Source organism: Klenkia taihuensis (assembly GCF_900112525.1).
In the GTDB taxonomy this organism is placed as follows: domain Bacteria; phylum Actinomycetota; class Actinomycetes; order Mycobacteriales; family Geodermatophilaceae; genus Klenkia; species Klenkia taihuensis.
In genome coordinates this window covers 1,245,077-1,301,627 of sequence record NZ_FOMD01000001.1, presented here as the reverse complement: position 1 = coordinate 1,301,627, position 56,551 = coordinate 1,245,077, and the positions used below count along the sequence as shown (strand labels likewise).

Sequence of the window (56,551 nt, the reverse complement as noted above, 5' to 3'; positions counted from 1 at the left end):
AGGTGCGGTCGGTGGTCAGCCGGTGCCGGCTCGCGGCGCCCGCGACCACCCGCAGCTTGTTCTCCACCAGCTCGGGCATCGGGCCGCCCAGCACGCGGGGGGCGAAGTAGCGCAGCTGGCGCAGCGCCGCGGCATGGAAGGTGCGGGCCTGCACCCCGCCCACGCCGAGCCCGGACAGCCGCCCGCGCAGCTCCCCCGCCGCGCGGGCGGTGAAGGTGACCGCGAGGACCTGCTCGGGCACGTAGACGCCGGTGTGCACGCCGTAGGCGATCCGGTGGGTGATGGTGCGGGTCTTGCCGGTGCCCGCGCCGGCCAGGATGCAGACGGGCCCGCGCACCGCGGCCGCCGCCGTGCCCTGCTCGTCATCGAGCCCGGCGAGCACCGCCTCGGCCCCGGTCACCGCGCGCTCCCCTCCTGCCACGTCCCGAGTCTGGCAGCCGGGTACGACGGTCCGGGGAAGCATCCCCAGGGCGTCCGCGTTCTCCCCAGCACGAGCCGGGGACCCCGAGAGGCCCCCGGCACCCACGACAGGGAGGATCAACAGCATGACCGCCGCCACCGCGCCCGTCACGATTTACACCACCAGCTGGTGCGGGTACTGCGTGCGCCTCAAGAAGCTCATGCAGCGCGAGGGCATCGAGTGGGCCGAGGTCAACATCGAGCACGACGAGGCCGCCGCCCAGCTGGTCATGCAGGCCAACGGCGGCAACCAGACCGTGCCGACGCTGGTCTTCGCCGACGGCACCGCGCTGACCAACCCCAGCATCGAGCAGGTCAAGAGCCAGTTGTCGCGGTCCACCGGCGCGTGATCCCCCACCCGCGGTCGTCCTCGGGCCATGATCACCCGGACACCGGCCGTGGGGAGCGGGTGGGCGCGCGACCAGGTCGGTCGCGCGCACCGGAGGAGGACCCTGTGGACGAACGGGTGGCCGGCACCCCCGTGGGCGGGACCGCACCGCAGGACCTCGCGCCCGACGACGTCGTGCGGACGGCGGCGGGGGACCCCGCGTTCGTGGTCACCCGCACCGCCCGCGGCTGGGCGGTGCTGACCCCGGCGGGCACCGAGCGGGCCGGCGACCTCGTCGAGGCGATGGTGCTGGCCGACCTGGTCGCCGAGGACCTCGGCGCCTCCCCCGAACCCGGCCGCGACGTCCGCCGGGCCGCCCGCGGTGCCGCCGACAGCGAGCCCGGCACCGACCCCCGCGACGCCGAGCTCGCCGCGCTGCGCCGGACCGTCGGTCAGCTCGAGCACGCCCTGGCCACCCGGGTCTCCACCGAGCGGGCCATCGGTGTGCTGGCCGTGCGCGGCGGCACGACGCCGCGGCAGGCCTTCGAGCAGCTGCGCCGCGAGGCCCGTGCGTCCGGCCGGCCGGTGCACGACCTGGCCCGCGAGGTCCTGGACGGGCTGGTCGAGACCCCGGTGGTGCCCGCCCCGGCGCCGCCGCCGGTCCTCGAGCGGACCACCCGGCGCCGGGTGGAGCGCACCCGTCCCCGGCACGCCGTCCTCGTCGAGGGCGAGCGCTGAGCACCCCCGAACCTCTCTCCCCCGCCGCGCTGGCCGACCGCCTGGCCGGGCTGCTCGCCGCGACCGACCCCGAGCCCGGTGCCGCGGCGCTGCGGGTGGCCGTCGACGGGCCCGACGTCGCCGCGCCGGGACGGCTGGCCGCCGACGTGGCCGCGCTGCTGCCGGCACGGGGCCGCCGGGCCGCCGTCGTCCCCGCCGCGGGGTTCCTGCGGCCGGCGTCGGTGCGCCTGGAGCACGGCCGCACCGACCCCGACGCCCGCTACACGGACTGGCTGGACGTGTCCGCGCTCGGCCGCGAGGTGCTCGACCGGGTGGGCCCCGGTGGACCGGGCGACGTGCTGCCCGAGCTGTGGGACGTCGTCCGCGACCGGGCCACCCGTGCTGCGCGGGTGCCGGTGACCGGCGTGCTGCTGGTCCCCGGCGCCCTGCTGCAGGGCGTGGGCCTGGCCTTCGACGTCGTCGTCCACCTGCGGGTGTCCGCCGCGGCCCGCCGCCGGCGGACCCCCGCCGACCAGCAGTGGGAGCTGCCCGCGTTCGACCGCTACGACGACGAGGTCGACCCGGCCGGCCTGGCCGACGCGGTGGTGCTGGCCGACCACGCCGACCGGCCGGCGCTGGTCCTGCAGGGCCGCTACGCCTGAGGGCCCTCGGCCAGCCACCCGTCGATGATGTGCCGCGCGATGGAGACCGGCGGCGGCAGCGCGGCCGGGCCGGCGCCGCTGCGCAGCTCCTCGCGGGTGAACCAGCGCGCCTCCTCGATCTCGTCGTGGTCGACGTGCAGCTCGGTGCTCACCGCCCGGGCGGTGAACCCGAGCATCAGCGACTGCGGGAAGGGCCAGGGCTGGCTGCCGACGTAGCGGACGTCGGTGACCTCGACGCCCACCTCCTCGGCGACCTCCCGGGCGACCGCTGCCTCGGCGGACTCCCCCGGCTCGACGAACCCGGCCAGGATGGAGAACCGGCCGGGCGGCCAGACCGCCTGCCGGCCCAGGAGCACCCGGTCGCCGTCGTGCACGAGCATGATCACGGCGGGGTCGGTGCGCGGGAAGACCTCCTGGCCGGTGGTGGGGTCGCGCTGGGTCCAGCCCGCCTTCTCCACGACCGTGGCCGCACCGGTGTAGGGGCTGAACCGGTTGCGCTCGTGCCACTCCACGATGCCGGTGGCCTGGGCGAGCAGGCCGGCGTCCCGGTCACCGAGGTCGGACCCGACCTCGCGCAGCCCGGCCCAGGCGTCGACCGGCGTCCCGCCGATGCTCAGCGTGCGCTCGCCGCGCAGCGCGGCGTAGGCGACGTCGTCGGCGTGGCCCAGGTAGATGCCGCCGGCCGGGAACCCCGGCCGCTGGTCCCACAGCAGCTCGGGGCCCGCGGCGCCCTCGCGCACCGGCACCTGCCGCCGCTCGTCCATGACCAGCACCCGGACCGGGCGGCCGCGGGCGGGGTCGTCGAGGGAGCGGTCGAGGTGGCCGCGGTCGTGCCCGACCCGGGAGAGCACCGGGACGTCGTCGGTGGTCGCCGACGTGTGCTCGGGCCAGACCGCGACGTCGACCGGGAGCTCGTTCGGCGGCGGGACGTCCGCGGGGGTGCTGCCCCCGGGCGGGACGCTCACCGCTGCACCGGGCCCAGTGCCTCGAGCTGGCCGGCGACGCGCTCGGCGTCGCCGACGACCACGGTGGTCAGCCCGGCCGGGTGCAGCCAGCGGCGGGCGGCCGCGGTGACCTCGTCGAGGGTGACGGCGGCCAGCGCGGCCTGGTGCTCGGTGAGCCACTCGGCGGGCAGCCCGGACCCGATCAGCGCCGACAGCGTGCTGGCCAGCCCGGCGTGCGTGGCGGTGGCCAGCGCGGTCGTGCCCAGCAGGTAGCGCCGCGCGGCCTCGAGCTCGGCCTCGGTGACCGGCAGCAGCGCGATCCGGCCCAGCTCGTACTGCGTCTCCAGCAGGGCCGGCCCGGTGACCTCGGTGGCGACGTCGGCCTCGACCAGGAAGGACGACCCGGCCTGCAGGTGGTCCACCGAGCTGCGCGGGCTGTAGGTGTAGCCGCGGCGCTCGCGGATGTTCTCCACCAGCCGGGAGGAGAAGTAGCCGCCGTAGACCGTGCTGGCCAGCCGCACCGCGGGCAGCTGCGGGTCGCGGCGACCGGGTGCCGGGCCGCCGATGCGCAGGTTGGACTGCACGGCGCCGGGCCGGTCGACCAGCTGCAGCGGGCCGGGCGGGGTGACCGGCAGCGGCGGGGCGTCGACGGCGGCGCCGCTGCCGGTCCACCCGCCGAGGGCGGTGGCGACGGCGTCCAGCGCCGCGGCGGGGTCGACGTCCCCGACCAGCACCAGCGTGCTGCCGGCGGGCAGCACCCGCTCGCGGTGCAGCTTGCGCAGCGCCGCCGGGGTGGTCGCCTGCACCTGCGCAGGTTCGGGCAGCTGGACGGCGTAGGGGTGGGTGCCGTGGCGGCGGGTGGCCAGCGCGGTGCGGGCCACGACGCCGGGCTGGGAGCGGGCGATGGCGATGCGCTCGGCGACCCGGGCCTTCTCGGCCGCGACGGGGGCGGCCGGGTAGGTGGGCGCGGTGAGCAGCTCGGCGAGCACGCCGAGGACGGCGGGCAGGCCCGCGGGCAGCATCGTGGTGCCCAGCAGCAGCCGGTCGGGGTCGGCCGAGACCGACATCTCCGCGCCCTCCGCCTGCAGCAGCTGGGCGATCTGCACCTGGTCGTGGGACCGGGTGCCCAGCAGCACCGCGCCGGTGAGCACCGAGGTGCGCGCCACGTGGGCGGCCGCGGTGCGGGCCGACGCGGCGGCGAAGGGCACCCGCAGGCGGAGCTCGACCAGCGGGACGCCGGCGCGGGGCACGACGGCCACCCGCAGGCCGGAGTCCAGGGTGGTCAGGTGGACGTCGGGGACCGGCTGCGGGCGGGGGTCGCCCAGCGGCGGGACCAGGGAGAGGTCGAGGACGGGCGCGCTCATGCGGTGCCTCCGGCGGTGTGCAGCTCGAGGACGGCGGCGGTGTCGCGGGCCAGCCCGCGGGCGGCGTGCTGCACCTGCTCGGGGGTGACGGCGGCCAGCCGGGCGGCGAGCTCGCCGGCCAGCTCGGCGCGGCCGTGGACCAGCTCGGCGGAGGCGAAGCCCAGGGTGCGGCCGAGCACGGAGTCCGCGCCGCGCAGCAGCTGGGTGCTGGTGCGGGCCTGCACGCGGGTCAGCTCGTCGGCGCCGACGCCGTCCTGGGCGACCTTGTCGACCTCCTCGTGCACGGCGTCGAGCACCTGCTGGGGGGTGACGTCGGCGGGGTGGTGCACCTGGGTGGTGAGCAGCGTGGCGTCGCGGACGTCGAAGGGGTCGCCGAACAGCCCGACGTAGGAGGACTGGGCGACGGCGAGGTGGTCGCGGTGCACCAGCCGCAGCTCCAGCCGGGAGGCGTCGCCCTCGCTGAGCAGCTCCGACAGCAGGACGGTGCCGAGGTAGGTGTCCAGGTCGCCGACCGGGTCGGGCACCCGCCAGCCGATCGCCACCGCCGGGGCGGGGGCCAGGGCGTCGACGACCACGCCGTGCCGGGGGCCGGTGGGCGAGGGCTCGCCGGTGTAGGGCGTGGCCGGGGCGGGGCGGTGCGGGACGGCGTCGAAGTGCCGGCGGACCAGCCGCTCGGTCTGCGCGACGTCCAGGTCGCCGCCGATGCACAGCACGGCGTTGGCCGGTGCGTAGTAGCGGTCGAAGAAGTCCTGCGCGTCGTCAACGGTGGAGGACTCGAGGTCGACGAAGGAGCCGTACCCGTCGTGGGTGTTGGCGAAGGACCCGAAGGCGATCTGCGGCAGCTGCAGCCAGGGGAAGGCGCCGTAGGGCCGGTTCAGGACGTTGACCCGGATCTCCTCCTTGACCACGTCGATCTGGTTGCGGAGGTTCTCCTCGGTGATGGCCGGGGCGGCCATCCGGTCGGCCTCGAGGAACAGCGCGCGCTCCAGCGCCTCGGCCGGCAGCGCCTCGTAGTAGTTGGTGTAGTCCTGGTGGGTGGAGCCGTTGAAGCTGCCGCCGGCGGCCTGGACGAGGCGGGCGTGCTCCATCTTCGGCACGTGCGCCGACCCCTGGAACATGACGTGCTCGAACAGGTGCGCGAACCCGGTGCGGCCTTCGGGCTCGGAGCGCATGCCGACGTCGTAGAAGACGCTGACGGCGACCACCGGGACGCTGGTGTCGGGGGCGAGCACGACCCGCAGGCCGTTGTCGAGGGTGAACCTCTCCACCGGGTGCCGCAGGGTCAGTTCCGCAGGAGGAGAGCTCACCGCCCGAGCCTAGGCGCAGGTCGTCACAGCACGTCGACGGCCTCGACGACCCGGTCGATGACGCCGTAGAGCTCGGCGTGGGTGTTGGGGATGGACAGGTAGAGCAGCGCCGGGGCCGCGAGGCCGGTGTCGACCAGCAGCAGTGCGGCCCGCTCGCCGGTGGCGTCGTAGCCCTCCGCGTCCCAGCTGAGGGTGAACTCGTAGAGCCAGCCCGGGGCGCCGTCGACGGTCACCGCCTCGTCGCGCAGCTCCTCGCGCTCGTTGGGCCCGGGGTAGTAGTTCGCCCGCACGCTCTCGGCGAGGGTCTCCACGGTGGCCTGCTCGCTGCCGGGGCCGGTCCAGCCGTACCCCTCGGCGACCGGGCCGGAGGTGATCTGGGCGATGAACTCGCCGCCGTCGGGGACGGCGTCCTGGGTGACGAAGTACTGGCCGCGCACCGAGGTGGTCTCCAGCGGCGGGAGGAGCACGTACTCGTACCAGCCGTCGCCGAGGAAGGGGTAGGCGATGCCGGCGGCCTCGTCGACGATCTGCACGGTGCCCGGCGCGAAGGTGGGGCCGGTGGGGACCGGCCCGGCGACGCCGGTCGGCCGGGGGTCGGCGGTCGGCCGCCCGGCGACCACCGCGACGACGACCACGGCCGCGACCACCACGACCGCCACGACGGCGGCCACCGCGATGCCGACGGCCCGCCCGGGACCGCGCGGGGCCGGCGGGGGCTGCCAGGCCGGGGCGGGTGGCCGGGAGGTGGTCTCCCCCAGCCCGGTGGTGACGCCGGGGCCGGCCGGGGTGGTGACGTCGGACCAGGTGACGCCGTTCCACCAGCGGACCATCCCGGGCGCGCCGTCCGGGTCGGGGTAGTAGCCGGCGGGGGCCGGCCCGGGCCCGCTCACAGGTCGTCCCGCTCGGCCTCGTCGCGCCACCAGCCCAGCAGCTCGGACAGGCCCTGCTGACCGCCGCGGCCGGTGACCGTGGCGTAGCCCGAGCGGTCGTCCCAGGTCCAGGTCAGCCGGGGCGCACCGCCGGCATCGACCGAGCAGGACAGCCGGCCGAGGGGCTGGTCGTCGAAGTCGGCGAGCCGGACCCAGCCCTGGTCGCCGTCGGAGCTCGAGCAGTCCGAGGAGCTGTCGCCGTCCAGCTGGGCCAGCCCGTCCCGGGCGACGAGGTCGTCGAAGGCGGCCGCGGCCTCCTCGGGGGAGCCGAACAGGGCGTAGGACTGGCTGCTGGGCCCGTCGGCGGACGGGCTGACGCCGCAGTCCAGACCGGTGACCGCCCCGTCGCCGGGGTCGGTGCGGGTGCAGGCCGCGGGGTCGACGTCGCCGGGCAGGTCGACGGCGAGCAGCGCCTGCCGGGCGTCGGCGAGGTCGGCGCGGGCCTGCCCGCCGCGGACGGTGGCGATCGCCGCCCACGTCCCGAGCCCGACCGCGAGCACGGCCAGTGCGGCGACGGCGACCTGCAGCCCGCGCCGCCGGGGCGCCCCACCCGCGGCGACCGCCGCCTGCGGGGCCCACGGCGGCGGCCCGGGGAAGGCGGGCGGCTGCACGCTGGTGCGGGCGGGTGCCGGCCCCAGCGCGGTGGCCGGGCGGCCGTCGTCGGCACCCCCGCCGACGACCGTCGGGGCGGTGCCGCGCGGGCCCGGCGGCCGCTCGGCGGGGCGGGGCACCTCGATCCCGCTGACGCCGAGCGCCGCGCGGGCGGCCGCGGCCATGCCGCCGGCCGACGTCCAGCGCTGCGCGGGGTCCTTGGCCAGGCCGCGCAGCACCACGCCGTCGAGCACCTGCGGCAGGCCGGAGCGCAGCTGGCTCGGCGGCGGCGGGGTGGCGTTGACGTGGGAGTACATCTGGGCGACCGCGTCGCCGGGCGGGAAGGGCCGGTGGCCGGTGAGGGCCTCGAACAGCACGCAGGCCAGCGAGTAGACGTCGGTCGCCGGCGACAGCTCCCTGCCGTGGAACCGCTCGGGCGCCATGTACTCGGTGCTGCCGATGGTCAGCCCGGTGCCGGTCAGCGAGGGCCCGGTCTGCTCGCCGACGGGCCGGGCGATGCCGAAGTCGACCAGGTAGACGAAGTCGTCCCCCGCGACGGAGGTGGCCAGGTCGCCGCCGTCGGCGCGGGCCACCAGCAGCACGTTGGAGGGCTTGACGTCGCGGTGCACCAGGCCGTCGGCGTGCGCGGCGTCCAGCGCGCGGGCGACCTGGCCGACGACGTCGACGGCCCGGGCGGGGTCCAGCGGGCCGGTGCGGCGCAGCAGCGTGGCCAGGTCCTCCCCCTCGACCAGGCGCATGTCCAGGAACAGCCGGCCGTCGACCTCGCCGTAGCGGTGGATGGGCACCACGTGCGGCTCGCGCAGCCGGGCCACCACCTTGGCCTCGCGGCGGAACCGCTCCCGGTAGGACTCGTCGTCGGCCCACTGCGGGTGCAGGACCTTCAGCGCCACCTCGCGCTCGTGCTCGTCGTCCAGGGCGCGCACGACCTCGCCCATACCGCCCCGGCCGAGCACGCCGAGCACCCGGTAGGGGCCGAAGGTGTCACCCGCGTCCACGCCGGCCCCTCAGCGGGCGAACGGCACGGCGGCCAGCTCGCGCCACAGGTGAGCGGCCGCCTCGGCGCCGCGGTGCAGCATCGGCAGCAGCACCCGCTCGTTCGGGGCGTGGATGCGGTCGGTGGGCAGCCCGACGCCGAGGAACAGCAGCGGGGCGCCGAGCACGTCGACCAGGTCGGCCTCGGGACCGCTGCCGCCCTCGCGGGTGAACAGCACGTCCTCGGCGTCGCGGTCGAAGGCCTGCCCGATGGAGGTCAGCAGGGCCGCCATCGCCGGGTGGTCGAGGTCGCTGGCGCAGGGGCTGACCCCGCCCGGCGGCACGTGCACCTCGGCCTCGATGCCGTCGGGGACGTGCGCCGCCACCCAGGCCCGGACCTGGTCGGCGAGGTCGGCGGGCACCTGGTCGGCGACCAGCCGGAAGGTGACCTTGGCGTGCGCCTCGGCCGGCACGATCGTCTTGTGGCCGGGGCCGGTGTAGCCGCCCCACATGCCGTTGACCTCGGCGGTCGGCCGGGCCCCGATCCGCTCCAGGGTGCTGAACCCGGCCTCGCCGGCGGCGGTGCGGGAGGCGGCCGGGCCGGCCAGCCACGCGGCCTCGTCGAAGGGCACCCGGCCCATGAGCTCGCGCTCGCGGTCGGTGAGCGGGCGGACCTTGTCGTAGAAGCCGGGCAGCGTCACCCGGCCCGTCTCGTCGTGCAGCGCGGCCAGCAGCGACGCCATCGCGTGCAGCGGGTTGGGCACCGCGCCGCCGAAGGAGCCCGAGTGCAGGTCGACCCCGGGGCCCCGGAGGGTGATCTCGGCGTCGGCCAGGCCGCGCATCGCGGTCACCGCGCTGGGGACGTCGGGGGCGGCCATGCCGGTGTCGCTGACCACCACCACGTCGCAGGCCAGCCGGTCGCGGCGCTCCTCGAGCAGGGCACGGAAGTGCGGCGAGCCGGACTCCTCCTCGCCCTCGACCAGCAGCTTGACCGTGACGGCGGGGGTGTCGCGGCCGGTGGCGGCCAGGTGGGCGCGCATGCCCAGCAGGTGGAAGGCGACGTTGCCCTTGTCGTCGATGGCGCCGCGGGCGTGCAGCTCCGGGCCGAGGTCGGTCTGCACGACGGTGGGCTCGAACGGCGGGTGGGTCCAGGCGTCCTCGGGGGTGACCGGCTGCACGTCGTGGTGGCCGTAGACCAGGGCGACGGGGGCGCCGGCGTCGGCGGAGGGCCACTCGGCGTAGACGGCGGGGGCCCCGGCGGTGGGCCAGACCTCGACGACGGGGAACCCGACCCCGCGCAGCGCACCGGCCAGCCACTGCGCGCTGGCCTCGACGTCGGGGGCGTGCGCCGGGTCCGCGGAGATCGACGGGATGCGCAGCCAGGCGTCCAGGTCGGCGTGCAGGTCGTCGAGGTGGCCGGTGACGAAGTCGCGTTCGGGGTTGCTGCTCACGCTGGTGCTCACACCGGCGACCGTAACGCGCCCGCCGGGCCGGGCCGGGCTACGTTCGCGGGCATGAGCGCGGGCCTGCTGCAGGTGGACGTCGGCGACCTGGTCTTCGACGTGCGGACCGACGGACCCGAAGACGGCCGCCCCGTGCTGCTGCTGCACGGGTTCCCCGAGACCTCGCTGTCGTGGTCGGCGGTGACGCCGCTGCTGGCCGAGGCCGGGCTGCGCACGTACGCCCCCGACCAGCTGGGCTACTCCCCCGGCGCCCGGCCCGGCGAGACCGACGCCTACGCCCTGCCGGCGCTGGCGGCGGTGACCGCGGACCTGATGACCGCGCTGGACCTGCCCACCGCCGACGTGGTGGGGCACGACTGGGGCGCCAACGTGGCCTGGGCGCTGGCCGGGTGGCACCCCGACCGGGTGCGCACGCTGACCGCGGTCTCGGTGCCGCACCCGACGGCCTACACGCTGGCCTACCGGGCCGACCCCGAGCAGAAGGAGCGCTCGGCCTACATCAAGCTGTTCTGGCAGCGGGACAAGGCCGAGCGCGTGCTGCTGGAGGACGACGCCCGCCGGCTGCACCGGATCCTGGGCGACGTCCCGCCGGAGGCGATCGAGGAGTACGTGGCGCACCTGTCCGCGCCGGGCGCGCTGACCGCGGCGCTGGACTGGTACCGGGCGATGAGCTCCTCGACGCCGCTGGACCCGGTGGACGTGCCGACGACCTACGTGTGGAGCGACCAGGACATGGCCGTGGGCCGCACCGCGGCGCAGGCGTGCGCGGACCAGGTGACCGGGGACTACCGGTTCGTCGAGCTGACCGGCGTCTCGCACTGGATCCCCGAGACCGCCCCGCGGGAGCTGGCCGCGGCCGTGCTCGACCGGGTCGCGCGCGGCTGAGCCCGCCCCGTCCACGGGGTCACCCGCCCGTGACCAGGGCGACCAGGCCGTCCTCGTCGAGCAGGTCCACCGGCCGCAGGGTGACCCCCGCCAGGACGTGGTGGAAGCCGGCGCTGACCTGCTCCACCGGCACCCCGACCAGCCGGGACCAGCCCAGCCGGTAGGCGGCCAGCTGCACCCCCACCGCGGCCAGCTCGGCCGCACCGGGGACCGGGCCGGTCTTCCAGTCGACCACCTCGTACCGGGTGCCGTCGCCCTCGCCGTCGGTGCCGTAGACCGCGTCGATGCGCCCGCGGAGGGTCAGCGGGCCCAGCGGGGTCTCGAACGGGGCCTCGACGTCGACCGGCTGGCGGTGGGCCCACTCGCTGGCCAGGAACGCCTCCTGCAGCGCGGTCAGCGCCTCGTCGGGGGCCGCCGCAGCGTCGCCGGAGCCGGGGAGCTCGTCGAGGTCGATGAGCCGGGAGGCCCCGAACCGCTGCTCCAGCCAGAGGTGGAAGGCGGTGCCCCGGCGGGCCAGCGGCGCGGGCGCGGCCGGCAGCGGCCGGCGCAGCCTGCGGGCCAGGGCCGCCGGGTCACGTCGCAGCGCGACCAGCGCGGACACCGACAGGTGCCCGGGCAGGGCCACCTCGGTGGCGCTGCGACCGGACTCCGCCCGCTCCCGCAGCAGCAGCTGGGCGTCGCGGACCCACTCGTCGACCACCGGGTCCTCGGCGGCACCGAACCCCGGCTCGCGCAACGGGTGCGGCCGGGTCGCGCCGACCAGCTCGGCGGCCGCGGACAGTGCCCGCCGCCGACCGGCCGACAGCGGGTCGGCCGGCCAGACGCCGACCGGCCACTCGGCCAGCGCGGGGTTGGTCGCGCCGTCGGGCGGCGGGTCGGCCCAGGTGTCGACCCCGCCCAGCTCGGGCCCGACCGCCTCGACGGCCTCGCGCACGGCGAGCAGCAGGCTGGACGGCCCGTTGGGCTTGACGCCGTCGCGCCACCAGCTGCCCGAGCACAGCAGCAGCCGGCGGGCCCGGGTGACCGCGACGTAGCCCAGCCGGACCTCCTCGTCGGCGCCGAAGGCCTTCCACTCGGCGACGTAGTCGCCCAGGGCGTCGCGGACCTGCGCCTGGTCGCCGGACCCGGGCACCGGGAGCCGCAGCTGCGGCAGCTCGGCGCGGTCGGTGCGCCGCAGGTCGACCGGCACTGCACCGGGGTCGTTGATCCAGGAGTCGGCGGTGTCGGTGCGGCTGGGGAACTGGCCGACCGTCATGCCCGGCACGCCCACGACGTCCCACTCCAGGCCCTTGGCCGAGTGCGCGGTGAGCAGCTGCACCGCCTCGGGGTTGACCGCGACCTCCCCGGGCTCCAGCCCGCGCTCGCGCACCTCGGCGTCGGACAGGTAGCCCAGGAACGCCGGCAGCGAGGGCAGCTCGGCCAGGTCGGCGAACTCCGCGGCGACGGTGTGCAGCGCGTCGAGGTGGGTGCGGGCACCGCCGGGGCTGGCGTCGGGGTGGCTGGCCAGCTCGGTCTCCAGGCCCAGCACCCGGACCACCTCGTCGACCAGGTCGGGCAGCGGCTCCCCGAGCCGGCCGCGCAGCACGGCGAGCTCCCCGCCCAGCCGGCGCAGCCGCCGATGGCCCTCGGCCGAGTAGGCCGCCGGGGCGCCGAGGTCGTCCAGCGCCTCGACGATGCTCCCGCGCTCGGCCGGCAGCACGGGAGCGGCCACCTCCCCGCCCGCCGTGGCCCCGGCCGGTGCGGTCGGCTCGGGGCCCGGCCGGCGCTCACGCACCAGGTGGCGGGCGCGGGCCTCCAGGGCGGCGAGGTCGCGCGGGCCGATGCGCCACCGGGCCCCGGTGAGCAGCCGGCCCAGGGCGTCCCCGGCCGTGGGGTCGACCAGGACGGTCAGGGTGGCCACCACGTCGGACACCTCGGGGACGTTGAGCAGCCCGCCCAGGCCGACGACCTCGACCGGCAGCCCGCGCTCGCGCAGCGCCGCCGCGATGCCGGGGAGCTGGGCGCGCCGGCGGGCCAGGACCGCCACCGTGGGGCGGGGCGCCCCCGGTGCCCGGCCGGCGCCGTGCCACTCGGCGGCCAGCCGGTCGGCCAGCGCCACGGTCTCCTCGGCCACCGTCGGGTGCAGCGCTACCCGGACCTCGCCGGGGCCCGCGGTGGGCGCGGCGGTGAGGTCGGGCAGCGGTGCGGCGCCGGCGGGCTGCGGCAGGTCGGCGGCCACCCGGTTGGCGACGGCCAGCACGGCGTGGTCGTTGCGCCAGCTGGTGGACAGGGTCAGCCGGGCCGCGGGGCGGTCGGGTGCGCCCGGGAAGGTGCGCGGGAACCGCTCGATGGTGCCCGAGGAGGCACCGCGCCAGCCGTAGATCGACTGCCGGGGGTCGCCGACCGCCAGGACCGGGTGGTGGCTGGCCCCGCCGAAGAGGGCCTCGAGCATGCGCAGCTGGCCGACGGAGGTGTCCTGGTACTCGTCGAGCAGCACCACCCGCCAGCGCGCCCGCTCGCGGCGGCCGACGTCGGGCGAGGTGGTGGCGACCCGCGCGGCGGACGCGACCTGGTCGGCGTAGTCGATGGCGCCCGCGGCGCGCTTGCGGGCCTCGAAGGCCTCGACCATCGGCAGCAGCGCGACCCGGGCCCGCTGCCGGCCCAGCATCTTCAGCACCTCGGCGTAGGGGCCCTTGGTGCGGCCGGTGACCGGGTAGGCGTGCACCTGCGCCTGCAGCCGGTCTGTCCAGGTGCGCAGCTGGTCGGGGGTGACGTCGTGCTCGCCCAGCTCGGCGGCCAGCTGCAGCACGTCCTCGGTGGTGCTCACCAGGCCGAGCGCGACGTCGGCCATGTCGCCGGTGTGCGCGGCGACGACCGTGGCGGCCTGGCCCCAGCACATGGCCGGGCCCAGCACGCCCGCGCCGGGCTCGACCCCGATCCGCAGGCCGTGCTCGGCCACGATCCCGGCGGCGTAGCCGTGGTAGGTGGCCACCGTGGGGGTGGCCACCTCGAGACGGGCGCGCAGGTCGGGGTCGGTGTCGGGGTGCGCGGCCAGCGCGGTGAGCCGCAGCCGGATGCGGGCGCCGAGCTCGCTCGCCGCCTTGCGGGTGAAGGTCAGGCCGAGGACGGCCTCGGGCGCGACGAGCTGGTTGGCCACCAACCAGGCGACGCGGGCGGCCATGGTCTCGGTCTTGCCCGACCCGGCCCCGGCGACCACGACCATCGGCCGGTCGACGGGGGCCTGCACCACCGCGGCCTGCTCCGGCGACGGGGCGTAGGACAGCCCGCACCGCCGGGCGACCTCGGCCGGGTCGAGCAGCTCCGGCAGCGCGGTCGGGGCGGGCGCGACGAAGCCCGGCAGCTCGAGGGCGAGCTGGCCCTCGGCCGGTGCCCGGCGGGTCACCGGGTCACCTGCCGGCCGGCCTCCTGCAGCGGGCAGCTGCGGCGGAAGGAGCAGCGGTCGCAGTCGGTGTCGGTGCGCACCTCGAAGGTGGCCGCACCCATGCCCTCGCCGACCTCGGCGACCAGCGCCCCCGCCCAGGTGGTCGTGGCCGGGACGTCGCCGGGCAGCGGCGGCTGGGTGTGCTCCTTGGCCGCCTTCTGCGTGCCGCCGACCTGCAGCAGGGCCGCTCCGCCGGGCACGGTGCCGTGCTCGGCGAAGGCGCCCTCGGCGACGGCGACCTGGTAGGCGGCGAGCTGGCCGTGCTCCTCGACCGTGCGCGGCGGGGTCTTGCCGGTCTTGAGGTCGACGACCACCAGCCGGCCCTCGTCGTCGCGCTCGAGCCGGTCGACCTGGCCGCGCAGCCGGGCGCGGCCGACCACGACGTCGAAGTCCTCCTCGGCCGCGACGAGCTCGCGGCGGGTCCCGGCGTGCCAGGCGAGGAACTTGGCGAGCATCTCCTGGGCCCGGTCGCGCTGGCGCTGGTCGAACCAGCCGGGGCCGAGGTCGAGCAGGTCGAGCTCGGCGGCGAGCACCTCGGGCGCGCGGTCGGCGGGCAGGCCCTCGGCGACCTGCTGGGCCACGTCGTGCACCGCCGACCCGACGGTGCGGGTGGTCTCGGGCGAGGCCTCGGCGCCGACCGACCCGAGCACCCAGCGCAGCGGGCAGCGCTGGAAGGTGTCGATCGCCGAGGGCCGGACCCGCACGACGGCGTCGGGGGCGGCCAGCGGGGCGTCGTCGGACAGCTCGGGCAGACCCCACCAGCCGGCCGGGTCGGCGCCCGGGACGCGTTCCTCGGCCAGCCGGCGCAGCACGGCGGCCGCGCTGGACCGCCGGGCCGCCGGGGTGTGCGGGTCGGTGAGCGCGCGGCGGAGGTCGGCGACCAGCGCGGGCAGGGTCAACGCCCGCGGCAGCGGGGTGTGCGGGCGGACGCCGTCGCCGTCGGCCGGCGGGGGCGCGACGAGGTCGAGGAAGCGGGAGGCGTTGGCGCCGACGTCGCCGCCGTCGAGGCCGGCGTCGACCGCGGTGACGACCAGGCGCCGGCGGGCCCGGGTGGCCGCCACGTAGAACAGCCGCCGCTCCTCGGCCAGCGCCAGGGTGCGCCGGTCCAGGGTGGAGGTGTCGGCGCCGGCCGCGACGTCGACGAGGTCCTCGGCGCCCAGCAGGCTGGCCCGGGTGCGCAGGTCGGGCCACACGCCCTCCTGCACCCCGGCCACGCAGACCAGGTCCCACTCCAGGCCCTTGGACGCGTGCGCGGTGAGCACCCGGACGGTCTCCCCCGCCGGTGCCCGCGCGGCCCCGCCGTCGCCGGGGAGCTCCTGGGCGCCGAAGTGGTCGACGAAGTCGGCCACCTGGGCGCCGGGCAGCCGGTCGACGAAGCGGGCCGCGGCGTCGAACAGGGCCACGACGGCGTCCAGATCGCGGTCGGCCACCGCACCGGCGGCACCGCCGGCGGCGCTGGCCGCCGCCCACCTCGGGGACAGCCCGCTGGCCTGCCACATGGCCCAGAGCACGTCCTCGGCGGACCCGCCCCGCAGCAGCGCGACCCGCCCGGCGGCCAGCACCCCGGCCACGCGGGTGGCCGGCCGGGCCACCGGCTGGGGGACCTCGTCGAGCAGGGTCGCGTCGGCGAGCAGGTCGGCCAGCGGGGTGCCGCGCTCGGCGGGGTCGACGCCGCGCTCGACGAGGGCCCGGCGTGCGGCACGGCGCAGCCGGCGCAGGTCGAGCACGGTGGCCCCGCCCAGCGGCGAGGCGAGCAGGGCCTCCGCGCCGGACTCCGTGAGGCCCGTCCCGGCCGGCACCGTCCCGGCGGGGCCGGCGCCGGCCGGGTCCGGGGAGTCGGTCGCGAGCTCGCCGGGCGGATCGGTGCGGCGGTCGGGCAGCAGCGCCCGCAACGCCGCCAGCAGCGGCTCGACGGCCGGCTGCTGGGCCAGCGCCAGGTCGTCGGAGGACACCGCGACCGGCACCCCCGACTGGGCCAGGGCACGGCGCACCGGCCCCAGCGCCGCCGACCCGCGGACCACCACGGCCATCCGGGACCAGGGCACGCGGTCGAGCAGGTGCGCGCGGCGCAGCACGTCGGCGACGTGCGCGGCCTCGACGGCGGGGGTGTCGAACACGTGCACCTCGACCTCGCCGGCCGGGGTGCCCTCGGCCGGGGTGAGCCGGCGGTGCTCCCACGGGCCGGGCAGGCCCTCGGCGACCCGGCGGCTGACCCGCAGCAGCTCGGCGCCGGACCGCCGGCAGACCCCGAGCGCGACGGTGCCGGCCGGCCGGCCGTCGACGTGCCGGAAGCGCTGCGGGAACTCCAGCAGCCCGCGCGGCTCGGAGCCGCGGAAGGCGTAGATGGCCTGGTCGGGGTCGCCGACCACGACCAGGTCGCGGCCTCCCCCGGCCAGCAGTTCGAGCAGCTCCACCTGTGCAGGGTCGGTGTCCTGGTACTCGTCGACGAACAGCCACCCGGCGCGCGCCTGCTCGGCGCGCAGCAGTGCGTCGTCGGCGCGCAGCTCCTCGATGGCCTCGCGGACCAGCTCGGCGGGGTCGAAACCGCTGCCGGACCCGCCGAACAGGGTCTCGAACGCGGTGACCTCGGCGTACTGCCGGGCGAAGCGTGCCGCGGCCACCCAGTGCGGCCGGTCGTGCGCCCGCCCGAGCTCGGCCAGCCGCTGCGGCGGCAGGCCCCGTTCGGTGGCGCGCAGCAGCAGCTCGCGCAGCTCGCGGCGGAACCCGGCGGTGCCCAGGGCCGGGTGCAGGTCGGCGGGCCACCGGACGCCGTCGTCCTCGGCGTCGCCGGCGAGCAGCCGGCTGACCGTGAGGTCCTGCTCGGCGGAGGTGAGCAGCCGCGGCGGCGGGTCGCCGCGCAGGGCGGCCGCGCGGTGCAGCACGCCGAAGGCGTAGGAGTGGAAGGTGCGCGCCACCGGCTCGCGGATGGTGCGGCCCACCCGGGCGGTGATGCGGGTGCGCAGCTCGGCGGCCGCCTTGCGGCTGAAGGTGAGCACCAGGACCTGCTCGGGGTCGTGGCCGGCCTCGATGCGGGCGGCGACCGCCTCGACGAGGGTGGTGGTCTTGCCGGTGCCCGGGCCGGCGAGCACCAGCAGCGGCCCGCCGCGGTGGTCGACGACGGCGCGCTGGGCGGGGTCGAGGACCGGCGGCGCCGGGTGGGCGCCCGAGGGCAGGACGAGCCGGTACTCCGGTTCGGCGGTGCCCGTGGCGCTCGTGCCTGCTGCGCTCATGCCGCTATGGCACCACGGGGGTACGACAGGATCGCCGGCGGCGCTCAGTCGTCGGGCCAGAGCACCGCCGCGAGGTCCACCCGCTGCCGGCGGACGGGGACCCCCTCGGCGGCCAGCAGCGCCAGCTGGCGGGCGCGCACCGGCTCGGCGGCGCTGCCGTCGGCCCGCACGACCCGGTGCCACGGCACCGCGGCTCCGCCCTGGGACAGCGCACGGGCGACCCGCCGGGGACCCACCCCGACGAGCCGCCCGACCGCGCCGTACGTGCTGACCCGCCCGGCCGGGATGGACTCCACGACGTCGAGGACGGCCTCGTCGACGTCGCCGGGGTCCCGGCCGGGCCGGACCGACCCGGTCAGGTGGTCGGCCCGCACCCGGTCGGTGTCGCCGGTCAGTTGTAGTTGCTGTTGGTCAGCCACCAGTCGTAGAGGGTGGCCACCTCGGCCTGCGTCGAGCCGGGGAGCCGGACGATGCCCTCGGTCAGGTACTCGTCGTCGGTCCACAGGATGAACACGTAGCCCTCGGGCGAGATGCCGCAGCCGACCTGACCACCGGGCACGCCGCCGGCGGTCCAGGTGCCGCTGCCGACCGCCGTGGAGCAGTCCTGGCCGTCGGCGATGGGGGTCACGCCGGCCGTGGTGGCGTCGGCCTCGAAGACCGAGTCCAGCGTCGACTGGCTGTCGTAGAGGTAGAAGCGCGCCGCCTCCGGCCCCGGCTGGGTGGCTGCCGCGCCGCACTCGACGGCAGCGGTGGCGCCGTCGCCGGGCACCTCGATCGGGCCGCAGTCGGAGAAGTCGACCGGCAGGATCGACAGCAGCTCGTCCTGGCTGTCGCTGCCCGAGCTCGAGGACGTCGTCCCCCCGCTCGAGGACGTCGTCCCCTCGCTGGAGGAGGACTCCGACGACGACGAGGTGGTCGTGGTCGCGGTGGTCGTGGTCGCGGTGTTGTCGGTGTCGTCGCCGCCGTTGGTGAGCACCACGACGAGGACGACGGCGATGATGATCACCAGGGCCGCGACGCCACCGATGATCAGGCCCTTCTTGTTCCCGCCCTGACCCGACGGAGGACCGCCGTAGGGCCCCCCGGGCCCGCCGGGACCGCCCGGGCCACCGGGGCCGCCGTAGCCGGGTCCGCCGTAGCCGGGACCGCCCGGACCCGGCTGACCCGGACCTTGCTGCCCGTAGCCGGGCTGGCCGAACTGCTGGGTCGGCGGCTGCTGACCGCCCCACCCGCCCTGACCGGGGCCCTGCTGACCCGGGCCCTGCTGACCGAACCCCGGCTGGCCGGGACCGGGCTGACCGGGGCCGGGCTGCCCGAACTGCTGGGTGGGCTGCTGGCTGCCCCAGCCCCCCTGCCCGGGCTGACCCGGACCCTGCTGCCCGGCGCCCGAGGAGCCCTGCTGGCCGAGGACCTCGGTCGGCTGCTCACCGCCGGGCTGCTGGCCGTACGGCGGCTGCCCGCCCTGGGACGGGTTCCCGTAGGGCGGCTGGCCCTGGGGCGGCTGGCTCATGGGGAGGACCTCCACGTCGTGCGGACTCTGCCGAACCGGATCGTAGGGCCGGGCAACGACATCGGCTGAGCGGGATGATCACGAGTCCGTCACGGGCGGATCAGGCGCGCCGGCCGGTGGCGGCCAGCAGCCGCACCCACGGCGCGGCGTCCCCCGCGACGTCGACCGGTGGCCCCACGGCGGCCGGCACGGCACCCGGGCCCGCCCGCCGGACGACGGCCAGGCCGGCGTCGACCAGCTCGGTGTCCAGCCGGGGGTCCCCGCCGGTGGCGCGCGCGAGGTCCCAGGCGTGCACGGTCAGCTCGGTGGTCACCGCGGCGACCTGGTCGGCGACCGGCACGGAGCCGGTGGGCAGGTCCACCACCCGCTCCAGCGCGCCCGGCTGGGCCAGCGCGGTCAGCGCCGCGTCACCGGCGTCCTCCCAGGACCCCAGCGGGTCGCCCGCGATCAGCTCCTCGGTGCCGGTGGGCACGTCGTCCGGCGCACCGCCGTGCAGCAGCGACGACAGCCGGCGCTGTCCGGCGACCAGGTGGGCCACCAGGTCGGCGACGTCCCGGCCGGGCAGCGCCGCGGCGTCCCACTGCTCGCGCTCGACGGCGTCGACGAGGTCGGTGACCTGGGCCTGGGCCCGCTGGAAGAGCTCCAGCAGCCGGGCGTGCTCGGCGTCCACCTGCTCAGTCAAACGCAGACGGGGCCGGACCCGCAGGTCCGGCCCCGTCGTCGCGCGGCGCGTCAGTAGGTGGGCAGCGCCTTGTCGATGCGGGTCGCCCAGGCGGTCACGCCGCCCTGGACGTGGACGGCGTCCCTGAAGCCGGCGGCCTTGACCGCGGCCAGCGCCTCGGCCGAGCGGACGCCGGTCTTGCAGTGCAGCACGATCGGCTTGTCCTGCGGCAGCGAGGACAGCGCGCGCCCGGAGAGGATCTCGTCCTTGGGGACCAGCTTGGCGCCCGGGATCGACACGATCTCGTACTCGTTGGGCTCCCGGACGTCGATCAGCTCGAAGTCCTTGCCGGCGTCCATCATGTCCTTGAGCTCGTCGACGGTGATCGTCGAGCCGGCGGCGGCCTCCTGGGCCTCCTCGCTGACCACGCCGCAGAAGGCCTCGTAGTCGATGAGCCCGGTGATGGGCTCCGCCTCGGGGTCCTTGCGGATCTTGATGGTCCGGAAGGTCATCTCCAGGGCGTCGTAGACCATCAGCCGGCCCAGCAGCGTCTCGCCGATCCCGGTGATCAGCTTGACCGCCTCGGTGGCCTGGATGGCACCGATCGTCGCGCACAGCACGCCGAGCACGCCGCCCTCGGCGCAGGAGGGGACCATGCCGGGCGGCGGCGGCACCGGGTACAGGTCGCGGTAGTTGGGGCCGTGCTCGTCCCAGAACACCGACACCTGGCCGTCGAAGCGGTAGATCGAGCCCCACACGTAGGGCTTGCCGAGCAGCACGCACGCGTCGTTGACCAGGTAGCGGGTCGCGAAGTTGTCGGTGCCGTCGACGACCAGGTCGTACTGGCTGAAGATCTCCTCGACGTTGGAGGAGTCCAGGCGCACCTCGTGCAGCCGGACGTCGACCAGCGGGTTGATCTCCTTGATCGAGTCGCGGGCGCTCTCGGCCTTGGACCGGCCCACGTCGGACTGGCCGTGGATGATCTGGCGCTGCAGGTTGGACTCGTCGACGACGTCGAACTCGACGATGCCGAGGGTGCCCACGCCGGCGGCGGCCAGGTACATCAGGGTCGGCGAGCCGAGGCCGCCGGCGCCGACGGCCAGCACCTTCGCGTTCTTCAGGCGCTTCTGCCCGTCCATCCCGACGTCGGGGATGATCAGGTGGCGGCTGTAGCGGCGGACCTCGTCGATCGACAGGTCGGCGGCGGGCTCCACCAGGGGTGGCAGCGACACGTCGGGCTCCTAGCGTTGCGGTTTCGTCCTCCGAGAGCGCCAACAGCGTGCCAGCCGCCGCTCTTCCCGCGGCTAGGGGTAGGGCCAGGCGTTCTTCGCGCAGCCCTGCAGGCCCAGCGTCTGCTGCTGCATCACCGGCGCGAGCTGACCGGGGCCCGGGCAGGGCTGGTGGCCGTTGCCCAAGGCGTGGCCGACCTCGTGGTTGACCACGTACTGCCGGTAGGTGGCGATGTCCCCGGCGTAGTCGGGGACGGCGGTCTCCCACCGGGCGAGGTTGATGACGGCACGCTCCCCGTACCGGCAGGAGGTGTAGCCGCCGGTGCCCACGCCGGGGCAGTAGGTCTCCATGCTGCCCGGGCTGACCAGGCTCACGCGGAAGTCGTAGTCGCCCGCGGCGGCCTCGGCGGCACCGACCCGCTGGAAGCTCATCGCGCCGTCGTGGCCCCAGGAGCGGGGGTCGCCGAGGGTGGCCTCGACGGCGGCGGCGAAGGTCGGGCCGTCCATGCCGATGCCGTCCTCGACCTCGACGACGAAGCGCTGCAGCGGGCCGGTGCCGTAGACCGCCGAGCTGCCGTCCACGACGCTGACGGTCCCGGCGCCGACCTCGACGTAGCTGGCGGGGCCGGTCGTGGCGGCCAGGTCGGTCGGGTTGGCGTCGCCCTCGGCGGGCGCCGACGGCTCGGCCGGCACGGCGGCCGGCGGGCTCGACGCCGGCGTCCCCGCCGGGGACGACGGGGCGGACGACGACGGGGTGGACGACGACGGCGGGGCCCCGGTGGCCGAGGCAGGGTCGGTGGCGGTGACCGCCACGTCGACCAGCGCCAGCACGGTGAGCACCGACAGCAGCGGGACGGCGTAGGCGCGCCAGCCCCAGCGGGCGACGAACCGGGTGAAGCGGCCGCCGGCCTGCGCCGAGCGCGGCCCGCGCCGGCCGACCGGGTCGCGCCGGGCCACCAGCGGGCCGGCCGTGGTGCGCAGCCCGGTGCCGGCCACCGGGCGGGGCAGCGGGTCCGGCGCGGGCGGGAAGGTGGACCGGGACCGACCACGGGGACGCGGTCCCACCAGCGGCGGGGGCACCACCGGCCGGCCCCGGGGATCCCGGGGACCACCGGCAGCGGGACCGCGACCCGGGCCGGGGCCGGGGCCCAGGTCGGCGGCGCGGTCCGGCGGGGTCACGCCGGCCAGGTTCTCACGACCGCCGTCGCGGACCGGTCCGTACGGGCCTGCCCGGTGCGTGTCCGTCCGTCCCGTCGCACCCGTCCCACGGCCGGCCGGTCAGGCGCCGCCGCCCTCCTCGAGGAGCGCGAGGACGGCCCGGGCGGTGTCCTCGGGGGCCTCCATCATCGCCACGTGCCCCACCCCGGGCTGCACCTGCAGCCGGGCGTCGGGCAGCGTCGTGGCCAGCCGGGGCGCCAGCCGCGGGTCGACCAGCTTGTCCCGGTCGCCCCAGACCACCAGCGCCGGGGCGGAGACCCCGCGGGCGGCGCGCCAGGCGTTGGCGCGGCCGACCCGGAGGTAGGAGGTCATCAGGCCGCGCATCGTCCGGGTCAGCGCCCGCCCGGCCCACGCCTGCTCGTCGCGGAGCCGGGCCTCCTCCACCGCCTCGCGCAGCCGCACCTCGGGCACCCGGGACGGGTCGCCGAAGCACATCTCCAGCGTCATCCGGACCCGGTCCTCCGGTGCCCCCAGGCGGACCCGCTTCTCGGCCAGCGCGGGGATGCCGGGCAGCAGCAGGAGCGCGATCGCCCGGTCGAAGGCGGCCGGCACGCGGTAGACCGGCATCGCCGGGGAGATCAGCGTCAGGGTGGCGACCAGGTCGGGCCGCCGGGCGGCGACGAGCAGGCTGACCAGCCCGCCGAGGGAGTTGCCGACCAGGTGCACGGGGTCGCCGGCACCGGGGCCGGGCCGGGCGGAGACGTCGGCGAGCACGGCCTCCACCGCCTGCACGTGCCGGGCCACCGCGTAGCCGCCGTCGGCAGGCGGGGCGGACCGGCCGAAGCCGGGCAAGTCCAGCGCGAACCCCTCCACCCGGCCCGACAGCAGCCCGGCCAGGTCCGTCCAGTTGGTCGAGGCCCCGCCCAGGCCGTGGACGTAGAGCGCACGCCCGCGGGGGCCGCCGTCGGGTCCGGCGTAGGGGGTGTGCCGCAGGAACACGGTGCCGCCGTCGGCGGGCAGCTCCTCCCCCGGCCACGGCGGGCGCCACCCCTCGTACACCGGCAGCGTCGCGCCCGACCGCCCGGCCGCCCGCGGCACCCCGGGCGCAGCGCGGGGAGGGGCGGTCACCGGGGCGGGACGCACGTCGGGCACCCGCGGGACGGTAGACCACCCTCCTGGCCCGGGCACGGGCGACCGAACCCGCCGGTAACATCGGCCGCGCCATGCAGCCCTCCCGACCGTCCGCACCCGCCGACGACCCCGTGCGCCGCACCGGGCGGCTGCCCCGCGGCGCCCGCCGGCTGCAGCTGCTGCGGGCCGCGCAGGAGGTCTTCGTCGCCCAGGGCTTCCACGCCGCGGCCATGGACGACATCGCGGTGGCCGCCGGGGTGAGCAAGCCCGTGCTCTACCAGCACTTCCCCGGCAAGCGGGAGCTCTACCTGGCCCTGCTCGAGCAGCAGGTCGGGGAGCTGACCGAGCGGATGCGCGAGGCGATGAGCGGCACCGACGACAACCGCACCCGCGTCGACGGCGCGGTCGGGGCCTTCTTCGACTTCATCGACGCCGACGGCGAGGCGTTCCGGCTGGTCTTCGAGTCCGACCTGCGCAACGACGACGAGGTGCGCCGGATCGTCGACGCCGGCACCCGCGGGTGCGTGGAGGCCATCGCCGAGGTCATCGCCGCCGACACCGGCGTCGACCAGGAGCGGGCGCTGCTGCTCGCCTCGGGCATGACCGGGCTGGCCGAGACCAGCGCCCGCTGGTGGCTGCCGCGCAAGGGCACCGTGTCCCGCGACGAGGCGGTGGCGCTGATGAGCTCGCTGGCCTGGCGGGGCATCTCCGGGTTCCCCCGGCTCGGCGACGCCGACCACCCCACCCGCGGCTGACCCCCTCCGCCGGCCCGGCGTTCGCCGACAGCGCAGCCCGCGGCGCCGCACGCGCCCCGGGGCTCGGCTAGCGTCGATCGGGTAGCGGCACCGGCCGCCAGACCTGAGGAGGCATCTCCAGCGTGGAAGTCAAGATCGGTGTCCAACACTCCCCCCGCGAGCTGGTCATCGACAGCCCGAAGACCCCCGACGAGATCGCGGACGAGGTCTCCAAGGCCATGACCGGGTCCAAGGACGGGCTGCTGACCCTGGTCGACGAGCGCGGCCGCCGCGTCGTCGTCCCGACCGACCGGATCGCCTACGTCGAGATCGCCGAGGCCGACGTCCGCCGGGTCGGCTTCATCGCCGGCGGCGCCTGAGCGCCGGGTCCGCCGGGGCCCACGTGGCCCCGGCGGACCTCACCCGTTCAGCCCCAGCGACCGCATCCTCTCGCTGTGGGCGTCCATCAGCCGCTGCAGCAGGTCGGCGACCCCGTTGAGGTCACCGGTGCCGCTGATGAGCAGGTCGGCCAGGTCGTCGCGGTCGGCGATGACCGCCTGGGACTGGGTCAGCGCCTCCCCCACGAGGCGCCGGGCCCACAGCGCCAGCCGGCCGGACAGCCGCGGGTCCTCCGCGATGGCCGCCCGCACCTCGCGGACGGCGAAGTCGGCGTGGCCGGTGTCGGCCAGCACCTCGAGCACCAGGCCGCGGTCGGGCTCGGGCAGGAAGGCCGCCACCTCGCGGTAGAAGTCGCGGGCGAGCCCGTCGCCGACGTAGGCCTTGACCAGGCCCTCGAGCCAGGTGCCCGCGCGGGTGCCGTCGTGGAAGGCGTCCAGCGGCCCGGTGAAGGGGGCCATCGCCGCGGCGGGGTCCCGGCCGAGCTCGGCCAGCCGGTCGCACACCCGCTGGTGGTGGCCCATCTCGGCGGCCGCCATGCGGGCCAGCGCGGCGCGGCCGGCCAGGGTCGGGGCCAGCCGGGCGTCCTCGGCGAGGCGGTCGAAGGCGGTCAGCTCCGCGTAGGCCAGCACCCCCAGCAGGTCCACGACCGCCGGCTCCAGCGAGGCGTCCACGCCGCCGCCGGGACCGCCGTCCACCGCGTCCGTCGAGCTCACCCGGGCACTCCCTCCACGCCGCCGGACCCGCCCCCGACGGGGGCGGGCACGCCCGCCACCTGCCGCGGGACCTGTGCGGACCGTATCCCGAGGTAGGATGGCCCGCGGCGAGCCGCACGGCTCGCTCTCCGTGTGCGCTGATGACCGCTGGACGACGACCGCCGGGCCCGCCTGACCGCAGGTTCCCCCCGGCCGGTCCCCCGGGTGGGACGCCCCACGACGCCCGGTCCGCTGGCCGCGTCGGCGCTGGATCGAAGAGACGACCGGGCCGCAGCGCGCCACACGCAGCGCGGCCCCCTCCGGACCGAGGCGAGAGCACTGACCACCCTGAACCAGCCGCACGACGACCACACCGAGCAGACCGCCGAGGTCGACCACGCCGAGACCGGCGCGCCGGACCCCGAGCAGCTCGAGCAGCACATCGACGACCTGGGCGGCGCCCCGGTCACCCCCGACGCCCCGCTGTTCAGCGACTTCGACGTCCACCCGGACATCGTCGCGGCGCTGGCCGACGTCGGCATCACCCGCACGTTCGCCATCCAGGAGCTGACCCTGCCCCTGGCCCTGGCCGGCAACGACCTGATCGGGCAGGCCCGCACCGGCACCGGCAAGACGCTGGGGTTCGGCGTCCCGCTGCTGCAGCGAGTCACCCCGCCGTCCGAGGGCGGGGACGGCGTCCCGCAGGCCCTGGTCGTCGTCCCCACCCGCGAGCTGTGCGTGCAGGTCTCCCGTGACCTGGCCGCCGCCGGTGCCCGCCGCGGCATCCGCGTGCAGGCCATCTACGGCGGTCGCGCGTTCGAGCCGCAGGTCAGCGCGCTGCAGGCCGGTGTCGAGGTCGTCGTCGGCACCCCGGGCCGCCTGCTGGACCTGGCCCAGCGCGGCGACCTCGTGCTGGGCAAGGTCAACGGCCTGGTCCTCGACGAGGCCGACGAGATGCTCGACCTGGGCTTCCTGCCCGACATCGAGCGGATCCTGGCGATGGTCCCCGACAAGCGCCAGACGATGCTGTTCTCGGCCACCATGCCCGGGCCGATCGTCACCCTGTCGCGGTCGTTCATGACCCAGCCGACCCACATCCGGGCGCACGGCAACGACGAGGGCTCGACGGTCCCGCAGACCACCCAGTTCATCTACCGGGCGCACAACCTGGACAAGCCCGAGCTGCTGTCCCGGGTGCTGCAGGCCCGCGACCGCGGCCTGGTGATGGTCTTCTGCCGCACCAAGCGCACCGCGCAGAAGGTCGCCGACGAGCTCGTCGACCGCGGGTTCGCCGCCGCGGCCGTGCACGGCGACCTGGGCCAGGGCGCCCGCGAGCAGGCGCTGCGCGCGTTCCGCTCGGGCAAGGTCGACGTCCTGGTCGCCACCGACGTCGCCGCCCGCGGCATCGACGTCACCGGCGTCAGCCACGTCGTGAACTACCAGTGCCCCGAGGACGAGAAGACCTACGTGCACCGGATCGGCCGCACCGGCCGCGCGGGCAGCACCGGCGTCGCGGTGACCTTGGTCGACTGGGACGACATCCCGCGCTGGCAGCTGATCAACAAGGCGCTCGACCTGGACTTCACCGACCCGCCGGAGACCTACTCCACCTCGCCGTGGGTCTACACCGACCTCGACGTGCCCGAGACCGCCACCGGTCGCCTGCCGCGCGCGCAGCGCACCCGCGAGGGCCTGGACGCCGAGGTGCTCGAGGACCTCGGCGAGACCGGCAAGCGCCAGCGCGGCGGCGACCGCGGCGGCCGGTCGGGCGGGTCGGGCCCCGGCCGCGACGCCGCGGCCGACGAGGCCCCGGTGGTCGGCCCCCGCAAGAGCCGTCCCCGCCGGCGCACCCGCGGCAACGGCGAAGCCGCGGCCGGTGCCGCGGCCGCCGCCGACGGCCCCGCCGCCCCGCAGGCCTCCGCCGGCGAGGGCGCCCCGGCCGGCGACGGCCCCAAGCGCCCCCGCCGTCGTCGCCGTCGCGGCGGTGCCGGCCGATCCGGCGGCGGCGAGCCCGCCACCTCCTGAACGGCTCCCCGCCCGTCGGGCACGATGCAGCGGTGAACCGGCTTCGTCCGCCCCTGCGGGTCTGGGTGTGGACGGCGGCCACCCTCGTGGTGGTCGCCGTCGCCGTGCTGGCCTGGCGCGGGTCCGACGCCGCGGCCACCTCGAGCAGCACGGCCGAGCCCGCGGCCGCCCCGTCCGGCTCCCCCGCGGCGACGCTGTCCACCGCCTGGTCGGGCACCGTCGACGGGCCGCCGACCGCGTCGGTGGTGGAGTCCGGCCGGGTGCTGGTCCCCGCGGCCGACGGCGTCGCGGTGGTCGACCCCGCCACCGGCACGGAGGCCTGGCACTACACCCGGGCCGGCGCCCGGCTGTGCGGGTCCACCGCGGTGGACGGCGTCGTCGTCGTGCTGTTCTCCACCGGCGGCCGGTGCAACGAGCTGACCGCGCTGCGGGCCTCGACCGGTGAACGGGTCTGGTACCGCAGCGTCGGGTTCCGCGCGGACGCCACGCTGTCCAGCACCGACCGCATCGTGCTGGCCACCAGCCCGACCGGGCTGGCCACCGTCGACCCGCAGGGCAACAACATCCGCTGGCACCACGCCGCCGACGCCGGCTGCCGCATCGCCGACGCCGCGGCCGGCACCACCGGTGTCGCCCTGCTGCAGCGGTGCACCGACGGCGCGTGGCAGGCACAGCTGCTGGACGGCTTCGACGGCACCCCGCGGTGGACCGCCGACCTCGGCGCCGGGGACGCCGCGCTGGCCGGCGCCGACGGCGTGGTCGGCGTGGTGGTCGACGACCAGCTGCGCGCACTGTCCCCCGCCGACGGCGGCGTGCTGCAGGCCCTCGCCCTGCCGGCCGCCGACGGCAGCGCGCCCCTGCAGACCTCGGTGGGCACCACGGCGCTGGTCTGGGCCCGCGGCACCCTCACCGCGCTGGCCACCGGCACCGGTGCGGTCGCCTGGACGGTGCCGGCCGCCGGGCTGCCCGCGACCGCCGCCGGCAAGGAGGCCGCGACCGACGTCCTCGTGCCCGAGGACGGCGCGTTCGTCACCCGCGACCTGACCACCGGGGTCGAGCTCGCCCGGTCCTCGGCGCCGGCGATCCCGACCGGCGGCCGCACCGCCGTCGTGGGTCCCGTGGTGGTCGTCGGCACCGCGGAGGGACGCACCGCCTTCTCCTGACGGGTGGTCCCCGGCAGCGCTACCCCGCGCACCGGGCGTTCAATGGGCCCCATGCTCCCCGGAGGCTCCGAGCACAGCGCTCCCGACGACCTGCGCCAGCTGACCCCGCACGGGGCAGCGGCGACGACCTTCGCCGGCGGCACCGGCCCGCTCGCCGCCCTGGACAGCGGGCCCGGCCCGCGCGGCAGCGTGCTGCTGGTCCCCGGCTACACCGGGTCCAAGGAGGACTTCGCGCCCCTGCTGGACCCGCTGGCCGACGCCGGCTGGCGCGTCGTCGCCATCGACCAGCGCGGCCAGCTGGCGTCCCCGGGCCCCGACGACCCGGCCGCCTACTCCGTCGACGAGCTCGCCGCCGACCTGCTGCGGGTGGCCGCGGAGCTCACCAGCCCGGTGCACCTGCTCGGGCACAGCTTCGGCGGCCTGGTCGCCCGCGCCGCGGTCCTCGCCGACCCCGGCCGCTTCGCGTCCCTGACGCTGCTGGGCAGCGGCCCGGTCGGGCTGACCGGTCCGCGCGCGGACCTGCTGGCCCACCTGGCCCCCCTGCTGGACGCCGGTGGCGTGCCGCTGGTGCACCACACCCTCGAGCAGCTCGCGGTCGCCGACCCGCGGGCGCAGGCCGTACCCCCGGCGGTGCGCGACTTCCTGGCCCGCCGGTTCCTCGCCAACGCAGCCGCCGGGCTGTCCGGCATGGCCGCGGCGATGACCGACGAGCCCGACCGGGTGGCCGAGCTCGCCGCGACCGGTGTCCCCGTGCTGGTCGCGCACGGCGCCGACGACGACGCCTGGACCCCCGCCGCGCAGGAGGACATGGCCCACCGGCTGGGTGCCCGGCACGAGGTCCTCGCCGGCGCGGTGCACTCCCCCGCCATCGAGCAGCCGGCCGCCACCGTCGCCGTCCTGACCTCCTTCTGGTCGTCGGTGCCCGCGGAGGTCCGCGCATGACCCCCGAGGAGGACCGGGCCGGCTTCTTCGGGCCGGACTCGATCACCTGGCGCATCCACGCCGACCCCAGCTTCTCCGTCGGCGGGATCCGCGCCCTGCTGCTGCAGGCGCTGCACCCGGTCGCCATGGCCGGGGTGCACCGGTTCTCCGACGGGTTCCGCGACGAGCCGTGGGCGCGGCTGACCCGCACCGCCGAGTACGTCGCGACGCTGACCTTCGGCACCCGCAAGGAGGCGCTGCGCGCGGTCCGGCGGGTGCGCGGCGCCCACCGCGGCAAGTCCGACACCGAGGAGACCACCGGGCGCGCCTACTCCGTCGACGACCCCGACCTGCTGCTGTGGGTGCACGCCTGCGAGGTCGACTCCCTGCTGTCGGTGGCCCGGCGGGCCGGGGTGCCGCTGGACGACGAGGACGCCGACCGCTACGTCCGCGAGCAGGTGGTCGCCGCCGAGCTGGTGGGCTGCACCCCGGGCGAGGTGCCCTCGACCGTCGCCGAGCTGGCCGGCTACTTCCGCCGGGTGCGCCCGCAGCTGGCGCTCACCGACCCGGCCCGCCACGCCGCGCGCTTCGTCGTGGTGCCGCCGATGCCCGGCTGGGTGCAGCTGCTGACCCCCGCCCGCCCGGCCTGGACCGGGTTGGCGTCGCTGGGGCTGGCCACGCTGCCGCGCTGGGCCCGGTCGATGTACGGCCTGCCCGGGCTGGCGTTGACCGAGCCGGCGACCACGGCCGCCGTCCGCGCGTTCCGGGCCACCACGCTGGCCGTGCCCTCGCGCATCCGGGACAACCCGACGCTGCGCTCCGCCCGCGTCCGGGTCGCCTGAGGGAGGACCGCTCAGGGCTCGACGGGCAGGAAGCTCCAGGTCTCCCGGGGCGGGGCGGCCGCCTGGCCGGTGGGGCAGGACCGCCGGAAGTCGCACCAGCTGCACTGCTGGCCCGGCACCGGCGGGAACGCCTCGTCGTCCCCGGCCCCGGCATCGCGGGCCGCGGTGGCCGTGGTGATGTCCTCGGCGACGTCCTCGGCGCGGCGGACGTGGTTGGCCAGCGACCGGTCGGTGTGCTCGAAGGCGGCCACCGTGCCGCTGGGCAGGTGGTGCAGCTCGACCCGGGTGCAGGGCCGGCGCAGCGTGCGCCGGACGCCGAGGACGTACAGCGCCAGCGCCGGTGACCCGCGGGCCTCATCCTCGGTGCTGGGGACCCGGCCGGTCTTGTAGTCCACCACCACCAGCTCGTCGCCGCGGGCGTCGATGCGGTCCACCCGGCCGCTGACCGCCAGCCTCTCGGTGGTCGCCGCCACCTGCCGCTCGGTGCCGACCGGCTCGTCGGTGGGATCGAGGGTGGGCACGTACTCGTCGAGCCAGCCCGCGGCCCGCGCCCGCCAGGTCGCCGACTGCTCGGCGTCGGCGAAGCCGGTGTCCGACCAGTGGCCGTACAGCAGCTGCCGGGCCGCCCGCGGGGTGCGCTCGGGCACCGGCAGCTCCCACCACGACCGGAGCGCCGCGTGCACCGCCGAGCCGACCGTGTTGTGCGCCCACGGCGGGCCCTTGGGCGGGGTGGGCCGGTCGAGGTAGGCCATCCGGTAGCGGCGCGGGCAGTCGGAGAACGTGGCCAGCTTGCTGGGGGTGGCCGGGAAGAGCCGACGGGGCATGCCCGGCATCTCCAGCTGCCCACCCGCGGTCATGCCCGGCACCGTAGCCCGGGGGTCCGACACGGCCTCACCCGGCGGACGGCGCGCTCCCGGTGCCGGCGGCGAGCAGCCGCTCGTACTGCTCGGGGGCGGTGGTGCAGGCCGCGATCGGGGTCCGCTTGTTGGTGCCGTGGTAGTCGCTGGAGCCGGTGGTCAGCAGTCCGAGGTCGGCGGCGAGCGACCGCAGGTGGGCCCGGTCGGCGTCGACGTGGTCGGGGTGGTCGACCTCGAGGCCGAGCAGCCCGGCCGCGGCCATGGCCGCCATCGCGTCGTCGCCGACCACCCGGCCGCGGGAGCGGGCCAGACCGTGCGCGAAGACCGGCACGCCGCCGGCGGCGCGGACCAGCGCGATGCCGTCGAGGACGTCGGTGTCGGCCTTGGCCACGTAGTACGGGCTGGTGTGGTGCAGCGGGCCGGCGAAGGCCTCGTCGACCGAGCCGACCACGCCGGCCTCGACCAGCGCGCGGGCCACGTGCGGGCGGCCGACGACCCCGCCGGCGCTGCGCGCCACGACCTGCTCCCAGGACACCGGGAAGCCGTCGGCGGCCAGCGCGGTCACCATCCGCTCCCCGCGGGTCAGCCGCTCGGCCCGCAGCCGGGCCCGCTCGGCGGCGAGCTCGGGGGCCGAGGGGTCGAACAGGTAGGCCAGCAGGTGCACGCTGATCGGCCGGTCGTCGGCCGGGAACCAGCGGCAGGACAGCTCCATGCCGGGGACCAGGGTCAGGCCCGGCGGGCAGGCCGCGCGGGCGGCGTCCCAGCCGTCGGTGGTGTCGTGGTCGGTCAGCGCGAGGACGGAGAGCCCCGCCGCGGCGGCCGCGGCGACGAGCTCGGCGGGGGTGTCGGTGCCGTCGGAGACCGAGGAGTGGGTGTGCAGGTCGATGCGCATCGGTGCCCAGCCTGCCGTGCCCGCTCAGCGGGTGCGCGGGTACCGGCTGCGGAAGCCCGGGATGGGGCCGGTGCTGTGCTGCCCCCGGGCCGGGCGGGGACCGGCCGCCGACGGGTCCGGTCCGCCGCCGTCCTCGTCGTCGGTGCGTCGCGACCCGTCGCTGGGGAACAGCAGCCCGCTGATCTCGTCGTAGATGGTCTTCGCGTCGGGCAGGTAGGTGATCTGGGACAGCGCCTGGTCCTGGCCGGCCGACTCGAAGCGGAAGCCGCCGTAGCCGAGCAGCTGCCCGACCAGGGTCTCCTGGTAGGTCAGGTCGGTGATGCGGCGCAGCGGCATGACCGCGACCTTGCGCACGACGACACCCGAGGTGAGCAGCACGCGGCGCCGGGTGACCAGGAAGTGCCGGATCCACCACTCGGCGACGGCGAAGCCCAGGAAGCCCAGCGCGCCCAGGGCGACCGCCAGCCCGAGCAGGGTGCTGAACCGGTTGCCGGGGTCGACCTGCAGCAGCCAGACGCCCGCCACGAGCACCGGCACCCCGCGCACGCCGGGCCGCACCAGCACCGCCCAGTGCCGGCGCTGGTTGACCACCGCCTCCTCGTCGGGCAGGAGGTAGCGGCTGGCGTCGCGCCCGAGCGCTGCGGACGCACCCCGGGGACGGGTCACGGCAGCAGGGTCAGAACAGCTCGCCGACGAAGGTCGCGAGCGAGGACGCCGCGCTGCCGAGCGCGGTGCCGGCGTCGCGGACGAGGTCGGCGGAGCGCTCGGGCTGCGAGATCACGTAGAACAGCACGAACGCGATCACGAGGAAGCTCAGCAGCTTCTTGAGGTTCATGTCCTCGCCCCTCCTCGGGACCTGGGGTCGAGACCACGCGGGCCCGCGCGGCCGGGGAGGACCGCGGTCACATGGGTAACACAGGCCGCACCCGTCACGACGGCGACACGCCCGCGCGGCGCGCGGTCAGGTACCGGGCAGCAGGTGCTCGCCGGGCGGCCCCAGGGGCAGGTCGGCGGGCACCCGGTCGCGCAGGTCCAGCAGCACCAGGTCCTCGGCCAGCAACCAGGCCGCGGTCGCCGGCCACGCCACCAGCCACAGCCACACGCCGTAGGCCTCGCCGACGAAGGCCCAACGGTCGTCGCTGGTGGGCACCGACCACAGCGGCGCCCGCTGACCCGCCGCCTGCACCGCAGCCGCGGACGGCCCGCCGACGAGCTCGCCGGGGTCCAGCCACGGCAGCCCGGCGTACCCCGCCCCCAAGCCGGTGCCGGGCTCCTCGGCGACCAGCACCAGCTCGGCGGACCCGCCCAGCGGCGCCGGACCCGCGCAGTCGACGACGATGCCCCGGGCGCCGGGCTCCCCGCCCCAGGCGATGCCGGTGACCGCCCACCCCGCGGGCATGGGGTCGGGCACCCAGGCGGGCACCCGGGCGTCCACGCAGACCGCCGACAGCGTGTCGTGGGACAGCACGACGCTGTGGTGCAGCGGGGTCACCGCGGCGTGCAGGTGGCACCACGCCTCGTCCGACCCCGGCCGCACCACGAGGTCCTCCCCGCAGCGGGGGCAGACCGGGCCGGTGCTCGTCCCGCTCGTCATCCCGCCCACCGTCGCGGGCGACCCCGCTCCCTGTCAACGCTAGCGTCCTCGGCGTGGACGGACTGGTGCCCTGCGTCGGCGCGGTGGTGCACGACGCCGCGGGCCGGCTGCTGCTCGTGCAGCGCGCGCACGACCCCGACCGGGGCGCGTGGTCGGTGCCCGGCGGGCGGGTCGAGCCCGGTGAGGACGACGCCACCGCGGTGGTCCGCGAGGTGCTGGAGGAGACCGGGCTGCGGGTGCGCCCCGGCGCCGAGGCCGGCCGGGTGCGGGTGCCCGCCGCGTCGCCGGTCTACGAGGTGGTCGACCTGGTCTGCACGCTGGTCGACCCCGGCGCCGTCCCCGTGGCGGGGGACGACGCCGCGGACGCCGCGTTCGTCGACGCGGCCGGGCTGGCCCGGCTGCGCTGCACGCCCGGGTTGGTGGAGACCCTGGGCGGCTGGGGGCTGCTCCCCCGCTGCTGACCTACCGGCGGACGGGCTCGGGGCGGCCGGGCTGCTCGCCGCCGCGGGCCTCGCCGTAGGAGCGCTTGGGCACCATGACCTTGCGCCGGAAGACGCACACGACGGTGCCGTCCTGCTTGTAGCCGATGGTCTCCACGTGCACGACGCCGCGGTCGTCCTTGGACCGCGACTCGGTCTTGTCCAGCACGGTGGTCTCGCCGTAGACCGTGTCGCCGTGGAAGGTGGGCGCCACGTGCTTGAGCGACTCGACCTCGAGGTTGGCGATCGCCTTGCCGCTGACGTCGGCGACGCTCATGCCCAGCAGCAGCGAGTACACGTAGTTGCCGACCACCACGTTCTTGCCGAAGTCGGTGGTCTCGCCGGCGTAGTGGGCGTCCATGTGCAGCGGGTGGTGGTTCATCGTGATGAGGCAGAACAGGTGGTCGTCGTACTCGGTGACCGTCTTCCCGGGCCAGTGCTTGTAGACCGCCCCGACCTCGAACTCCTCGTAGTACCGACCGAACTGCACGGGTGCGCTCCTGGTGTCGTCGTCGACCTGGGTGCCTGCTGGGTGCTGAACTGGGTGTTCCCCGCCCGGTGACCGGACGCGGGGGCGCGGCGATCCTACGATGGGCCGGTGCCCCTGCAGACCGAGCCCGACGTGCGGGCCGAGCCCGATGTCGTGGAGCTCGGCCGCGGCGGCCGGACGGCCCGGCTGGCCGCGGCCGCGGTGGTCCTGGTCCTGCTGCTGGCCGGCAGCGCTTGGGGCGACGACTCGGAGTTCCCCTTCGGCCCGTTCCGGATGTACTCCACCCGCGCCGACCCCAACACCCCGGTGGTCTCCACCCGGGTGATCGGGGTGACCGCGGCCGGCGAGGAGGTGCGCCTGTCCGGCGGCGAGGTCGGCCTGCGCCGGGCGGAGTTCGAGGGCCAGCTGCCCCGCCTGGTCGACGACCCGGCCCTGCTCGGCCTGGTCGCGCAGTCCTACGAGGAACGGCACCCGTCGGGCCCCGACCTCGTGCGGGTGGAGGTCGTGCAGCGCCGCTTCGAGCTCGTCGACGGCCAGCAGACCGGCGCCTTCAGCGACGACGTGCTGGTCTCCTACGACCTGGCGGCCGGCTCGTGAGCGCCGCCGCACCGGTGCGCCCGGAGACCGCCCCCGCGGTCCCGCTGACCCCGCGGTGGTGGTTCCGGCCGGTCCCGCTGGCCCGCATCGCGGTGTTCCGGGCGATCGCGTACCTGTTCGTCCCGGTCGACGTCTTCCTCACCACCGCGTGGGTCAAGGCGCACGCCGACGTCCCCACCGAGTTCTACCAACCGCTGCTGGTCGGCCGGTTGCTGCACCTGCCCACGCCCACCCACACCGTGGTGCTGGTCGTGCAGTGGGCCCTGGTCGTCGCCGCGGTGGCCGCCGCCACCGGCCGGGCACCCCGGCTGCTGGGCTGGGCCGTCTTCCTCCTGTACGCGGAGTGGATGGTCATCGCGATGAGCTACGGCAAGGTCGACCACGACCGCATCGCCTACCTCGTCGCCCTGGCCGTGCTGCCCACCGTGGGCGTGGCCCGCTGGCGCGACCGCCGGTCCTCCCAGGCCGCTGGCTTCGCCTCGGCGGCGATCCTGGTCACGGTCATGCTGACCTACTTCCTGGCCGCCTGGGCCAAGATGCGCTTCGGCGGCTGGGACTGGGCGACGGGCTCCACCCTGACCCGCGCCGTGGTCCGCCGGGGCACCGACCTGTCGCTGTGGACGCTGGACGTGGCCTGGCTGCTGCCGGCCGCGCAGTGGGTGATGCTCGTCTTCGAGTTCGCCTCACCCGTGGTGCTGCTGGTGCGCAGCGACCGAGCACGCATCGGCCTGGTGGTGTTCCTGCTCGGCTTCCACGTCATGGTCTACGCCGGGGTCGGCATCATCTTCCTGCCGCACTGCATCGCGATCCTGTCGATCCTGCCGTGGGAACGGCTGCGCCGGGACCGCGCCCGGACCGCGGAGCCGGCGGTCGCCGCCCCGGCCCGGGACGGCGACCCACCGGGCTGAGCCGCGCTAGACCATCGCCCCGATGCGGGCGGCCATCTGCGCCTCGTGCTGCTGGTAGGCGTTGCCGACGTCGGTGAGCAGGTCGCCCATCCCCGACAGCGCGGTGCTGATGTTCTGGCTGGAGAGCCGCCACTGCTCGTACAGGTGGGTGAACTGCACGGCAGCGGAGCTGTCGGTCCAGCCGTCGGTGACGCCGGTGCCGATGCCGGCGGAGAGGGTGGCCAGGCGGGCGGACTGCTCGCCGGCCTCCCCGCGGCACTGGGCGGCCATGGCCTGCAGGGTGGCGATGTCGACCTTCACGGTGTCCTCCTCGGGTGCCGGGGCTGTCCCGGTCGAGCGGGGACGGTAGGGCCCCCGCCCCCCTGACCGGCGCGGTCGTCCACAGCCCGGGGCGGTGTCCACAGATCCGTCGGGGTGGCTGTCGTCCGCCCGCGACCGGGGGCACCCTGCGCGCATGCCCGCAGCCCGCACCGCCCCGCCCGACCGGTCGCCCCGGCGGTGGAGCCTGCACGGCGCCGCGGGCCCGGCCGACGTCGAGGTGCGCGCCGCTGCGGAGACCGAGCTGGGCGCGGTCCGCGACGGGCTGGCCGGGTGCGGCCTGCCGTCGGCTGCCCTGTGGTCCGGCTCGGACCGGCTCGACGACCGCACCCCGCTCTCGGACCCCCGGCTGCGGCACGGCGCCCAGCTCGGCGTGGACCGGCCCGGGCCCCGCGGCACGCCGGCCGGCGGCGCGCTGGAGCTGCAGGTCACCGGCGGCCCCGGGGCAGGTGCCTGCCACCCGCTCGCGCAGGGCGCGCTGGTGGTCGGGCGGGGTCACGGGGCCGGCGCGCCCCGGGTCCTGCTGCCCGACCCGGCGGTCTCCCGGGCGCACCTGGAGGTCGCGGTCACCGGCACCGGCGTGGTGGTCCGCGACCTCGGCTCGGCCAACGGCAGCCGGCTCGCCCGCAGCGCCGCGGCCGGTGGTGGGGACCGGGAGCTGGGCCCGGACCCGGTCCCGTGGCCGCTGGGCGCCGCGGTCCGCGCCGGCGCCAGCACCCTGCGGCTGGTCGCCCCCGGTGGCAGCACGCTGCCCGTCGGGCCCGCACCGGGCGGCCGCTGGCTGACCGCTCCCCCGGCCCGGCCTGCGCCCCCCGCCGTCCCAGCCGTCGTGGTCACCGTCCCCGGCGCACCCGAACCGCCGGCCCGCCGGGCGCTGGCCTGGATCGCCGTCCTGCTGCCGGCGCTGGCCGGTGGCGTGCTGGCGTGGGTCCTGGGCACGCCCACGTTCCTGTTCTTCGCCCTGCTCGGCCCGGTCGTCGCCCTGGGCGGCTGGGCCTCGGACCGGTGGTCGGGCCGCCGCGGCCACCGCCGCCGCACGGCCGAGCACGCCGCCGACCTCGCCCGCGCCGACGCCGAGGTGGCGGCGGCGGTGGCCGCGGAGGTCGGCCTCCGGGAGCAGCTGGCCCCCGACCCGGCGGGCCTGGTCTCGGCGGCGCGGCGGCGCAGCGCCCCGCTGTGGGAGCGGCCCGCGACCGACCCCGACCTGCTGGTGGTCCGGCTGGGCACCGGACCCGGCCCGACCGGGGTGTCCCGCCGCCGAGCCGACGGCGCGCCGGCACCGGTCGAGGCGGACCGGCTGCCGGTTCGGTGCGACCTGCGGGAGGGCGGGCTCGAGGTCCGCGGCCCCCGGCCGGCACGGCTGGGCGCGCTGCGGGCGCTGGTGTGCCAGGTCGCCGTCCTGCACCCGCCCGACGCCGTCGCGCTGACCGTGCTGACCGGGCCGGCGGAGACCCCCGACTGGCGGTGGGCACGCTGGCTGCCGCACCTGCGCCCGGCCGCCGGTGGCGCCGACCCGGGCGGGGCCCACCTCGTCGTGGTGGACGGCGCCCTCGACGACGCCGCGGTCGAGCACCTGCACCGGGCGCGACGGGCCGGGGCGGTCGTCGTGGGCCAGGTGCCGGGGGGCGGCGCCACCGCGCTGCTGGAGGTGGTCGGCGAGACCGGTGACCGCGCCCGGCTGCGGCGCAGCGGCCACCCCGACCAGGACCTCGTCCTGGACCTCCTGGCACCGGAGCTGGCCGAGCAGGTGGCCGCCGACCTGGCCCCGCTGACCGTGCCGCGCGGTCCGGGCGACCTGCCCGACGACGTCCGGCGGCGTGACCTGCCCGGCGCCGTGCCCGCCGTGTGGTCCCGGTCGCGCGCCCACCTGAGCGCCGTCCTGGGCGCCGGCAGCACCGGCCCGGTCACCCTCGACCTGTGCGCGGCCGGGCCGCACGCGCTGGTGGCCGGCACGACCGGGGCCGGGAAGTCCGAGCTGCTGCGCACCCTGGTGCTGGGGCTGGCCGCAGCCCACCCGCCGGACCGCTGCAGCTTCCTGCTGGTCGACTACAAGGGCGGGGCGGCGTTCGGTGAGGCCGCCGAGCTCCCCCACACGGTCGGCCTGCTCACCGACCTCGACGGCGCCTCCACGGCCCGGGCACTGCGCTCGCTGGCCGCCGAGCTCACCCGCCGCGAGCGGGTGCTGGCCGAGCACGGCGCCCGCGACCTGGCCGACCTGCCGGGATCCGCCGACGGGCCGGACGACGTGCTCCTGCCGCGCCTGGTCATCGTCGTGGACGAGTTCGCCACCCTCGGGGAGGAGCTGCCCGGTTTCGTCCCCGGCCTGGTCTCCATCGCCCAGCGCGGCCGGTCCCTGGGCGTGCACCTGGTGCTGGCCACGCAGCGCCCCTCGGGGTCGGTCAGCCCGGAGATCCGGGCCAACTGCACCGTGCGGCTGTGCCTGCGCACCACCGACGAGACCGGCTCGCGGGACGTGCTCGGGGTCCCCGACGCGGCCTGGCTCCCGGTCGACCGACCCGGCCGCGCCCTGCTCCGGGTCGGGGCGGAGCCCCCGGTCGTGCTGCAGGTGGCCCGGGTGGGCGTCCCGGCGGACGGGCCGGGCGAGGAGGTGGTGGTCCGGCGCTGGCCCGCCCCGCCGGGCCCGGTCCCCGTCACCGCCGCGCCGCCGCGGACCAGCGACCTGGCGGCCGAGGTGCACGCGCTGCGCGCCCGCGCCGCAGGGCTCCCGCCACCACCGCGGCCCTGGCTGCCCGCGCTCCCCGACCGGGTCGACCCCCTCCCCGCACCCGGGGGCGCGGACCACCCCGCCCGCGTGCGGTGGGGTCTGGTGGACCGGCCCGACGTGCAGGCGCAGGAGCCACTCGTGGTCGACCTCGACGCCGGCGGGTCCTGGCTGGTGGTCGGCGGTCCCCGCAGCGGGCGGACCACCGCGTTGCGCACCCTGCTCGCCGAGGCCGTGGGCGCCCTGTCCCCGGCGGAGCTGCACGTGCACGCCGTCGACCAGGCCGGCGGGGAGCTGGCCCGCGCGGTGGCCGGCCTGCCGCACTGCGGCACCGTCGTCGGGCGGGGTGCGGCGCACCGGTCGCAGCGGCTGGTCGTCCGGCTGCAGGAGGAGGTCGACCGGCGGCGCTCCGTCCCCGGTCCGCACCCGCGCCTGCTGCTGCTCGTCGACGGCGTCGACCCGGTGACCGCCGAGCTCGAGGAGCTGGCACCCGGGTCCGGCGGGGCGGCGCTGCTGCGCCTGGTGCGGGAGGGCGGCGCGGTGGGGCTCACCGCGGTCCTCACCGCCGACCGGGCACTGCCGGGCAGCCGGCTGGCGAGCGCGGCCGGCCACCGGCTGGTCCTGCCCCTGGCCGACGCGGCCGACTACGCCGTCGCCGGGGTACCCGCCGCGCGGCTCCCTGCCCACCGCCCACCGGGGCGTGCCCTGCTCGACGACGACGCCACGGAGGTCCAGCTCGCCCTGCCCCGCACCGTGCGGCCGGGCCCGGCCGGGGCGGTGGTGCCGGGCCGGGTGGAGGTGGTCGAGCTGCCCGCCGACCCGGCCGCGCCCACCGCCCCCGGCCTGGAACCGGGGACGGTGGTGCTCGGCCCCGGTGGCGACGGAGGTGACCCGGTCGTGGTGGACCTGCGGCGGGCCGCCGGGCTGCTCGTCACCGGCCCGCCCGGCAGCGGGCGCAGCTCGGCCCTCGCGGCGGTGGCCTCCCGGCTGGCCGGCCGCGGCACCCCGGTCCTGCTGGTCGGCCCGCCCCGGCGCCGCACCGCCACCGTCCCCTCCGGCACCGTCCCGTCCGGCACCGTCCCGTCCGGCGTGGGCGCGGTCCAGGGCCCGGCCGGGGTCCCCGTCGACGACCCGGCGGTCCTGCAGGCGTGGGCCGACGGCCTGGACGACACCGCCGGCGGGGTGGTCGTCGCCGACGACCTGGGCCAGCTGCCCGACGCCCTGCTCGACGCGCTGGCCGCGGTCACCGGGCCCGGGTGCGCCGCGGTGCTGGTCGCCGCCGCGGCTCCCGGGGACGTCGCCGGCGCCTACCGCGGGCCGCTGCCCGCGCTGCGCCGCACCCGCACGGCACTGCTGCTGCAGCCGGCCCGCGGCGACGGCGAGCTGCTGGGCCTGCGGCTGCCGCGGGCGCCCTTGCCGGCGCGGCCCGGCGCGGGCTGGCTGGTCACCGGCGGGACGACCACCCGGGTGCAGGTGGCGCGTCGGTGAGGCTCAGAGCAGGTCGAGCACCGGCCCGAGCTCCTGGGTGGCGTACCAGGCCAGCTCGTGGCCCTCGGCCTGGTCCACCACGAACTGGGAGTCCTCGCTGCCGAGGTCGGCCTCCAGCACCACGGCGACCGCGGCGGCGACGTCGGGCTCGGCCTCGGCGGTGTCGATGTGCGCGCTGGCGACCTCGGCCAGGGTGAGGTCGGCCGAGGCCCGGGCCGCACCGCGGTCGGTGTCCGGGTCGGAGAGGGGGGCCACTGCGTCGTCGGGCAGGTCCGCCGCCAGCACCACCCGGCGGCGCGCGGCGGCGGGGTCGACGTCCAGCAGCCGGAGGCTGGCGCGGGCCGCGCCCAGCAGCGCGGCGTACTCCAGCTCCTCCTCGTCGCTGTCGGAGAGCTCGTAGAACCCCCGCAGCTCCGGGGTCACCGCGAAGACCGTCAGCGGGCCCGGCACCCGGCCCTCGTCGAGCAGCTGGTGCAGGACGGTCGTGGTGGCCGGCAGGTACACGCGCACCCGGTCAGTCTCCCCCGGCCGCGCCCCCGCGGGTCCGGCGGGTCGGGGCCCGCCGGGCCGGGGGCGGCTGCGGCGCCGGCGGCCCCTGGGTGGTGGTCTCGACCAGGTCGGCCACCTCCTGCTCGATGAGGTCGGCCAGCACGTCGACGTCGGACACCGAGTCGCGGTCGGCGTTGAGGCCGAAGTAGACGGTGCCGTCGTAGCTGGTCAGGCCGATGGCCAGGCCCTGGCCGCGGGCCAGGGGCACGACCGGGAAGACCTCGAGCATCCGCGCCCCCGAGGCGTACAGCGGCTGCTGCGGCCCCGGGACGTTGGTCACGACCAGGTTGAACAGGCGCCGGGACAGCCCGCTGGCGGCACGGGCCCCGAGGGCGTGCAGGGTCGGCGGCGCGAAGCCCGACAGCGCTACCAGGGTGCCCGCCCCCACGGACTGGCCGCCCTGGGCCGCCCCGCGCATGGCGTAGCCGATCCGTGCCACCCGCACCCGCGGGTTGGGCTCGCCGACCGGCAGGTCCAGCAGCAGCGAGGACACCACGCCGCCGGTCGGGTCGTCGAGGTCGGTGTCGTCGGGGCGCACCGACACCGGCACCAGCGCCCGGACCGAGGTGGAGCCGACCACCGGCTCGCCGCGGGAGAGCAGCCACTCCCGCAGGGCACCGGTGACGGTGGCGAGCAGGACGTCGTTGACGGTGCCGCCGAGGACGCGGCGCACCCCCTTGAGCTGCTCGAGGTCCGCGCGGGCGACCGCCACCCGGCGCTGCCGGCCGATGGGGCCGTTGAGCGGGCTGGTCGGGGCCGGCCGCACGGTGGTGCGGGCCAGCGCGGTGAGGACCGACCCGGCCGTGCCGAGCAGCCGGCCGGCGGTGGCCCGCAGGTCCCCGGTGGCGGTCCGGACGGTGTCCAGCACCGCGGTCGGGCGCTGCACCGCCTCCTCGACGGCCTCCCACACCAGGGCGACCGGACCCGGCGGGCGCCGCGGCCGCCAGTCGTCGGCCGGCGCCGGCCGGTCGGCGGGCACGGGGGCGTCGTCCAGGATGACCTGGCCGATGTCGATGGCGGTCAGCCCGTCGACCAGCGCCGGGTGGGTCTTGGTGACCACCGCGATGCGGTCGTCGGCCAGGCCCTCGACCAGGTACATCTCCCACAGCGGCCGGTGGTGGTCCAGCGGTCGCGCGGTCAGCCGGGCGACGAGGTCCAGCAGCTGCTCCTCGGTCCCCGGCCGGGGCAGCGCGGAGCGCCGGACGTGGTAGGTCACGTCGAAGTCCGGGTCGTCGACCCAGGCCGGGTTGGCCAGGTGGCCGGGCACCTCCACGACCTTCTGCCGGAACCGGGGCACCAACGGCAGGCGGGAGCTGACCAGCTCGACGAGGTCCTCGTGGTCCAGGCCGCCGCGGGGGGACTCCAGCACCAGGAACCCGGCCACGTGCATCGGGGTGTCGGGGTCCTCCAGGTAGAGGAACGACGCATCCAGCGAGGTCAGCCGGTCGACCACGGTGCTCCCTCCGTCGGGGGCCCCAACCTAGCCACCACCGTCACCGACGGCGACGCGGGCGCCCGGGAGCCGGGACCCCGGCGAGCTCGGCGGCCAGCGACCGCAGCGCGAGGCGCAGCGGCGAGCGGTCGGCGACCTCCGCCAGCGTGCGGCCGGCCGCGAGCGCGGTGTCGGTCCCCCGCCGGTCGGCGGGCAGGAACCCGGCCACCCGGGCACCGGTGAACCGGGTCAGCGCCGCGCCGATCTCCTGCTCCGGGTCGCCGGGCACCGGGCCGCGCCGCAGCTGGTTCACCACGACCACCGGCTCGACCCCGGGCAGCACGTCGCGCAGCTGGCCGAGGGCGCGGATGGTGCGCTGCAGGGCCACCGGGTCGGCGCCGCTGACGCACAGCACGGTGTCGGCCTGCTCCAGCACGGTGGTGGTCACCCCGTTGCGCCGCGGGGCCGCCGTGTCGAAGGACAGCTCCTCGTCCTCCTCGACGCAGAACGCGCAGTCGACGACGGTCAGCGCGGTCAGCCCGCGCGCCTGCTCGAGCACGGTGCCCACCGCCGCGGGGCGCAGCTCGGGCCAGCGGTCGGCCCGGGCCAGGCCGGTGAGCACCCGCAGCTGCGGGGACACCGCCCAGGCCAGGCGGGCGAGCCGGGGCACGTCCAGGGTGCCGGCGGTCGCCTGGCGCGCGGCCGCGGCGATGCCCGGGGACTCGTCGAGCAGGCCGAGGACCTGGGCCACCACCCCGCCGTAGACGTCGGCGTCCAGCAACAGCGTCGCGACCCCGAGCCGGGCGGCCTCGTCGGCCAGGCCGACGGCCACCGTCGTCCGGCCGGGGGCGCCGGTCGGGCCCCACACGGCCACCACCCGGCCGCGGCTGGCGGGGCGGGCGGCCGGGTCGTCGGGCACCCCCAGCGCGGGCAGCGCCGCCCGCGGGTCGGCGACGTCGTGCCCGCCGGCGGTCGCGGCCGGCCCGGCCACCGCGGCCCGCAGCGCGGCGGCGATGCCCGCCGCGTCGGTGTCGGCCGGCAGCACCCGCCCCACCCCGAGCAGGCGCAGCCGGTCGGCGGCCGCGTCGTCCCCGGGCTCGACCAGCCCGACCACGGCCACGCCGGCGGCGACCAGCCGGGCGACGGCGTCGCCGTCCAGCCGCCGCAGCTCCGCCGAGAGCAGCACCGCCTGGCCGGTGCCGGTGCCGGCCGCGGCCAGCAGGTCGGCCAGGTCGACGAACCGGCGGACGACGACCACGCCGTGGTCGGCGCGGTCCAGGGCACCGACCAGCTCGGACTCCCACGCCGCCCCGGTCGTGGCGGTGAAGACCTGCAGCGCCATCAGCCGGTCGGGCCCGCGGAGGTGGGGGCCGGCGTGGGGACGGTGGTCGTCGTGGGGCCCGCGGACGGACCGCCCTCGGCGGCGCCGTCGCGGACGACGACCACCAGCGCGCGGCCGCCGATGGCCAACAGCACCCCGGGGACGTCGTCGGCGTCGAGCCCCACCACCACCTGGATCGTCGTGGTGGCCGCCGACAGCACGCCCTCGCCCCGGCCGGAGACCGCCTGCACGGGCGCGCCGCCCAGCACCAGCGACACCTCGCCGGAGGTGTCGGTCGCCCCCGCGGCGGGGTCGGCGACGGCGTACACGTCGACCCGCTGCCCCCGCGCGAGGCCGGGCGGGGCGTAGCCGGCCTGCACCGGCAGCGCCAGCTGCACCTGCTCCGAGACGGCGTCCAGGGCCGCCCGCGGCAGCAGCTCACCGGCCAGCACCGCGCGACCGAGCACCTGCCCGGCGGGGTCGGTGGAGGTGGCCAGGTAGCCCGCGGCCACGTCGTCCAGCCGCACCTGCACCGCGACCAGGTCGTCGGGCTCGAGCACCGTGCCCGCGGCCAGGTCACCGGCGGCCGCCCAGACCGGGATGGTGGCGCCGGCCGCGGTGACGACCCGCGCGCCGATCAGCACCGAGCCCAGGACCAGCAGGACCCCGAGGACGAGCCGCAGGTCGAGCCAGCGCTGGGGCCGCACCCGGCGCGGCACGGGCCCAGCCGGTGCAGCGCCGGGGTCGTCGACGCCCAGCAGCGCACTCCCCGTCATCTGGTCCCCGTTCGTCGCGGTCGCGGCCGTTCGGACGCGGACAGGTGCAGATGATGACCGACGGTGCGCTCCGCGTGCAGTGCCTGTGGACGGATCGGCCTGTGGACCCACCCGACCGGGGCAGGCCGGAGGTGCCAGACTGGCGCCCATCTCTGGAGGGAGACACCCGATCCCGATGGCCACGCCCCGCTTCCTGACCCTCGACGACGTCGCCGAGACGCTCAACGTCTCGTGGTCGCAGGCCTACGCCCTGGTGCGGCGCAAGGAGCTCATCGCCATCCAGATCGGCGGCCGCGGTCAGTGGCGCGTCGAGCGCGACGAACTGGAGCGGTTCATCCAGCAGAAGTACGCCGAGGCCCGCGGCACCACCCCGCCGCCCGAGCCCTCCCGCGCCGAGGCCGGCGTCGAGGGGCGCACACAGGACGCCTGACCCGCCTCACCCGCCACCGGGCGAGGCCAGCAGGGCCACCGCGTCGAGCACCACGGCGCGCACCGAGCGCACCGCGCCCCGCCGCCGGGGTTCGTCCAGCTGGTGCTCGGCCAGCTCGAGGAAGTCCGCGCCGACCCGGTCGACGGTCCCGGTGAGGACGGTCCCGTCGTCGAGCACGCAGCGCACCGCCGCGCGGTCCCGCGCAAGGCCGCGCACCGCGCGGCGCAGGTCCCACGCCCGGGCGACCGCGCCCGGCTCCGCCGCCGGGGCGGTGACCGCGCCGAGACCGCCGACCGCGCGCACGCAGCCGGTGGCGACCAGCAGGTCCTGACCGCGGTCGCCGGTCAGCAGCAGCCAGTCGGTGCCGACGTCGGCCAGCCGACCGACCACCGGGCCGGCCCCGCGGCAGTCCAGTCGCACGTCGTGGCCGACGGCGCCGCGCAGCCGGTCCGCCAGCCGTACCGCGCCCACCTCCGCGCGGGTGCGGGAACCCAGGTCCTCGACCGCGGCCCGCTCGGCCGCGAAGGCGGCCTCGAGGTCGGCGAACAGCTGCTCCCAGCGCATGGCCGGACCCTACCCATCCACAGATCGATGCGTTTGCTTGCGTTTGGTTGCGATGGTCGTGTTCGCTGTCGTCCGAATCGAGGAGGTCGACATGTCGGTACGGCGCTGGGCCACCACCACGGCCGTGGTGGTGGCCGCGGGTGCCGGGCTGCGCGCCCTGGCCCCCGCCCCGGCCACCTGGGCCGCGGTCCTCGCCGACCCCCAGCGGGTGGTCGACACCGCGGGCCCGGACGCGCTGCTGGTCCCGGTCGTGTGGGCGCTCGCCGTGGCCTGCTGGGCCTGGGGCGCGCTCGGCCTCGTGCTCACCGTCGCGAGCACCGGGCCGCGGCCGGTCGCCCGCCTGGCCCGGACCCTGCTGCCGCTGCTGCTGCCGGCGGCCGCACGCCGGGCCGCGGCCGTGGCCGTCGGCCTCTCCCTGGTCACCGCACCGGTCCTCACCACCGTCCCCGCCGGGCCCGCGCTGGCGGCCGCCGCGGCGGAGCAGGTGACGGCCGGCCCGGTGGCCGGGGTGCCCGCCGACCTGCCGTCGGTCCCCGACTGGCCGGCCCCGGCGCCCGACGGCGGCCACGTCGTCGTCCGGGGCGACTGCCTCTGGGACATCGCCGAGGCCTGGCTGGCCGACCGGGACGGCGGCCGCCCGGACGCCGCAGCGGTGTCCGACGCCGTCACGGCCTGGTGGCAGGCCAACGCGGCGGTGATCGGCCCGGACCCCGACCTGCTGCTGCCCGGCCAGGTCCTGCACGCCCCCTGACCCCCCGCACACACCCGAGGAGATCCCCCATGACCACCCCGGCCCCGCTGACCGCACCGGCGCCCGACCCGTGGCGGCAGGTCCGGCTGCGCCTGGTGCCCACCCCCGGCCCGGCCCTCGACCCGGCGCCGGTCGCGCGGCTGCTGCGCCCCGGCGTGCCCTCCCCGCGCCCGGTGCTGGTCCCCGGCCCGCGGCCCGGGGCCCCGCGGACTCCGGCGACCCGGCGGGGCACGCTCCCCGACCCGGGGCCGGTCGCGCACCGACTGGTCACCATGACCCTGGAGGCCTTCTGCGGACGGCGGCCCTTCGCCCAGCTGCGGTCGGCCTACACGCTGCCGGTCTTCGGCGCGGTCAGCCAGGGCCGGCGTCCCCGCTGGTGCGTCGAGGGCAGCGGGCCGCTGCTGGTCGGCGCGGTGCGGGTCGCCGAGCCGGTGGAGGGGGTCGCCGAGGTGTGCGCGGTGGCCCGGCGCAACGGCCGGGCGCACGCGGTGGCCGCCCGGTTGGAGGCCGTGGAGGGCGGCTGGAAGTGCACCGCCCTCCAGGTCGGCTGACGGCGCCGGCCGATCAGGCCCCGGCGGCCCCGTGGCACTGCTTGTACTTCTTGCCCGACCCGCAGGGGCAGGGAGCGTTGCGGGAGGGCGCCTTGGTGCCGGTGACCGTGGCCGACTTGGCCGCGCCCGCCTTGCCGGTCCGCCCGGCCGCGGCCGAGGAGTCCAGCCCGGGGGCGGAGTAGGTCAGCCCGGCGGCCGGCTTCGGGGCCTCCAGGCCCTTGACCGCCAGCTCCGGCCCGGTGCCCGTGCTCACCGGCTCCGCAGCCTCCTCCGGCGCCTGCTCGGCGGCGGCCCCGGGTGCCCGGCGGGCACTGGCCGTGGGCGCGGGCTTCATCAGCTGCTGGGCCCGGGCCGCGGCCTCGCGGGCGAGCACCTTCTCGTTGCCGGCCTGCGCGCGGGCCAGCGCCTCGGCCTCGGCGGCGTCCTGCTTGGCCTTGGCCTCGGCCTCCTGCTGCTCCTTGGTCTTGACCTCGAGGTTGAACAGGAAGCCGACGGACTCCTCCTTGATGCCGTCGAGCATCGCGTTGAACATGTCGTAGCCCTCGCGCTGGTACTCCACGACCGGGTCGCGGTTGGCCATCGCGCGCAGGTGGATGCCGGCCCGCAGGTAGTCCATCTCGTAGAGGTGCTCGCGCCACTTGCGGTCCAGCACGCTGAGCAGCACCCGGCGCTCGAGCTCGCGGGTCACCTCGCTGCCGAGGGTCTCCTCGCGGACCTCGTACTGCGCCTGCACGTCGGCGAGCAGCTCGCGCTTGAGCACGTCGGCGGTGAGCGCGGACTGGTCGCCCTCGGCGTGCTCGTCGAGCAGCTCCTCGACGGTGATGCCCACCGGGTAGAGCGCCTTGAGCCCGGTCCACAGCTGCTCGAGGTCCCAGTCCTCGGCGTAGCCGGCCTCGGTGGCGCCGTCGACGTAGGCGGCGACGACGTCGTCGAGCATCGACTCGACCTGCTCGTGCAGGTCCTCGCCGTCGAGGACCTTGCGGCGCTCGTCGTAGATGACGGTGCGCTGCCGGTTGAGGACCTCGTCGTACTTCAGGACGTCCTTGCGGGTCTCGAAGTTCTGCTGCTCGACCTGGGTCTGCGCCGAGCGGATCGCCCGGCTGACCATCTTGGACTCGATGGGCTGGTCCTCGGGGACCCGGAGCGTGGTCATCATCGACTCGAGCATCGGGCCGTTGAACCGCCGCATGAGGTCGTCGCCCAGCGACAGGTAGAAGCGGGACTCCCCCGGGTCGCCCTGCCGGCCGGAGCGGCCGCGCAGCTGGTTGTCGATGCGGCGGCTCTCGTGCCGCTCGGTGCCCAGCACGTAGAGACCGCCGGCCTCGACGACCTCCTCGTGCTCCTTGGCGACCTGCGCCTTGGCCTGCGCCAGCGCGTCGTCCCACGCTGCCTCGTACTCCTCCGGGGTCTCCGTCGGCGACAGGCCGCGGGCGCGCAGCTCGTCGTCGGCGATGACCTCGGGGTTGCCGCCGAGCTGGATGTCGGTGCCGCGGCCGGCCATGTTGGTGGCCACGGTGACCGCCGCCAGCCGCCCGGCCTGGGCCACGATCGCGGCCTCCCGGGCGTGGTTCTTGGCGTTGAGCACCTCGTGCGGGATGCCCCGCTTGAGCAGGTACTTGCTGACGACCTCGGACTTCTCCACCGACGCCGTACCCACCAGCACGGGCTGGCCGGCCTCGACCCGCTCGGCGATGTCGTCCACGACGGCCTCGAACTTGGCCTTCTCGGTCTTGTAGATGACGTCGGAGCGGTCCTCGCGGACCATCGGCTTGTTCGTCGGGATCGGCACGACGCCGACCTTGTAGGTCTGGTTGAGCTCGGCCGCCTCGGTCTGGGCGGTGCCGGTCATCCCCGAGAGCTTCTCGTAGAGCCGGAAGTAGTTCTGCAGCGTGATCGTGGCGAGGGTCTGGTTCTCGTCCTTGATCGCCACCTTCTCCTTGGCCTCGATGGCCTGGTGCATGCCCTCGTTGTAGCGGCGGCCGGCCAGCACGCGGCCGGTGAACTCGTCGACGATGAGCACCTCGCCGTTGGTGACGATGTACTCCTGGTCCTTGTGGAAGAGCTCCTTGGCCTTCAGCGCGTTGTTCAGGTAGCCGATGAGCGGGGTGTTGACCGCCTCGTAGAGGTTGTCGATGCCGAGCTGGTCCTCGACGAACTCCACGCCCTCCTCGGTGATGGCGACGGTGCGCTTGCTCTCCTCGACCTCGTAGTGCCGGTCGCGCTTGAGCAGCGGGGCGATGCGGGCGAACTCGCCGTACCACTTGGCCGACTGCTCGGCCGGGCCGCTGATGATCAGCGGGGTGCGCGCCTCGTCGATGAGGATGGAGTCGACCTCGTCGACGATCGCGAAGTGGTGGCCGCGCTGCACCAGGTCGCCCTTGGTCCAGGCCATGTTGTCGCGCAGGTAGTCGAAGCCGAACTCGTTGTTGGTGCCGTGCGTGATGTCGCACAGGTACTGCTCGCGGCGCTGCGCCGGCTTCTCGCCGGACAGGATGGTGCCCACCGACAGGCCGAGGAAGCGGTGCACCCGGCCCATCCACTCGGCGTCGCGCTTGGCCAGGTAGTCGTTGGTGGTGACCACGTGCACGCCGTCGCCGGTGAGCGCGTTGAGGTAGGCCGGCAGGACACCGGTCAGCGTCTTGCCCTCACCGGTGCGCATCTCGGCGATGTTGCCCAGGTGCAGCGCGGCACCGCCCATCAGCTGCACGCGGTAGTGCCGCTGGCCCAGGGTGCGCCCGGCGCCCTCGCGGACCACCGCGAACGCCTCCGGGAGCATCGAGTCCAGGGACTCGCCGTCGGCGTAGCGCTCCTTGAACTCGTCGGTCTTGGCGCGCAGCTCGGCGTCGGTCAGGTCGACGACGTCGGCCTCGAGGGACTCGACCGCGTCCGCGATCTTGGACAGCCGCCGGACGATCTTGCCCTCACCGGCACGCAGGATCTTGGAGAACACCACGCGACCAATGTAGTGCGGCCCCGCCACCACCCCGGCTCAGCGCAGGACGAGTTCGCCGGCCCGCGGGTCCAGCGCGACCTCCTTGGCGCCCTGCCGCATCCCGGCGAGGACGGCGTCCACGACGGCCTGCTGGTCGAAGCCCTCGGGCAGCTTCGGGGGTGTGCCGGCCAGCGCCCGGTCGACCAGGCCGGTGTCCACGTGCGGCGGCTTGACGTCCAGCACCGCGACCTTGCGCGAGCGCAGCTCGCGGCGCAGCACCGAGGCCCACGCCGACAGCGCGGCCTTGGAGGCGGAGTACTCGGCCATCTGCAGCGTCGGCGCGTCGGCGACGATCGCCGACAGCAGCACGACCGCCCCGCCGTCGGCCAGCTGCGGCAGCACGGCGCGCACCAGGCTCATCGGGCCGAGGGTGTTCACCGCGAACAGCTCCTCGACCACGGCGTCGTCGGCCTCGGCCGCCGGCCCGAACGCGACCACGCCGGTGGCCACCACGACGGCGTCCAGCCCGCCGAGCGCCTCGGCGGCGGCCTGCGCCGCGGCCCGGCCGGACTCCACGTCGACGGCGTCGAGCACCTGGGTGGGCGCCCCGCCCAGCTCCTGCGCCAGCGCCGCGGTGCGCTCGGCGTCCCGCCCGGCCAGCGCCACCCGGGCCCCGGCCGCGGCCAGACCGCGTGCCAGCGCACCCCCGAGCACGCCGCTCGCCCCGACCACCCACACCCGCGACCCCTGCAGCTCCACGGGCCGATCCTGCCGCGCCAGCGGTGCTTGCGCAGGTCGGACCGGTGGGTCCGGGGCAGGTCCTAGGCTGCGCCGGTGACCCGCCCCGAGTTCTCCGACGACCTGCGCACCTTCTTCACCGAGCGGCACCTCGCGACGCTGACCACGCTGCGCGCCGACGGCAGCCCGCACGTGGTGCCGGTCGGGGTGACCCTGGACCCGGGCACCGCGACCGCCCGGGTGATCACCTCGGGGACGTCGGTCAAGGCGCGGCACGTGCGCGACGCCGACGGCACGGCGCGGGTCGCGGTCTGCTCGGTGGACGGCCGGCGCTGGGTGACCCTGGAGGGGACGGCGACCCTGCGCGACGACCCGGCGTCGGTGGCCGACGCGGTGGCCCGCTACGCCCTGCGGTACCGCCAGCCGCGGGAGAACCCGGCGCGGGTGGTCCTGGAGATCGCCGTGGACCGGGTGCTGGGGAACCTCTGACACGACGGTGGCCCGCCCCGCGGTGCGGGACGGGCCACCGGTGCCGCGGTTCAGACGCGCGCGGGTTCCCCGGCCGCCGGGGCGGCAGCGGTCGCCGTCCCGCCGGAGAGCCGGATCAGGCCGTAGTCGTAGGCGTGCCGGCGGTAGACCACCGTCGGCTGGCCGGTGTCGGCGCAGGCGAAGAGGAAGAAGTCGTGGCCGACGAGCTCCATCTCGTGCAGCGCCTGGTCCACCGTCATCGGGGTCGCCGGGTGCTGCTTCTCGCGGACGACCCGGCCCGGGAGGTTCTCCTCGGGCTCGGCCGGCGCGGCTGCGGCCAGCTGCTGGTCCAGCTCGTCCAGGGCGGCGGCCGCGGCCGACCCGTCCAGGCGCAGGCTGGCAGGGGTGCGCCGGCCGTGGTGCACGCGGCGGCGGTCGGCCGCCCGGCGGAGCCGGTTCTCGAGCTTGGCGACGGAGGCGTCCAGGGCGGACTGGAAGTCCGCGGCGCACGCCTCCGCCCGCACCACGGGACCCTTGCCCCGCAGGGTGATCTCCACGCGCTGGCAGTTCGACGACTGCCTCGGGTTCTTCTCGTGGAGCAGCTCCACGTCGAAGCGCTCGATCTTGGCGTCGAAGCGCTCCAGTTGGCCGACCTTGTCCTCGACGTGCTGCCGGAAGTGCTCGGGCACCTCGACGTTGCGACCTCGGACCACGATCTCCATGTGACCTCCCGAACTCGGGTGTGATCGGCCCGACGCTAGCGCCGCCCGGTCCGATGCGACAGTGCAGGAGGTCCCTCCACGGGGTGTTCAGGGGCTGCGCACGGTGAACACCCCAGGTCCCGGCGCCGCCACGCCGACGGGCCCGCCACGCGGGGTGGCGGCGACGACCGCGGCGACGACCGGCAGGCCGGACCGGCCGAGCACGGCCGCCGCCTCGGTGAGCGTGGCGCCGGTGGTCACGACGTCGTCAACCAGCACCACCAGCCCGGCGGGCCGGGCCGGTGGGCTCGCGGTGAACGTGCCCGCCAGGTTGGCCCGCCGGCCGCCCGCGTCCAGCCCCGTGGAGTCGCGCACCCGGCCGCGGCGGCCCAGCCAGGGCCCGACGGTCGCGGGCACGCCGGCGCGGCGCAGCTCACGCCGCGCCGCGCCGGCCAGCTCGGCCACGTGGTCGCGGCCCCGCTCCCGCAGCGCCGCCCGGCTGCTGGGCAGCGGCACCAGGACCACGGGTGCCCCCGGGTCGGCGACGGCCCGGACGGCGGTCACCGCCAGCGCCAGCGCCGCGCCCAGCGGGCCGGCCAGCTCGGCCCGGCCGCGTTCCTTGAACGCCACCACGGCCGGCCGCACCGGCCCGGCGTAGGCCCCGGCGGCGACGGTGGGCGGGAAGCCGTCGGGGTGGCGACGGGGCGCGGCGAGCCGGGGCCGCGCCAGCAGGGCGGCGCACGGCGGGCACAGCAGGTGGCCGGTGCGCCCGCACCCGGCGCACACCCGGGGCAGCACGAGGTCGACCAGGGAGTCGACCAGCGGGCGCAGCACGCGCCGATCGTGCCCCGCTCGGCGGCGGCGCGGGCAGGCCTGTGGACGGGGCTCAGAGCGGGTAGAACGGGCTCCCGCCGGCCACCGGGCCCTGCCCGCGGACCAGCGTCGACCAGGTGCCCGCCACCAGCTGCCACAGCGTGCCGCCGGCCACGACGAGCACCGCCCGGGACGGCGCCGCGGCCACCGCGGTGGGCTGGGCGGGCAGCCCGGCGGTGCTGAGCGGGTCCAGGCCCCACCCGTCGACGCCCACGGCGTACGGCGCGGTGCCGTCCTCGTCGCCGGCCCCGGCCAGCACCACCAGCGACGCCGCGGTGCGCCAGGCGACGTCGACCACCTGGGACAGGTCCGGGGCGACCGCGCGCAGGTCGCGCACGGCCACCTGGTCGTCGTCCCGCACGACCGTCCCGACCAGCAGCTGCCCGCCGTCGGCGCCGTCGACCACCACCGCGGCCCGCACGCCGTCGGGCGAGAGCCGGAACACCCGGGCGGGGCCGAGGCCGGGCAGGGTGGTGGCGCTGACCGTCTGCGGCGACCCGGTGGTCGGCACCCGGATGACCTCGGCGCCGTCGCGGACGGTCCACACCTCCTCGCGGGTGGCCGACACCGTGGGCGCCGTGAAGCTGGCGGCGGTGAGCACCGGCGCCAGCTCCCCGCCGTAGGGCCCCACCAGCAGCGACGACGTGCCGCCGGCGACGGACACCGCGACGGTGGTGCCGAGCTCGTTGGTGCCGGCGTCCGCGGTCACCGCGGCCGACACGAGCCCGTACTGGCCGGTGCCCGCGGGGCCGGGGGCCGCCTCGCCGGCGGTGACGGTGCGCAGCGCGCCGTCGGCGACGTAGTGGCCCACCGAGGCCGCGGGGACGGCGTCGGGGTCGAAGGACGCCCAGTCGTCGACGGTCTGCACGTCGGGGACGCCGGGCAGGTCGACCAGCTGGCCGTCCACGGTGACCCGCACCGCCCGGACGTCGTCGAGCTGGTCCAGCGACCAGACCAGCTGGGCGCAGAGCACGTTCAGCCCGTCGGCGCCGCCGGTGGGCAGGCCGGTCAGGTCGACGGTGGCCACCTGCTGGTCGACGGCCACGTTGCTGCGCAGCTCGACGCCGCCCGCGGGGTTGGTGACCCCGGCGGCCACCGCGGTGGAGGGCCCGGCCAGCAGCCGGTCGACCAGCGCGGTGGCCTGCGAGTCGCCGGACACCAGGAACCGCGGGTCGGGCACGACGCGGGTGCCGGTGGGGTCGAGGAAGAAGGCGTTGACCTGGTCGTAGGTGCGCGCGAAGTCGGGCTCGAGCTGCAGCAGGCCGTCGGGCGGGTTGGTGATCCGCAGCTCGCCGTCCTGCTCGACCAGGCTGAACGTGGTGGTGAACGCCTGGCCGCCGCCGACGCTGAACACCCCGGCGCCGTCGACCTTGCCGACCAGGCCGGCGGTGACGGTGACCGACCCGTCGGCGGAGGCCACCGGGGCGTAGTCGGCGCTGATCACGTCGATGCCGTCGGTGTCGTCCCAGCCGGCGGCGGCCTCGCGGGTCAGGTACTGCCGGGCCACCGGGTGGTTGCGGGTGGTGCTGGCCATCGCGTCGACGAAGCCCCGGACGACCTCCTCCGCGCTGGCCCCGGCGACCGGCGGCAGCGCCTCGATGCCGATGTCGCCGGGCGGCTCGGCGACCTGGGTGATCTGCACCGGCGAGGAGGAGGCGGGGACGGTGCCGCAGCCGGTCAGCGCGACCAGACCCGCGAGCAGGGCCACGCTGACCCGGGCCCTCACCGGGGGCTCCGGACCCGGCGGACGACGACCGGCCGCAGCGGCAGCGGCGAGCCGGTGAGCTCGGTGCCGGCGGTCAGCGGCAGGGTCAGCCGGAACTGGGCGCCCTGCCCGGGCTGGCCCCACACCTGCAGCCAGCCGCCGTGCAGCCGGGCGTCCTCCAGGCTGATCGACAGCCCCAGCCCCGAGCCGCCGACGGTGCGCACCCGCGCCGGGTCGGCGCGCCAGAAGCGGTCGAAGACGTGCTGGGCCTGCTCGGAGTTCAGGCCGATGCCGTGGTCGCGGACGGTGACCGCGGCCGCCGTCCGGTTGGCGGCCAGGGTGAGCTCGACCGGGTGGCCGGCGCCGTGCTCGACGGCGTTGCCGACCAGGTTGCGCAGCACCCGCTGCACCCGCCGGGCGTCGACGTCGGCGATGACCGGCCGGTCGGGGGTGCGCACCTGCAGCTCGCACCCGTGCCGGTCGGCCAGGCCGGACAGGTCGCCGGCGACCCGGCGCAGCAGCGGGCCCAGGTCGGTGGGCTCGGCCTCCAGCTCGGCGGCGCCGGCGTCGTAGCGGCTGATCTCCAGCAGGTCCGACAGCAGCGCCTCGAACCGGTTGACCTCGGCGTAGAGCAGCTCCGCGGAGCGGGCCAGGGCCGGGTCGAACTCCCCGCGGGACTCGTGCAGCACCTCGGCGGCCATCTGCACCGTGGTCAGCGGGGTGCGCAGCTCGTGGGAGACGTCGGAGGTGAACCGTTGCTGCAGCATGGACAGCGCCTCGAGCTGGGTGATCTGGCGCTGCAGGCTGTCGGCCATGGCGTTGAAGCTGCTGGCCAGCCGGGCCAGGTCGTCGCTGCCGCTGACGGCGAGGCGTTCCTCCAGCCGGCCCTCGGCCAGCCGCTGCGCGCCCTGCGCGGCGCGGCGCACCGGGCCGACGACCAGACGGGTGACCAGCACCCCGATGCCGACCACGAACAGGGTGAGCGCGATGCCGCTGATCGCGACGGTGCTGCGCACCAGCGACAGCGTCTGCTGCTCCTGGTCCAGCGGGAACGCGTAGTACAGGTCGACCTGCTCCCCGCCGGGGCCGTCGATGGGCACCGGAGCGCCGATGAGCAGGGTCGGCACCCGGCCGCTGCCCTCGGGCACGGTGGCGTACTGCCAGACCTGGGTGCCCGCGTCGACGGCGGCGACGAGGTCCGGCGGCAGGTTGCGGTAGAGGGTGAGCTCGCTGCCGGCCGAGCGGGCGACATCACCGGTGCGGTAGACCAGGACCGTGTCGAAGTTGCCGGCCTCGCCGTTGCGGCTCTGCAGCTCGCGTACGGTGCGCGCCAGCGTCGTCCGCACGCTGGCCGCGTCGCCGGTGACGATGCCCGACACCTGCGACTGGGCGTAGGCGACGCCGGACTGCGCCTGGTCGATGGCGGCGTTGCGCTTGACCTGCAGCAGCTGGCCCTTGATCTGGTTGAACAGCACCACGCTGACCACGACGACGACCACGCCGGCCACCAGCATCGTGATGGCCCCGATGCGCAGCTGCAGCGAGGAGCGCCAGGCCCGCCAGCCGGCCGCCGTCCAGCGGCGCAGGGCGGCGGCGACCGCCGCGCGGCGGTTCACCGCCGGGTCATGCCGGGCCGGCCTTGTAGCCCACCCCGCGCACGGTCAGCACGACCTCCGGGCGCTCGGGGTCGCGCTCGACCTTCGAGCGCAGCCGCTGCACGTGCACGTTGACCAGGCGGGTGTCGGCGGCGTGCCGGTACCCCCACACCTGCTCCAGCAGCAGCTCCCGGGTGAACACCTGGCGGGGCTTGCGGGCCAGGGCGACCAGCAGGTCGAACTCCAGCGGGGTGAGCGCGATGGACTCCCCTCCCCGGCTGACCTGGTGGGCGGGGACGTCGATGGTCAGGTCGCCGATGGACAGCGTCTCGGCCTGGCCGGTCTCGCCGCGGCGCAGCTGCGAGCGCACCCGGGCGACCAGCTCGACGGGCTTGAAGGGCTTGGTGACGTAGTCGTCGGCGCCGGCCTCGAGGCCCTGGACGACGTCGATCGTGTCGCCCTTGGCGGTGAGCATGATGATGGGGACACCGGACTGGGCGCGGATGTCGCCGCAGATCTGCAGGCCGTTGCGGCCGGGCAGCATGAGGTCCAGCAGCACCAGGTCGGGGCGGACCTGCTGGAAGGTGCTCAGCGCGCGGGCGCCGTCGGCGACGAAGGCCGGCTCGTAGCCCTCGCGGCGCAGCACGATGCCGAGCATCTCGGCGAGCGCGGCGTCGTCGTCGACGACCAGCACGCGTCCGCGGGCGGATCCGGGCACGGCGGAGGAGGGCACGGGCCCATTGTGCGCGTGCGGCCCCCGCGGGTACCGCACCCGCCCGGGTCGGGTGACCCGGGCGGGTGCGGTGGGGTGCGTCAGTACCGGTAGTGGTCGCTCTTGTACGGACCCTCGACCGGCACGCCGAGGTAGTCGGCCTGCACCTTGGTCAGCTCGGTCAGCTTGACCCCGAGGGAGTCCAGGTGCAGCCGGGCGACCTTCTCGTCCAGGTGCTTGGGCAGCACGGTGACGCCGGGGGTCTTGCCCTCGTAGGCCGCGCGGTTGGCCCACAGCTCGATCTGGGCGAGCACCTGGTTGGTGAAGGAGTTGCTCATCACGAAGCTGGG

At 76.9% G+C, this 56,551-nt stretch carries 54 protein-coding genes (2 of these 54 cut by a window edge); 18 read left to right on the top strand and 36 right to left on the bottom strand.

The genetic code is table 11. The annotated features are described in order from the left end of the window. Nucleotides 1-421: the start of an ATP-dependent helicase gene (locus BM158_RS06470; RefSeq protein WP_229827605.1), read on the bottom strand. Its footprint begins 1,595 nt before the window's first position; only the first 421 of its 2,016 coding nucleotides appear in the window; it begins with the start codon at nt 419-421; the stop codon falls past the left edge of the window. Nucleotides 422-545: 124 nt separating this feature from the next. Between BM158_RS06470 and BM158_RS06465 the strand changes: the two genes are divergently transcribed. The 3 genes from BM158_RS06465 (at nt 546) to BM158_RS06455 (ending at nt 2,166) form a co-directional block, all read left to right on the top strand. Continuing rightward, the gene (locus tag BM158_RS06465; protein WP_091555636.1) at nt 546-809 is read left to right on the top strand and encodes a mycoredoxin; all 264 of its coding nucleotides are present in this window, start codon (nt 546-548) and stop codon (nt 807-809) included. Nucleotides 810-913: 104 nt separating this feature from the next. Beyond that, the gene (locus tag BM158_RS06460) at nt 914-1,525 is read left to right on the top strand and encodes an ANTAR domain-containing protein (RefSeq protein ID WP_229827606.1); all 612 of its coding nucleotides are present in this window, start codon (nt 914-916) and stop codon (nt 1,523-1,525) included. A gap of 95 nt (nt 1,526-1,620) precedes the next feature. Further along, entirely contained in the window at nt 1,621-2,166 is a 546-nt protein-coding gene (locus tag BM158_RS06455; RefSeq protein WP_229827607.1) for a nucleoside/nucleotide kinase family protein, read from the top strand. Here the strand turns inward: BM158_RS06455 and nudC are convergent. Genes nudC through BM158_RS06425 form a run of 6 tightly spaced genes read right to left on the bottom strand, consistent with a single transcriptional unit; the run spans nt 2,157 to nt 9,757 of the window. Next, nucleotides 2,157-3,131, bottom strand: a complete 975-nt coding sequence (gene nudC / locus BM158_RS06450) for an NAD(+) diphosphatase (protein ID WP_091555633.1) — start codon at nt 3,129-3,131, stop codon at nt 2,157-2,159. The genes BM158_RS06455 and nudC overlap by 10 nt on opposite strands. After that, nucleotides 3,128-4,474, bottom strand: coding sequence for a M16 family metallopeptidase (locus BM158_RS06445; RefSeq protein ID WP_091555630.1), 1,347 nt, complete (start codon nt 4,472-4,474; stop codon nt 3,128-3,130). The genes nudC and BM158_RS06445 overlap by 4 nt, the downstream gene beginning before the upstream one ends. Next, the gene (locus BM158_RS06440; protein WP_091555628.1) at nt 4,471-5,781 is read right to left on the bottom strand and encodes a M16 family metallopeptidase; all 1,311 of its coding nucleotides are present in this window, start codon (nt 5,779-5,781) and stop codon (nt 4,471-4,473) included. The genes BM158_RS06445 and BM158_RS06440 overlap by 4 nt, the downstream gene beginning before the upstream one ends. A 23-nt stretch (nt 5,782-5,804) precedes the next feature. Further along, nucleotides 5,805-6,671 carry a DUF2510 domain-containing protein gene (locus tag BM158_RS06435; RefSeq protein ID WP_091555626.1) on the bottom strand — a complete coding sequence of 289 codons (867 nt, stop codon included), beginning with the start codon at nt 6,669-6,671 and terminating at the stop codon, nt 5,805-5,807. Beyond that, on the bottom strand, nt 6,668-8,317 hold the full coding sequence (locus tag BM158_RS22000; RefSeq protein ID WP_207506202.1) for a serine/threonine-protein kinase: 1,650 nt from the start codon (nt 8,315-8,317) through the stop codon (nt 6,668-6,670). Before BM158_RS22000 ends, BM158_RS06435 begins: the two co-directional genes overlap by 4 nt. Before the next feature lie 9 nt (nt 8,318-8,326). Next, nucleotides 8,327-9,757 (bottom strand): M20/M25/M40 family metallo-hydrolase, encoded by a 1,431-nt coding sequence (locus BM158_RS06425; RefSeq protein WP_229827608.1) that lies wholly within the window; start codon nt 9,755-9,757, stop codon nt 8,327-8,329. A 51-nt stretch (nt 9,758-9,808) separates the two neighbouring features. Between BM158_RS06425 and BM158_RS06420 the strand changes: the two genes are divergently transcribed. Beyond that, nucleotides 9,809-10,642, top strand: coding sequence for an alpha/beta fold hydrolase (locus BM158_RS06420; RefSeq protein WP_091555624.1), 834 nt, complete (start codon nt 9,809-9,811; stop codon nt 10,640-10,642). A 19-nt stretch (nt 10,643-10,661) separates the two neighbouring features. Here the strand turns inward: BM158_RS06420 and BM158_RS06415 are convergent, their stop codons facing one another. From BM158_RS06415 to BM158_RS06375, 8 genes are all read right to left on the bottom strand, one after another. Continuing rightward, nucleotides 10,662-14,024, bottom strand: a complete 3,363-nt coding sequence (locus BM158_RS06415) for an ATP-dependent helicase (protein ID WP_091555622.1) — start codon at nt 14,022-14,024, stop codon at nt 10,662-10,664. Then, nucleotides 14,021-17,293 (bottom strand): ATP-dependent helicase, encoded by a 3,273-nt coding sequence (locus BM158_RS06410; RefSeq protein ID WP_091555620.1) that lies wholly within the window; start codon nt 17,291-17,293, stop codon nt 14,021-14,023. Before BM158_RS06410 ends, BM158_RS06415 begins: the two co-directional genes overlap by 4 nt. Nucleotides 17,294-17,337: 44 nt before the next feature. Further along, nucleotides 17,338-17,712: an MGMT family protein gene (locus BM158_RS06405; RefSeq protein ID WP_229827609.1), complete on the bottom strand. Its 375-nt coding sequence runs from the start codon at nt 17,710-17,712 to the stop codon at nt 17,338-17,340. After that, nucleotides 17,685-18,803: a hypothetical protein gene (locus BM158_RS21480; RefSeq protein ID WP_131801985.1), complete on the bottom strand. Its 1,119-nt coding sequence runs from the start codon at nt 18,801-18,803 to the stop codon at nt 17,685-17,687. The genes BM158_RS06405 and BM158_RS21480 overlap by 28 nt, the downstream gene beginning before the upstream one ends. Nucleotides 18,804-18,903: 100 nt before the next feature. Then, on the bottom strand, nt 18,904-19,473 hold the full coding sequence (locus tag BM158_RS06390) for a TIGR03086 family metal-binding protein (RefSeq protein ID WP_091555614.1): 570 nt from the start codon (nt 19,471-19,473) through the stop codon (nt 18,904-18,906). A 62-nt stretch (nt 19,474-19,535) separates the two neighbouring features. After that, nucleotides 19,536-20,696 (bottom strand): adenylyltransferase/sulfurtransferase MoeZ, encoded by a 1,161-nt coding sequence (moeZ, locus tag BM158_RS06385; protein WP_091555612.1) that lies wholly within the window; start codon nt 20,694-20,696, stop codon nt 19,536-19,538. 72 nt (nt 20,697-20,768) lie between these two features. Next, entirely contained in the window at nt 20,769-21,689 is a 921-nt protein-coding gene (locus tag BM158_RS06380) for a DUF3152 domain-containing protein (RefSeq protein ID WP_229827610.1), read from the bottom strand. Between the two features lie 282 nt (nt 21,690-21,971). Then, complete coding sequence (locus tag BM158_RS06375; protein ID WP_229827611.1) at nt 21,972-23,003, bottom strand: alpha/beta fold hydrolase; 1,032 nt, start codon at nt 23,001-23,003, stop codon at nt 21,972-21,974. A gap of 71 nt (nt 23,004-23,074) precedes the next feature. Between BM158_RS06375 and BM158_RS06370 the strand changes: the two genes are divergently transcribed. After that, nucleotides 23,075-23,737 (top strand): TetR/AcrR family transcriptional regulator, encoded by a 663-nt coding sequence (locus BM158_RS06370; RefSeq protein WP_091555610.1) that lies wholly within the window; start codon nt 23,075-23,077, stop codon nt 23,735-23,737. A 122-nt stretch (nt 23,738-23,859) separates the two neighbouring features. Beyond that, entirely contained in the window at nt 23,860-24,096 is a 237-nt protein-coding gene (locus tag BM158_RS06365; RefSeq protein WP_091065422.1) for a DUF3107 domain-containing protein, read from the top strand. A gap of 39 nt (nt 24,097-24,135) precedes the next feature. Here the strand turns inward: BM158_RS06365 and BM158_RS06360 are convergent, their stop codons facing one another. Continuing rightward, the gene (locus tag BM158_RS06360) at nt 24,136-24,828 is read right to left on the bottom strand and encodes a ferritin-like fold-containing protein (RefSeq protein WP_165628846.1); all 693 of its coding nucleotides are present in this window, start codon (nt 24,826-24,828) and stop codon (nt 24,136-24,138) included. A 204-nt stretch (nt 24,829-25,032) separates the two neighbouring features. Between BM158_RS06360 and BM158_RS06355 the strand changes: the two genes are divergently transcribed. Genes BM158_RS06355 through BM158_RS06340 form a run of 4 tightly spaced genes read left to right on the top strand, consistent with a single transcriptional unit; the run spans nt 25,033 to nt 29,758 of the window. Next, complete coding sequence (locus tag BM158_RS06355) at nt 25,033-26,832, top strand: DEAD/DEAH box helicase (RefSeq protein ID WP_229827612.1); 1,800 nt, start codon at nt 25,033-25,035, stop codon at nt 26,830-26,832. A gap of 32 nt (nt 26,833-26,864) precedes the next feature. Beyond that, complete coding sequence (locus BM158_RS06350; RefSeq protein ID WP_091555608.1) at nt 26,865-27,995, top strand: outer membrane protein assembly factor BamB family protein; 1,131 nt, start codon at nt 26,865-26,867, stop codon at nt 27,993-27,995. A 51-nt stretch (nt 27,996-28,046) separates the two neighbouring features. Next, a complete protein-coding gene (locus BM158_RS06345) occupies nt 28,047-28,937 on the top strand; it encodes an alpha/beta fold hydrolase (RefSeq protein ID WP_229827613.1) in 891 nt (296 codons plus the stop codon). Further along, nucleotides 28,934-29,758, top strand: a complete 825-nt coding sequence (locus BM158_RS06340) for an oxygenase MpaB family protein (RefSeq protein ID WP_091555602.1) — start codon at nt 28,934-28,936, stop codon at nt 29,756-29,758. Before BM158_RS06345 ends, BM158_RS06340 begins: the two co-directional genes overlap by 4 nt. Nucleotides 29,759-29,769: 11 nt before the next feature. Here the strand turns inward: BM158_RS06340 and BM158_RS06335 are convergent, their stop codons facing one another. The 5 genes from BM158_RS06335 to BM158_RS06320 form a co-directional block, all read right to left on the bottom strand. Next, entirely contained in the window at nt 29,770-30,615 is an 846-nt protein-coding gene (locus BM158_RS06335) for a RecB family exonuclease (RefSeq protein WP_165628845.1), read from the bottom strand. Nucleotides 30,616-30,649: 34 nt separating this feature from the next. Further along, nucleotides 30,650-31,507 carry a PHP domain-containing protein gene (locus tag BM158_RS06330; protein ID WP_091555600.1) on the bottom strand — a complete coding sequence of 286 codons (858 nt, stop codon included), beginning with the start codon at nt 31,505-31,507 and terminating at the stop codon, nt 30,650-30,652. Nucleotides 31,508-31,531: 24 nt separating this feature from the next. Next, on the bottom strand, nt 31,532-32,173 hold the full coding sequence (locus BM158_RS06325) for a PH domain-containing protein (protein WP_091555598.1): 642 nt from the start codon (nt 32,171-32,173) through the stop codon (nt 31,532-31,534). A gap of 10 nt (nt 32,174-32,183) precedes the next feature. After that, nucleotides 32,184-32,342, bottom strand: coding sequence for a hypothetical protein (locus tag BM158_RS21715; protein WP_165628844.1), 159 nt, complete (start codon nt 32,340-32,342; stop codon nt 32,184-32,186). Nucleotides 32,343-32,468: 126 nt separating this feature from the next. After that, on the bottom strand, nt 32,469-33,101 hold the full coding sequence (locus tag BM158_RS06320; RefSeq protein ID WP_091555596.1) for a DUF6758 family protein: 633 nt from the start codon (nt 33,099-33,101) through the stop codon (nt 32,469-32,471). Nucleotides 33,102-33,154: 53 nt separating this feature from the next. Here BM158_RS06320 and BM158_RS06315 point away from each other — a divergent pair, with 53 nt between their 5' ends. Next, on the top strand, nt 33,155-33,562 hold the full coding sequence (locus BM158_RS06315) for an NUDIX hydrolase (RefSeq protein WP_207506201.1): 408 nt from the start codon (nt 33,155-33,157) through the stop codon (nt 33,560-33,562). A gap of 1 nt (nt 33,563) precedes the next feature. Here BM158_RS06315 and BM158_RS06310 read toward each other — a convergent pair whose 3' ends face one another. Continuing rightward, a complete protein-coding gene (locus tag BM158_RS06310) occupies nt 33,564-34,070 on the bottom strand; it encodes a MaoC family dehydratase (RefSeq protein ID WP_091555594.1) in 507 nt (168 codons plus the stop codon). A 108-nt stretch (nt 34,071-34,178) separates the two neighbouring features. On the opposite strand from BM158_RS06310, the gene BM158_RS06305 reads away from it, so the two are divergent. Together BM158_RS06305 and BM158_RS06300 are read left to right on the top strand one after the other, a co-directional pair. Beyond that, entirely contained in the window at nt 34,179-34,667 is a 489-nt protein-coding gene (locus BM158_RS06305) for a hypothetical protein (RefSeq protein WP_091555592.1), read from the top strand. Then, nucleotides 34,664-35,575, top strand: a complete 912-nt coding sequence (locus BM158_RS06300; RefSeq protein ID WP_229827614.1) for an MFS transporter permease — start codon at nt 34,664-34,666, stop codon at nt 35,573-35,575. The genes BM158_RS06305 and BM158_RS06300 overlap by 4 nt, the downstream gene beginning before the upstream one ends. 6 nt (nt 35,576-35,581) lie before the next feature. Here the strand turns inward: BM158_RS06300 and BM158_RS06295 are convergent, their stop codons facing one another. Further along, the gene (locus tag BM158_RS06295; RefSeq protein WP_091555590.1) at nt 35,582-35,875 is read right to left on the bottom strand and encodes a WXG100 family type VII secretion target; all 294 of its coding nucleotides are present in this window, start codon (nt 35,873-35,875) and stop codon (nt 35,582-35,584) included. Between the two features lie 154 nt (nt 35,876-36,029). On the opposite strand from BM158_RS06295, the gene BM158_RS06290 reads away from it, so the two are divergent. Further along, nucleotides 36,030-40,103, top strand: a complete 4,074-nt coding sequence (locus tag BM158_RS06290) for an FtsK/SpoIIIE domain-containing protein (RefSeq protein ID WP_091555588.1) — start codon at nt 36,030-36,032, stop codon at nt 40,101-40,103. A 3-nt stretch (nt 40,104-40,106) separates the two neighbouring features. On the opposite strand, the gene BM158_RS06285 is transcribed toward BM158_RS06290, so the two are convergent. The 4 genes from BM158_RS06285 to BM158_RS06270 are packed head-to-tail and all read right to left on the bottom strand — an operon-like array spanning nt 40,107 to nt 44,181. After that, complete coding sequence (locus tag BM158_RS06285) at nt 40,107-40,613, bottom strand: DUF6912 family protein (RefSeq protein WP_091555586.1); 507 nt, start codon at nt 40,611-40,613, stop codon at nt 40,107-40,109. A 4-nt stretch (nt 40,614-40,617) separates the two neighbouring features. Then, nucleotides 40,618-42,105: a WS/DGAT/MGAT family O-acyltransferase gene (locus BM158_RS06280; protein ID WP_091555583.1), complete on the bottom strand. Its 1,488-nt coding sequence runs from the start codon at nt 42,103-42,105 to the stop codon at nt 40,618-40,620. Nucleotides 42,106-42,145: 40 nt separating this feature from the next. Then, a complete protein-coding gene (locus tag BM158_RS06275; protein ID WP_091555582.1) occupies nt 42,146-43,426 on the bottom strand; it encodes a CpaE/TadZ family protein in 1,281 nt (426 codons plus the stop codon). After that, on the bottom strand, nt 43,426-44,181 hold the full coding sequence (locus BM158_RS06270; RefSeq protein WP_091555580.1) for an SAF domain-containing protein: 756 nt from the start codon (nt 44,179-44,181) through the stop codon (nt 43,426-43,428). Before BM158_RS06270 ends, BM158_RS06275 begins: the two co-directional genes overlap by 1 nt. Before the next feature lie 175 nt (nt 44,182-44,356). On the opposite strand from BM158_RS06270, the gene BM158_RS06265 reads away from it, so the two are divergent. Further along, complete coding sequence (locus tag BM158_RS06265) at nt 44,357-44,611, top strand: helix-turn-helix domain-containing protein (protein WP_091555578.1); 255 nt, start codon at nt 44,357-44,359, stop codon at nt 44,609-44,611. Between the two features lie 6 nt (nt 44,612-44,617). On the opposite strand, the gene BM158_RS06260 is transcribed toward BM158_RS06265, so the two are convergent. Then, nucleotides 44,618-45,175, bottom strand: coding sequence for a hypothetical protein (locus BM158_RS06260; protein ID WP_091555575.1), 558 nt, complete (start codon nt 45,173-45,175; stop codon nt 44,618-44,620). A 91-nt stretch (nt 45,176-45,266) separates the two neighbouring features. Here BM158_RS06260 and BM158_RS06255 point away from each other — a divergent pair, with 91 nt between their 5' ends. Together BM158_RS06255 and BM158_RS06250 are read left to right on the top strand one after the other, a co-directional pair. Further along, nucleotides 45,267-45,926, top strand: a complete 660-nt coding sequence (locus BM158_RS06255) for a LysM peptidoglycan-binding domain-containing protein (protein ID WP_091555573.1) — start codon at nt 45,267-45,269, stop codon at nt 45,924-45,926. 29 nt (nt 45,927-45,955) lie between these two features. Continuing rightward, a complete protein-coding gene (locus BM158_RS06250) occupies nt 45,956-46,477 on the top strand; it encodes an Rv3235 family protein (protein ID WP_091555571.1) in 522 nt (173 codons plus the stop codon). Nucleotides 46,478-46,490: 13 nt separating this feature from the next. Here BM158_RS06250 and secA read toward each other — a convergent pair whose 3' ends face one another. Both secA and BM158_RS06240 read right to left on the bottom strand, forming a co-directional pair. Then, on the bottom strand, nt 46,491-49,430 hold the full coding sequence (gene secA, locus BM158_RS06245; protein ID WP_091555570.1) for a preprotein translocase subunit SecA: 2,940 nt from the start codon (nt 49,428-49,430) through the stop codon (nt 46,491-46,493). A gap of 36 nt (nt 49,431-49,466) precedes the next feature. Further along, the gene (locus BM158_RS06240) at nt 49,467-50,168 is read right to left on the bottom strand and encodes an SDR family NAD(P)-dependent oxidoreductase (protein ID WP_091555568.1); all 702 of its coding nucleotides are present in this window, start codon (nt 50,166-50,168) and stop codon (nt 49,467-49,469) included. A gap of 75 nt (nt 50,169-50,243) precedes the next feature. On the opposite strand from BM158_RS06240, the gene BM158_RS06235 reads away from it, so the two are divergent. Continuing rightward, the gene (locus tag BM158_RS06235; RefSeq protein ID WP_091555566.1) at nt 50,244-50,636 is read left to right on the top strand and encodes a pyridoxamine 5'-phosphate oxidase family protein; all 393 of its coding nucleotides are present in this window, start codon (nt 50,244-50,246) and stop codon (nt 50,634-50,636) included. Nucleotides 50,637-50,686: 50 nt separating this feature from the next. Here the strand turns inward: BM158_RS06235 and hpf are convergent, their stop codons facing one another. The 6 genes from hpf to ahcY form a co-directional block, all read right to left on the bottom strand. After that, entirely contained in the window at nt 50,687-51,337 is a 651-nt protein-coding gene (gene hpf / locus BM158_RS06230; RefSeq protein WP_091555564.1) for a ribosome hibernation-promoting factor, HPF/YfiA family, read from the bottom strand. A gap of 87 nt (nt 51,338-51,424) precedes the next feature. Next, nucleotides 51,425-52,150, bottom strand: a complete 726-nt coding sequence (locus tag BM158_RS06225; RefSeq protein ID WP_091555562.1) for a ComF family protein — start codon at nt 52,148-52,150, stop codon at nt 51,425-51,427. 52 nt (nt 52,151-52,202) lie between these two features. Continuing rightward, nucleotides 52,203-53,915, bottom strand: coding sequence for an LpqB family beta-propeller domain-containing protein (locus BM158_RS06220; protein WP_091555559.1), 1,713 nt, complete (start codon nt 53,913-53,915; stop codon nt 52,203-52,205). Then, nucleotides 53,912-55,510, bottom strand: coding sequence for an MtrAB system histidine kinase MtrB (gene mtrB / locus BM158_RS06215; RefSeq protein ID WP_229827615.1), 1,599 nt, complete (start codon nt 55,508-55,510; stop codon nt 53,912-53,914). Before mtrB ends, BM158_RS06220 begins: the two co-directional genes overlap by 4 nt. 7 nt (nt 55,511-55,517) lie before the next feature. Next, nucleotides 55,518-56,222: an MtrAB system response regulator MtrA gene (gene mtrA / locus BM158_RS06210; protein ID WP_278247553.1), complete on the bottom strand. Its 705-nt coding sequence runs from the start codon at nt 56,220-56,222 to the stop codon at nt 55,518-55,520. 80 nt (nt 56,223-56,302) lie between these two features. Continuing rightward, nucleotides 56,303-56,551, bottom strand: partial view of an adenosylhomocysteinase gene (gene ahcY, locus BM158_RS06205; protein WP_091555557.1) — the 3' end only. The gene runs 1,239 nt beyond the window's last position; the window shows 249 of its 1,488 coding nt (coding positions 1,240-1,488); its start codon lies beyond the right edge, outside the window — the gene reads right to left on this strand; the stop codon is at nt 56,303-56,305.

Excerpts from the sequence above, each read along its gene's own strand:
- BM158_RS06465 (WP_091555636.1), top strand. The coding sequence starts at position 546 with ATGACCGCCGCCACCGCGCCCGTCACGATTTACACCACCAGCTGGTGC.
- BM158_RS06445 (WP_091555630.1), bottom strand. The coding sequence starts at position 4,474 with ATGAGCGCGCCCGTCCTCGACCTCTCCCTGGTCCCGCCGCTGGGCGAC.
- BM158_RS06420 (WP_091555624.1), top strand. The coding sequence starts at position 9,809 with ATGAGCGCGGGCCTGCTGCAGGTGGACGTCGGCGACCTGGTCTTCGAC.
- BM158_RS06410 (WP_091555620.1), bottom strand. The coding sequence starts at position 17,293 with ATGAGCGCAGCAGGCACGAGCGCCACGGGCACCGCCGAACCGGAGTAC.
- BM158_RS21480 (WP_131801985.1), bottom strand. The coding sequence starts at position 18,803 with ATGAGCCAGCCGCCCCAGGGCCAGCCGCCCTACGGGAACCCGTCCCAG.
- BM158_RS06370 (WP_091555610.1), top strand. The coding sequence starts at position 23,075 with ATGCAGCCCTCCCGACCGTCCGCACCCGCCGACGACCCCGTGCGCCGC.
- BM158_RS06345 (WP_229827613.1), top strand. The coding sequence starts at position 28,047 with ATGCTCCCCGGAGGCTCCGAGCACAGCGCTCCCGACGACCTGCGCCAG.
- BM158_RS06340 (WP_091555602.1), top strand. The coding sequence starts at position 28,934 with ATGACCCCCGAGGAGGACCGGGCCGGCTTCTTCGGGCCGGACTCGATC.
- BM158_RS06335 (WP_165628845.1), bottom strand. The coding sequence starts at position 30,615 with ATGACCGCGGGTGGGCAGCTGGAGATGCCGGGCATGCCCCGTCGGCTC.
- BM158_RS06330 (WP_091555600.1), bottom strand. The coding sequence starts at position 31,507 with ATGCGCATCGACCTGCACACCCACTCCTCGGTCTCCGACGGCACCGAC.
- BM158_RS21715 (WP_165628844.1), bottom strand. The coding sequence starts at position 32,342 with ATGAACCTCAAGAAGCTGCTGAGCTTCCTCGTGATCGCGTTCGTGCTG.
- BM158_RS06320 (WP_091555596.1), bottom strand. The coding sequence starts at position 33,101 with ATGACGAGCGGGACGAGCACCGGCCCGGTCTGCCCCCGCTGCGGGGAG.
- BM158_RS06290 (WP_091555588.1), top strand. The coding sequence starts at position 36,030 with ATGCCCGCAGCCCGCACCGCCCCGCCCGACCGGTCGCCCCGGCGGTGG.
- BM158_RS06275 (WP_091555582.1), bottom strand. The coding sequence starts at position 43,426 with ATGGCGCTGCAGGTCTTCACCGCCACGACCGGGGCGGCGTGGGAGTCC.
- BM158_RS06270 (WP_091555580.1), bottom strand. The coding sequence starts at position 44,181 with ATGACGGGGAGTGCGCTGCTGGGCGTCGACGACCCCGGCGCTGCACCG.
- BM158_RS06265 (WP_091555578.1), top strand. The coding sequence starts at position 44,357 with ATGGCCACGCCCCGCTTCCTGACCCTCGACGACGTCGCCGAGACGCTC.
- BM158_RS06260 (WP_091555575.1), bottom strand. The coding sequence starts at position 45,175 with ATGCGCTGGGAGCAGCTGTTCGCCGACCTCGAGGCCGCCTTCGCGGCC.
- BM158_RS06255 (WP_091555573.1), top strand. The coding sequence starts at position 45,267 with ATGTCGGTACGGCGCTGGGCCACCACCACGGCCGTGGTGGTGGCCGCG.
- BM158_RS06250 (WP_091555571.1), top strand. The coding sequence starts at position 45,956 with ATGACCACCCCGGCCCCGCTGACCGCACCGGCGCCCGACCCGTGGCGG.
- hpf (WP_091555564.1), bottom strand. The coding sequence starts at position 51,337 with ATGGAGATCGTGGTCCGAGGTCGCAACGTCGAGGTGCCCGAGCACTTC.